Raw genomic sequence first — 56,689 nt, 5'->3', positions numbered from 1 at the left:
GAGGACAGGCCCCGGCGCCACAATGCGCCGGGGCCCACCTCATGTCTGCGGTCGTGCACGTGGTCATGCCTGTGGTCACGCCCATGGCACATCCTGCCGCCCCTCCCTGACCAAGCGTCAGCGCCACCGCCTCCGCGATCAAGAACCCTCAGGTCATATGCCTCTCGCGACAGCGTCGCACGCAAACGGCTCGACCGCTGCGATTCGGCGCACTGAATCTTGTTTCTATGGGAACTGTGGGACGGGGCAACTGGTGGCCGGGTTAAGGGAGTTGAACACGAGATCGCAAGCAAGCCCGCCGCTGACCATGCCATCCGCCACCGCGGCGTGCGGTCAAGCGCGAGCCGGCCGCACGCCATCGGACGGGCCGGCGCGACATTGCCCCCACCACGGCCGACGGCCGGGCAACAGACCGAGCCGAAAGCGGGTCGGCGTGAGGCCGCCGAACACCCCCCGCGGCCGGCGGGGCGGTGGTCGGGCGAAGGGGTGGTGCTACTTCTTTGCCACGAAGACGTGGGAGGCGATGCCCGAATCCAGTTCGGCGGCCTCGCCGCCGCTGCCCACGAGGACGCCGCCCGCCGATTCCGTCACGCTGACCACCGAGCCGGGCTGCACGCCGGCGCGGCGCAGCGTGTACATCAGCTGCGCGTCCTTCTGGATGGGTTCGCCGATGCGGCGTACCACGACCGTCTTGCCGTCGCCGCCCGGGTCCAGGTCGGCCAGCGAGACCATGCCCGCGTCCAGGAACGGGTCGGCCCCGTCCTTCTCGCCCAGCTCTTCCAGGCCCGGGATCGGATTCCCGTACGGCGACTCCGTCGGGTGGCGCAGCAGCTCCAGGACGCGGCGCTCGACCGCCTCACTCATCACGTGCTCCCAGCGGCACGCCTCGGCGTGCACCTGCTCCCACTCCAGACCGATCACGTCGACGAGGAGGCACTCCGCGAGGCGGTGCTTGCGCATCACGCGTGTGGCCAGCCGGCGGCCCTCCTCCGTGAGCTCCAGGTGCCGGTCACTGGCGACCGCCACGAGGCCGTCACGCTCCATGCGCGCGACGGTCTGGCTCACCGTCGGCCCACTCTGGTCGAGCCGCTCGGCGATCCGGGCGCGCATCGGGACCACACCTTCCTCCTCCAGCTCGAGGATGGTGCGGAGATACATCTCCGTGGTGTCGATCAGTCCGGACATACGTGCCCCTTGATTAGCTCTGCCGGAGGCGGAGTGGCTCACCGGCGTGTGCGCTGGCCCTCGCACCAATTCTGACGCATACCACTGACAACCGTGCCGCGCGGTTGCCACCACGCGGTGACGAGTGCCTCCGTGGTGGTACCGACGCCCGTGTTGACAGCACAGTGGTCCAGACCGCAACGTGATCCGCGACACGACGGGCGTACGTCGAAGGGGCTTCGCCGATGAGCGAGAGCAAGCTGGCCGGGCAGTTCTTCGATGCCGCGATCCGCCTCCTGGAGCGCGTACGGGACGAGGAGACCGAGGCCATCTCGGCCGCCGGCACGCTGATCGCCGACACGGTCGCCGCCGAGGGCCGGCTGTTCGCCTTCGGCGCAGGACACTCCTCGCTGGCCGCGCAGGAGATCGTCTACCGAGCGGGCGGCCTCGCGCTCATGAACCTGCTCGCCGTACCGGGCGCCGTCGGCGTGGACGTCATGCCCGCCACCCTCGGCTCCGCCCTGGAACGCGTCGATGGCCTCGCGAGCGCCGTCCTCGACTCCAGCCCCGCGCGCGCGGGAGACACCCTCGTGATCATCTCCCTCTCCGGACGCAACGCCCTCCCCGTCGAAATGGCCATGAACGCCCGCGCCCTCGGCCTCAAGGTCATCGGGGTCACCTCGGTCGCGTACGCCACGGAGACGAAGTCCCGGCACAGCTCGGGCACGTACCTGAAGGACCACTGCGACATCGTCCTCGACTCGAAGATCGCGGTCGGCGACGCGGAACTCACCCACGACACCGTCGCCGCCCCCTTCGCCCCCGCCTCCGGCGTCGTCACGTCGGCCCTCCTCCAGGCGGTCATGGCCACCGCGGCGGGAGCCCTCGCGGACCGCGGCATCCAGCCGCCGCTCCTGCGCTCGGGCAACGTGGACGGCGGACACGAATGGAACCGCCGCGTCTTCGAGGAGCACGCGGACCGGATCTTCTACCGCCGCTGACCCGAGACGCGAGACCCGAGACGCGAGACCCGAACCACGAACCACGAACCCCGGAGCCGTTCTGCCCCTCCGGCCGGCTCGGCCGGCTCAGCCCCGCTCCGACGCCCCGGCCAGATCCAGCGCCGCGGCGATCCGTACCGCGACGTCCTCCGCGTACATCGCGTCGGCCCGCTCGAACTGCGTACGGCTGGCGCCCCGCAGGAACGTCACGACGCCCAGGGTCCGGCCGCGGCTGCGCAGGACCGCGCACAGCGCGTGCACCGAGTCCGCGGGCCACTGCCGGGCCGCGGCCCATTCCCGGGTCCGCTCGGGGGAGGACGCGCCCGCGCTGGCCCGTACGGACCCGATCCGGTCGACGCACTGCAGCGCGGGATGCCCCTCGGCGTACCGCACGGGCAGTCCGGCACGTCCGGCCGGCAGGCTCGGGCCCGGCGCTCCGGAGGGTGTGGCGGCGGCCCGTACGAGCCGCACCGGGCCCTCTCCGTCGCGTACGGAACCACCGGCCACCCGGTCGATCAGCGCGTGATCGGCGAAGCCGGCCAGCGCGAAGTCCAGATGAACGACCGCCGCCTCCGCCGGATCCTCGCACTCGGCCGCCGCACGCGCGGCCCGGTGCAGCTGGTTGGTCCGGAACCGCAGCAGCGAGGCCTCCTGCTCGGTCTGCTTGCTCTCGGTCACGTCCTGGAAGAGCCACCCGACACCGAGCGGCACCGGCTCCTCCGCGAGCGGCGAGGCCAGCCGCAGAAACCCGCTCCACCAGCAACGCCGCTTCTCGCCCTCCGGCGTCCGCACCGTCACCCACATCTCGGCGGGCGCGGGCGGCGACCCCTCCGCGAGCACATGCGTGAGCGCGCTCTCCAGCTCCTCGACGCCCTGCGCGAGCAGCTCCCCCAGGGGCCGCCCCAGCACAGCCGTACGCCCTATCCCGAGCGCGCGAGCCGCGTGCGCGTTGACGACGGCGGGCCGCAGATCGGCGTCGACGAGCACGACCCCCCACGACGCGTCCTCGAACAACGCCTCACTCAGAGCTATCGACCGCTCCAGGTCTATCTGCGCATGCACCTCGCTGAAGGCGCAGTACACGCCGGCGGGCTTCCCGTCCGGCCCGCGCACGGCAGCGGACTGCGTGCGGACGAGCACCCGCCCGCCCTCCTTGGTGAGCAGCGCGAACTCGTACACCTGCCGCCCCGGAGCCTGCATCGCCGACAGCAGCCGCTCCTGGACCTCCTCGGCGTCCGCCGTCCGCACGGCCCACCCGGCGAACCCCTGCCGCCCGACCGCCTCGTCCGCGGTCCACCCCAGAATCCGCTCGGCCTCCCGATTCCAATGGGTGACGACCCCGTCGGCGTCGAAGGCACACAACGCCGCGTCCATCCCATCGAGCAGAGCGGCAAGCAGATCGGCCCCGTCCCGCTCGGGCTCCTGGGGCCCCAGCTCGTCCGTGGTCCCGCTACGCCGTGAAGCACTCACCTGGCACCCCCTGCAGGCCGTGTCGGCGTGTCCTGCGCGGTACGACCGCGCTTCCGTTCACTCACTACGCATCACTCACTACGAATCATTCAACTCGAACGTGACGCAGCCCACACCGGGTTCCCCCAAGATTGCGGGAAATCGTTGTACGCGGGAAACGTCCGCCCCTCCTGCCCCACCCGCCACCGTGCCAGACCGTGCCGGCCCACGAAGCTCAGAGCGGCGCCCGGACATGGCCCAGGCCTCCCGGACCCGGCGGCCCCACATGGATGTAGTCGATCCGGACGCTCGGTGGGAAAGCGGGCGCCACGTAGGGATTGGCCGCGTCCCAGGTGGCCGACGGAGCCGCCGGGTCCGCGTACTCCCAGGCGTCGAGCAGCACCTGCCCGGGGACGACGGGTGCCGTCTTGTAGCCGCCGATCAGGCGGACCTCGTCCGAGTCGGGCCATGCGTTGAAATCACCGGTGAGGACGGGCGGGAACGCGGTCCCGCCACAGTGTTCCGCGACGAACCGGCACCACCGCCCGGTCCACGACGGGCCACCGGCTGAGTACGGCACAACCGAAATCGACCGTCGCGTCCCCCGCCGTCGCTGCCACCGCTCCCACGGCCCGAACCGCCACCACACGTTCCACGTCACCACACGCATACACCGCCCCACCCTCCGCTACGCCGCCCCCACCCGCCGCGGGAATCCGCACCTACCCAGAAAAAGCGCTTGAACGACCTCGGGGCCCTTCCTAGGGTGTGCAGTACACGAGAAGGGAGGTGGTTCGGCAGATGTATGAATACCGGACGCGTGAGGTGACTGCGGGCTAGCGGCTCGCCACCACACCCAGTGCGGTGCCGGACCAGCGCGTGAGTCGAGCGCGCAGCCGGCCCAATCTCAAGCAGTCACCCGACCCGCGAGCTCGCCGGTACGTCCGGCCGGCTCCCTCCCTTGGAGGGGACCAGAGCTCGCGGGTCGTCTGCGTTGCGGGGCCCGAGGGCTCAGCGTGCGATGTCCTCGTAGCCCTCGATCTCGTGCGGGTCGCGGGTGCCCGGGCCCACGTAGCGGGCCGACGGGCGTACGAGGCGGCCCGTGCGCTTCTGTTCGAGGATGTGGGCCGACCAGCCGGCCGTGCGGGCGCAGGTGAACATGGACGTGAACATGTGGGCGGGGACCTCGGCGAAGTCGAGGATGATGGCGGCCCAGAACTCGACGTTGGTGGCGAGGACGCGGTCGGGACGCCGGGCGTGGAGTTCCGCGAGGGCGGCCTTTTCCAGGGCCTCGGCGATTTCGAAGCGGGGGGCGCCGAGCTCGCGGGCGGTGCGGCGCAGGACTCGGGCGCGGGGGTCCTCGGCTCGGTAGACGCGGTGGCCGAAGCCCATGAGGCGTTCGCCCCTGTCGAGGGCCTGGCGGACGTAGGCGTCCGCGTCACCCGTCCGTTCGATCTCCTCGATCATGCCGAGGACGCGGGAGGGTGCGCCTCCGTGGAGGGGGCCGGACATCGCTCCCACGGCTCCCGAGAGCGCCGCCGCCACGTCCGCGCCGGTCGAGGCGATCACGCGGGCCGTGAAGGTCGAGGCGTTCATGCCGTGCTCGGCCGCCGACGTCCAGTAGGCGTCCACGGCCGCCACGTGCTTGGGGTCCGGCTCTCCGCGCCAGCGGATCATGAAGCGTTCGACGACGGACTGTGCCTTGTCGATCTCGCGCTGGGGCACCATCGGCAGGCCTTGTCCGCGTGCGGACTGGGCGACGTACGAGAGGGCCATGACGGCGGCGCGGGCGAGGTCCTCACGGGCCTGCTGCTCGTCGATGTCGAGGAGCGGTTTGAGGCCCCAGACGGGGGCGAGCATCGCGAGGGCCGACTGGACGTCCACGCGGATGTCACCGGAGTGGACGGGGATGGGGAACGGTTCGGCGGGCGGCAGTCCGGGGTTGAAGGCGCCGTCGACGAGCAGCCCCCAGACGTTTCCGAACGAGACGTGGCCGACCAGGTCCTCGATGTCGACGCCCCGGTACCGCAGGGCGCCGCCCTCCTTGTCCGGTTCGGCGATCTCCGTCTCGAAAGCTACGACTCCCTCGAGTCCGGGTACGAAGTCGGACATCAGGCGGCTCCTCGTGATGCGTGCGACGGATGGGTTGGGGGGTGTGGCGGGTAGGGGATGGGGGGTACGGACGGTATGGGCTGGGGTTTTTCATGTGCCAGTCATGCGCGTTCGGCTACGTGCGGTTCCACGGTCGCTCTTGGACTCGCGGTCCGTACGTCACCCCGGTGATGCCCCGTGCGGCAGGCCGTCACCCACATCGTTTCGGCAGCAGGACGATAGTCCCTTGGTGCCACCCTTGGGGAGGGGTTGCGGCACTCAGTGCCATGCAGTGATGAAGCCCACGCCCCGCCGGCTCGCCGCCGGCATGCGGCAAGATGACCGAGTGACCGACCATGACCCCATCCTCGACCCCGCCACCATGCGCAAGCACTACCGGGCCGAGGGACTCGACGAGACCGAGCTGGCCGACCACCCCATGGAACAGTTCGCGCGCTGGTTCATACAGGCCGCGCAGGCCGCGGAGCAGGGCGCGGTGTACGAGCCGAACGCCATGGTCGTCTCCACGGCGGACGCCCAGGGCCGGCCGAGTTCCCGCACGGTGCTGCTGAAGCAGTACGACGAGCACGGTTTCGTCTTCTTCACCAACTACGAGTCCCGCAAGGCGTGTGACCTCGCGGCGAACCCGTATGTCTCGCTGCTCTTCCCGTGGCATGGGATGGCCCGCCAGATCGTGGTCAACGGCACCGCGCGGCGTACCGGGCGGGACGAGACGGCCGCGTATTTCCGGACCCGCCCGCACGGCTCCCAGCTCGGTGCCTGGGCCAGCGCCCAGTCCTCGGTGATCCGCTCACGAGCCGAACTCGACGCCGCGTACGCCGAGTTGGCCGCCCGCCACCCCGAGGGCGAGCAGGTCCCCGTCCCGCCGAACTGGGGCGGCTTCCGCGTCACCCCCCAGACGGTCGAGTTCTGGCAGGGCCGGGAGAACCGCCTGCACGACCGCCTGCGGTACGTCGCGGAGGAGGCCGGAGGGTGGCGGGTGGAGCGGCTCAGTCCGTGAGGCGGCCGAGTCCGTGAGGCGGCTCAGTCCGTGAGTACGCCCTCCAGGATCTCCCCCCACTGCGCGACCACGCGCTCCCGCCTCGTCCCGTCGTCGGTGAGCAGGTTCGCCAGGCCCAGTCCGCGGGCCATGTCCAGCAGCCCCTGAACGGTTTCGCGAACCCCCGGGCGGGATTCGTCGGCGCCGAGCAGTTCCACGGCCATGTGGTGGGTCTCGCGTCCCACGCGGGCCTCCAACTCGGTGACCCGGGGCCTGAGTTGGTCCTCGTTGGAGGCGGCGACCCAGAGGTGGAGGGCGGCGCGGAACAGCGGGCCCGTGTACAGGTCGACGAGGGCGCGAACGACGGCGCGGCGGTCCGCGGTGCCGTCGGGGAAGAGGTCGCGCAGGGCGGTGGAGCGTTGTTCGGCGACGTATTCGACCGCCGCCGTGAAGAGGTCTTCGCGGGTCGGGAAGTGGTGCTGGGCGGCGCCGCGTGAGACGCCCGCGTGTTCGGCGACGACGGAGACCGTGGAGCCCGCCCAGCCGTGCTCGGCGAGGCAGGCGACGGCGGCTTCGAGGAGGCGTTGCCGGGTGGCCCTGCTGCGGTCCTGCTTGGGGACCTTGAGGACCCTGGGGGCGCGTTCGGTCCCGTCTTCGGTGCTCACGGTGGTCACAACACCCATGGAGGATCCCGTCGTTCGAGGAAGGCCGTCATCCCTTCGCGGGCCTGTGCGGAGGAGAACAGCTGGGCCGAAAGCGCGGTCAGGGCGGCCGCGTCCCGGTCGAAGGTGTCCAGCACCTTAGTGGCGATCAGCCGTTTAGTCTCGGCCAGCCCTTGGGGGGAGGCCCGGCGCAGCCCGTCGAGGACGGGCGCGAGGACGGCATCGGCGTCCTGGCCCGTCGCCGTGACGAGACCGATCCGGGCGGCCTCGGCGGCGTCGAGGCGCTCTCCGGTGAGGTAGTAGCGGGCTACGGCGCGCGGGTCCAAACGAGGCAGGAGGGGCAGCGAGATCACGGCGGGCGCGACGCCGATGCGTACTTCCGTGAAGGCGAACGTCGCGTCGTGCGAGGCGGCCGCGATGTCGCAGGCGCCGAGCAGTCCGAGGCCGCCCGCGCGCACATGGCCGGTGACGCGGGCGACGACGGGTTTGGGCAGTTCGACGATCTGTCGCAGGAGGGCGACGAACGTCTCCGGGGGCGGCGGGTCGCGCAGGTCTGCGCCCGCGCAGAAGGTGGTGCCGGTGTGGGTCAGGACGACCGCGCGTACCTCGCTGTCCTTGCCGCACTCGGTGAGCGCGTCCGCGAGTTCGGCGGCGAGTTCGGCGGAGAGGGCGTTGCGCCGCTCGGGCGCGTCGAGCGCGAGGGTGGTGATGCCGCGCTCGTGCGACCGCCGCACCTGGGTCATGCCCGCTCCCTCAGTTCGCGTCGCAGGATCTTCCCGGAGGTCGCCCTGGGCACCCCTTCGATGAAGTCGACGTGCCGGATCTTCTTGTACGGGGCTACGCGCTCGGCGACGTAGGCGATGACGTCTCCTTCGGTGAGGTCGTTCGCGGACGGCTCAGCCGGCTGGCGCACCACGTAGGCGTGCGGGACTTCGTTGTTGTCGGAGTCGTAGACGCCGATGACGGCGGCGTCGGCGATACCGGGGTGGGTGAGCAGGAGGGCTTCGAGTTCGGCGGGGGCCACCTGGAAGCCCTTGTACTTGATGAGTTCCTTGACGCGGTCGACGACATACAGCCAGCCGTCGGCGTCGACATGGCCCACGTCTCCGGTGTGCAGCCAGCCGTCCTCGTCGATCATCGCGGTGGTGGCGTCGGGGCGTCCCAGGTAGCCCTTCATGACCTGCGGGCCGCGGATGGCGATCTCGCCCCTCTCGCCGACGCCGAGGTCCTTTCCGGGTTCGTCCAGGGACAGGATGCGCATCTCCGTGCCGGCGATGAGTTTCCCGACGCTTCCGGGGGGCGGGTTCTCGCAGGCCAGGGGGACGACGTGGGTGCCCGGCGAGAGTTCCGTCATGCCGTAGGCCTGGCCGACGGGAGGCAGCCCCAGCCTGCGGGAACAGGCGGCTGCCAGCTCGGCGTCCAGGGGTGCCGCCGCGCTGATGATGTACTTCAGGGACGACAGGTCGTAGCCCTCGACGGCCGGGTGTTTGGCGAGGGCGAGCACGATCGGCGGGGCCACGTACAGGCCCGTGATGCGCTGTTTCTCGATGGCCCCCAGGAAGCCGTGGAGGTCGAAGCGGGGCAGGACGACGACGGTGGCCCCCTGCCTGAGGGGCGCGTTCATGAGGGCCGTCAGCCCGTAGATGTGGAAGAAGGGCAGCACGGCGAGGATGCGGTCGCCGGGGCCCATCGGCATGGTGGGCGCGAGTTGCGCGAGGTTGGTGGCGATGGACCGGTGGGTGAGCATCACTCCCTTGGGGACACCGGTCGTTCCGGAGGAGTACGGGAGCGCCGCGACGTCTTCCACGGGATCGATGCCGACGTCGGGCTCGGGGGCCGTGGAACCCAGCATGTCGAGCAGCGAGCGGTGCCCTTCCGCCTGGTCGCAGACGAAGATCTCCCGTACGCCACCCACCAGTTCGGCCGCCGCGCGTGCCGTCTCCAGGAGGGGCGACACGGTGACGATCCAGCGGGCGGCACAGTCCCGCAGCTGTTTGGCGAACTCCTCGGCCGTGGCGAGCGGATGGACGGTGGTGACCGACGCCCCCGCGCGCGTGGCGGCGAAGAACGCGACCGGGAAGGCGATCGTGTTCGGGCTGTGCAGGGCCAGCACGTCCCCCTTGCGGACGCCCGCCTCGGCGAGCGCGGCGGCGATCCGCCGGTGGAACGTGTCCAGTTGGGCGTAGGTGAGCGTCGTGCCCTCCTCGCCGTCGACGAGGGCCGGTGTGTCGCCCCACTCGGCGGCGCGGCCCAGGACCGCCTCGTGGATGGGTTCTTCGACCTCCGGGACGTCTGCGTACTCGCTGCGGAACACCATGGCGGGCCCTTTCCAGGAGTCGGCCTCGGAAGCCTGTCGGCTTCGGAAGCCGTTCGGACTCGGGAGCCGGTCGGCCTCGGGAGCCGGGCCGAGAGGCGTGCGGTGCCTTGATGGTGCCTAGTAGGACTTCGGCAGGCCTAGCGTCTGGTGTGAGACAAAGTTGAGGATCATTTCCCGGCTGACGGGGGCGATGCGGGCCACCCGGGACACCGTGATGAGCGAGGCCAGGCCGAACTCGCTGGTCAGGCCGTTGCCGCCGAGGGTGTGCACGGCCTGGTCGACGGCTTTCACACAGGCCTCGCCGGCCGCGTACTTGGCCATGTTGGCGGCCTCCCCTGCGGCGGCGTCGTCCCCCGCGTCGTACAGGAAGGCGGCCTTCTGCATCATCAGGCGGGCGAGTTCGAGCTCGATGTGCGCCTGCGCGAGGGGGTGGGCGACGGCCTGGTGGGCGCCGATGGGTTCCTTCCACACGGTGCGCTCACGGGCGTAGTCGACCGCCCTGGAGAGCGCGTAGCGCCCTATGCCGATCGCGAACGCGGCCGTCATCACGCGCTCCGGGTTGAGCCCCGCGAAGAGCTGGATCAGGCCGGCGTCCTCGTCGCCGACGAGGGCGTCGGCGGGCAGCCGTATGTCGTCCAGGGTCAGCTCGAACTGCTTCTCCGCGCCCTGCAGTTCCATGTCGATCGGCCGCCACTCGAAGCCGTCGGCGTCACGCGGGACGATGAACAGGCAGGGCTTGAGCCGGCCGGTCCTCGCGTCCTGGGTGCGGCCCACGATGAGGGTGGCGTCGGCGATGTCGACTCCGGAGATGAACACCTTGCGGCCGCTGAGCACCCAGTCCGTGCCGTCCCTGCGGGCCGTGGTGGTGATGCGGTGGCTGTTGGATCCCGCGTCCGGTTCGGTGATGCCGAAGGCCATGGTGCGGGTGCCTTCGGCGATTCCGGGGAGCCAGTCGCGCTTCTGGGCCTCGGTGCCGAAGCGGGCGATGACGGTGCCGCAGATCGCCGGTGAAACCACCAGCATCAGAAGGGGGCATCCTGCGGCGCCGAGTTCTTCCAGGACGATGGAGAGTTCGGCTGTGCCGCCGCCTCCACCGCCGTATGCCTCCGGCAGGTTGACGCCGAGGTAGCCGAGCTTGGCTGCCTCCGCCCAGAGTTCGTCGGGGTGGCGGCCTTCTTTGATGACGGTGGTGAGGTAGTCGCGGCCGTAGCGTTTGCCGAGGGCGGCTACGGCGGAGCGGAGAGCTTTGTGCTCGTCGGTTTCGATGACGGTGGTCATGGGGGCTCCTCGGGGGGAGGGGGCTGCTGCCGTCTGGAGGGTGCGGGTTCGTTGTGGCTGGTCGCGCAGTTCCCCGCGCCCCTTACGGGGCGGAGTCCTCACGCTTGCTTTCTACGACGGCCAGCAGGGTGCCGACCTCTACCTGCTTGCCGGGGGCCGCGTGCAGGGCCGTCAGCGTGCCCGTCACCGGCGCGGAGATCTTGTGCTCCATCTTCATCGCCTCCAGCCACAGGAGGGGCTGTCCGGCCTCCACGTGGGCGCCCTCGGTGAGTCCCTCGGCGACGCGTACCACCGTGCCGGGCATGGGCGCGAGGAGTGAGCCGGGGGCCTGGTCGGCCGTCGGGTCGGGGAATCGGGGCAGGGCTGTGAGGGTGGTGGTGCCGACGTGGACCCGGTCGCCGTACCGGCTGACCTCGAACTTCCGCCGCACACCGTCGATTTCGAGCACGACCAGGTCGGGGGCAGCCCGCACGACGCGCACCCCTTCGGCGGTCAGGCCGTCACGGGTGTGGTGGTAGCGGACCTCGTGGTCGGTGCCGTCCGTCTCGTCGCGGTAGCGCTTCACCTGTGGCTGCGAGGGCAGGTTGCGCCAGCCTCCGAACCGCGAACGCCCGAGGGCGTCCGCGAGCGCGGCCGCCAGGGGGGCGTACGGGTCCGGAGCGGGTGTCGTGAGGTCGCCCAGGTGCCGGTCGTAGAACCCGGTGTCCATGCGGCCTGTCGCGAACTCCGGGTGCCTGAGCGAGCGTACGAGGAGGTTCCTGTTGGTGACCGGTCCATGCACCGCCGCCCGCTCCAGGGCGCCGGCCAGCTTGCGGATCGCCTCCGCGCGCGTGGGGGCGTGCGCGACGGCCTTGGCGAGCATCGGGTCGTAGTGGACGCCGATCGTGTCCCCGCCGGTGTATCCCGTGTCGAGGCGGACGCCGTCGGGGACCGTGAGGCGATGCAGGGTGCCGGTCTGCGGGGTCCAGTCGTTCGCCGGGTCCTCCGCGTACAGGCGGGCCTCGATGGCGTGGCCCCGCTCGCGTGGGGGGTCGTTTTCGAGGGTGGCCCCTTCGGCGACACGGATCTGCAGGGCGACGAGGTCGATGCCGAACACCGCCTCCGTGACGGGGTGTTCGACCTGGAGGCGGGTGTTCATCTCCAGGAAGTGGGCCTTCGCCCCGGCCACGGGGTCGTCCGCGACCAGGAACTCGACCGTGCCCGCGCCCACGTAGTCGACGGCACGGGCGGCGCGTACGGCCAGCTCGTGCAGTTCTTCGGTGAGTTGCCGGGGCAGTCCGGGTGCCGGCGCCTCCTCGATCACCTTCTGGTGACGGCGCTGCAGGGAGCAGTCGCGGGTGCCGAGCGGCCACACCGTGCCGTGCGCGTCGGCCAGGATCTGCACCTCGACATGCCGGCCGCCCTCCACATAGGGCTCGACGAAGACCTCGCCGTCCCCGAAGGCGCTCAGGGCCTCGGCCCGCGCCGCCGCCAACTCGGCGTCCAGGTCGGCGAGTCGGCGTACGACGCGCATGCCGCGCCCGCCCCCGCCCGCGGCGGCCTTCACCAGCACCGGAAGGTCGTCCTCCGTGACCTCGGTCAACGGGGCGAGTCCCATCAGCTCCTTCGCCCGCGTCTTGGACGCCATCGCCTCGATCGCCTCGGGCTGCGGGCCGATCCACACCAGGCCGGCTTCGGTGACGGCCCGCGCGAAGTCGGCGTTCTCGGAGAGGAAGCCGTACCCGGGATGCACGGCGTCCGCGCCCGCGCTCAGCGCCGCCTTCACGATCAGTTCGCCGCGCAGATACGTCTCCGAGGGCGCCGCGCCCGGGAGGCGTACGGCCGCGTCGGCCACGCGCGCGTGGAGGGCGTTCTCATCGGCGTCCGAGTACACGGCGACGGTTCGGATGCCCCGCTCCTGGCATGTGCGGAAGATCCGGCAGGCGATCTCGCCCCGGTTGGCGACGAGCACACTCGTGATCAACACGTTCCCTCACATCCGGAAGACGCCGAAGCCACCGCGCGCGCCCTCGTAGGGCGCCGTGTGGAGGGCGGACAGGCACAGGCCGAGGACGGTCCGGGTGTCGCGCGGGTCGATGACCCCGTCGTCGTACAGCCGCCCGGACAGGAACATCGGCAGGGACTCCGACTCGATCTGCTGCTCCACCATGGCGCGCAGCGCCACGTCGCCCTCCTCGTCGTACGGCTGCCCCTTGGCGGCGGCCGACTGCCGGGCGACGATCGACAGGACCCCGGCGAGCTGCTGCGGCCCCATGACCGCCGACTTGGCGCTGGGCCAGGCGAACAGGAAACGCGGGTCGTACGCGCGCCCGCACATGCCGTAGTGGCCGGCCCCGTACGAAGACCCCATGAGCACCGACAGGTGCGGGACCGTCGAATTGGACACCGCGTTGATCATCATCGCGCCGTGCTTGATGATGCCGCCCTGTTCGTACTCCTTGCCGACCATGTAGCCGGTGGTGTTGTGCAGGAACAGCAGCGGGATGTCGCGCTGGTTGGCCAACTGGATGAACTGGGCGGCCTTCTGGGACTCCTCGCTGAACAGCACCCCTTGGGCGTTGGCCAGCACACCGACCGGGTAGCCGTGGAGGGTGGCCCACCCGGTCGTGAGGCTGGTCCCGTAGAGGGGCTTGAACTCGTCGAAGTCCGAGGCGTCGACGATGCGGGCGATGACCTCGCGCGGATCGAAGGGCACCTTCAGATCGCCGGGCACGATGCCCAGGAGTTCGTCCTCGTCGTACTTCGGCGGAGCGGCCGGCCCCGGATCGGCGTACGCCTTGCGGTGGTTGAGGCGCGCGATCACACGGCGCGCCTGGCGGATCGCGTCCTGCTCGTCGACCGCGAAGTGGTCCGCGAGACCCGACACGCGCGCGTGCATCTCGGCGCCGCCCAGCGACTCGTCGTCGCTCTCCTCACCGGTGGCCATCTTCACCAGGGGCGGCCCGCCGAGGAACACCTTGGCGCGCTCCTTGACCATGATCACGTGGTCGGACATGCCGGGGATGTACGCGCCGCCGGCGGTGGAGTTGCCGAAGACGACGGCGACGGTGGGGATCCCGGCGGCGGACAGCCGGGTCAGGTCCCGGAAGATGGCTCCGCCCGGGATGAAGATCTCCTTCTGGGAGGGCAGATCGGCCCCGCCCGACTCGACCAGGCTGATGCACGGCAGGCGGTTGGCGAGGGCGATGTCGTTCGCCCGTAGCGCCTTTTTCAGGCTCCAGGGGTTGCTGGCACCGCCGCGCACGGTCGGGTCGTTCGCGGTGATCAGGCACTCGACGCCCTCGACGACCCCGATACCGGTGACGAGAGACGCGCCCACCGTGTAGTCGCTCCCCCAGGCGGCGAGCGGAGACAGCTCCAGGAAGGGCGTGTCGGGGTCGAGGAGCAACTCGATGCGCTCCCGGGCGAGCAACTTGCCGCGCGCGCGGTGTCGTTGGACGTACTTGTCGCCGCCGCCGGCGAGGGCCTTCGCGTGCTCGGTGTCGAGTTCGTCGAGCTTGGCGAGCATGGCCGCGCGGTGTGCGGCGTAGTCGGGGCTCCTGGTGTCCAGTGCGGTCGCCAGGACCGTCATAGCAGTACCTCCGGGATGTCCAGATGGCGGGCGCGCAGCCATTCGCCGAGGGCCTTGGCCTGCGGGTCGAAGCGAGCCTGGGAGGCGACGCCTTCTCCGAGGATGCCCGCCACGACGAAGTTCAGGGCGCGCAGATTCGGCAGTACATGACGTACGACGGTCAGGTCGGCGGTCTCCGGGAGGAGTTCGCGGAAACGGTCGACGGTGAGGGTGTGCGCGAGCCACCGCCAGGCGTCGTCCGTGCGCACCCAGACGCCGATGTTGGCGTTTCCTCCCTTGTCGCCGCTGCGGGCGCCGGCGACGCGGCCGAGCGGCACCCGCCGCACCGGCCCGTCGGGCAACGACTCGGGCAATGGCTCGGGCAACGACTCGGGCAGGGTCGGCTGTTCGGCGGCGTCGAGGGCGCGGGCGCGGCGGGCACGGCCACGGGGCGGCGGATCGACTGGTACGCGGGTGCCGTCGGGCAGGACGGCCGTGTGTTCGACGGCGTCTTGATCGACGTAGGCGACATCGAACACCCCGTAGGGGCTGCCCTTCCCGGGCGGAGCCGTGACGTGGAAGCCCGGGTAACTGCCCAGCGCCAGCTCGACGGCGGCCCCGCTGAGCGCGCGCCCCACGGTGTCCTGATCGGCGTCCCGCACCACGAGCCGGAGCAGCGCGCTCGCGGTCTCCTCGGTGTCCGCGTCGGGCCGGTCGGTGCGGGCGAGTTCCCAACGCACGTCGGCAGGACGGGACTTGGCGAGTGCGTCCTCCATCTGCTGCCGCACGAGTGCGGCCTTGTCCTCGATGTCGAGACCGGTGAGGACGAACACGACCTCGTTGCGGAAGCCGCCGAGCCTGTTGAGGCCGACCTTGAGGGTGACCGGCGGGGCCTCACCGCGTACGCCGTCGATGCGGACGCGGTCGGGACCCTCCTGGGTGAGCCTGATCGAGTCGAGCCGGGCGGTGACGTCGGGTCCCGCGTACCGGGCGCCGCCCGTCTCGTACAGGAGTTGGGCGGTGACCGTACCGATGTCCACGACTCCGCCGGTGCCGTCGTGTTTGGTGATGACACTCGACCCGTCCTCGTGGAGCTCGGCGAGCGGGAAGCCGGGGCGGAGCAGTTTCCGGGGCTCGTGGTCGGTGAAGAAGGCGTAGTTGCCGCCCGTGGCCTGCGTGCCGCACTCCAGCACATGCCCGGCGACGACCGCACCCGCCAGGCGGTCATGGGCGTCCGGCGGCCAGCCGAAGTGCGCGGCGGCGGGCCCGGTGACCAGCGCGGCGTCGGTGACGCGGCCGGTGACGACGACGTCCGCGCCCTCGCGCAGACAGGTGGCGATGCCCGCACCGCCGAGGTAGGCGTGCGCGGCAAGGCTGTTGGGGTATCGGTCGGTGAGATCGTCGCCCTCGACGTGGGCGACGCGCACGGGGATGCCGAGGCGGTCGGCCAATTCCCGTACGGCGTCGGCGAGTCCGGCGGGGTTGAGGCCACCGGCGTTGGCGACGATGCGTACGCCTCGCTCGTGCGCGAGCCCGAGGCACTCCTCCAGCTGCCCCAGGAAGGTCTTCGCGTAGCCCTTCTTCGGATCCCTCAGCCGGTCGCGGCCCAGGATGAGCATGGTCAACTCGGCGAGGTAGTCCCCGGTGAGGACGTCCAGGGGACCGCCGGTGAGCATCTCGCGCAGGGCGTCGAAACGGTCGCCGTAGAAGCCGGACGCGTTGCCTATGCGGAGGGTCACCCCGCGGCCCCCTTCGGTTCGCGCCCGGCGCCCGGCGGCCCCGCGAAGGCCTGCGCGATGTCCAGCCACCGGTCGGCGTCCGGTCCTTCGGCATGTACGGCGAGGTCGGCGCGGTGGGCCCGCCGGGTGACCAGGAGACAGAAGTCGAGCGCGGGCCCGGTCACGCGCTGGGCGGCGTTCTCGGGCCCGTACGCCCATACGTCGTCCCCCGAGGGCGCGGCGAGCTCCACCCGGAACTCCTCCTCCGGCGCGCCCAGCCCCCGTACCCCGAACGCGAAGTCCCGCGCCCGCACCCCGATCCACGCCACATGCCGCAGCCGGTCCGTGGGCGGCTTCGTCACCCGCAACGCGTCGGTCACGTCCCGGCCGTGCGCCCAGGTCTCCATGAGACGCGCGGTGGCCAGGGAGGTGGCCGGCATGGGCAGCCCGTACCAGGGGAATCGCGTCCGCGCGGGCGCTGTGCGCAGCGCCCGCCGGAGCTCCTCACGTCCTGCGCGCCACTGTGCGAGCAGCCGCGCGGGCGGCAGGGCGGCGCCCGCCTCCGCTCCCTCGTCGACGAAGGTGTCCGGCGCCGCGAGCGCCTTCTCCGCCTCCTTCACGAAGGCCTCCGGGTCGGTCACGGCGAGCAGCGCGGCCCGGTCCGTCCAGGCGAGGTGCGCGATCTGGTGGGCGATGCTCCAGCCGGGCGCGGGTGTCGCGTGCGCCCACTGCTCCTCGCTCAACTCGCTGACCACACGGTCGAGTTCGTCGCTCTCCTCACGCAGATCGTCGAGCACGGACGTCGCATCGGACACGGTGCGCTCCCCTCCGGGCAGGGCGGTTGTGCCCCGGAGCATGGCAGCGCCCACGAAAACAAGCAAGCGTGCTTGCATTGATTTCTGGCCTTGATCAAGGCGCTGGACACGGCAGGCCGCCACGTTGAGGGCAAGAAGGGCTGGGTGTTCTCGAAGTACCTCGCCGGCGGCGCGGCCTGGACCGTGTTCTGCAGGGTGAGTCGGACTGATCAGGCCGACTTGGCGCGCGTCAGATGGGCGTACGCGACCACGTTGCTCTGGTAGCCGGTCTCTTTGGAGAAACGACCCCCGCAGGTGATCAGCCGAAGCTCCGGCCGGCTGGTCTCCCCGTAGACCTTGTCGCTCGGGTAGCGGTCTTTGGGGTACTCCTCGACGGCGTCGATGGAGAAGACGGCGGTGGTGCGGTCCTTCCGCTCGATCTCGACCTCGGCTCCCGGGCGCAGGCTGCCCAGGCCGTAGAAGACGGAGAGTCCTCGTTTGTTGTCGACGTGTCCAGCCATCACAGCGGTGCCGTTCTGACCCGGCGCAACGCCCCCCTCGTACCAGCCGACCAGGTTGTTGTCGTCCGGCGGGGGCGGCTCGAGGTGGCCTTCCGCGTCCAGCGTGAGGGGGATGACGGGCGCATCGACCAGGATGGCGCGGATGCGGATCCGGATCGGGGGCGAAGCACCCATACCAGGGATCGAGGGCTTTGTGGCCCGTTGACGGCCGTCGTCCGCCGGCGCCGCCGCCGCCGGGAACGATTGCGCGGATGACGGCCGGGGTGGGAGTTCCGTCCTGACGCCGTCCTGGACGAGCCACACACCGATGGCCAGGACCAGGACGGCGGAGCCGATGACTGTTGACCCTGGTCTTCTGAATCCGTGCACTGTCGCCTCCTCTTCTGGCTCCGGCTGTGCTCACCGTGGCGCCCGAAGGGGAACCGCGGACAGAGAGAGGCCCACGGCGAACTCGGACTGTCGGTGCGGGGACCCGTTGTCAGAGATTCGTTCATCCTGCCATCGGACTTTCGGTCCTCCCGTCCATCACAACCGGACCGAACGAGTGATTGTGCGTATCGGCTGACCAATCCCGGGCGTCGATGTCGGCAGGTTCCTCTGACGGGGTGTCACCAATGCGGCCACTGGAGCCCGATGGCCAACTTGGAATCACCCGTATGCGCCAGCCTCAATGAAGGCGGGCAGCGAGATTTTTCATACCTTATGTCTACGAATTCCGCTTCTCTCATTCTCTTTGTGCAGCCCGCGAGATGAGAGCTCGAAGTGCATCGGTCGATTGCATCAAATTCCATCGGACCCCCTTCAAGGAGCTAGGCGCCTCGATGAACTCGCACCATTCTGCCGCGCCGCCGCACCGGCGCAGATTTACCTCTTGGGTCTCCAGGACCCTCATGTTGGCTGTCGCTGCGGGGATGGCGGTGCTGCCGACTCCCGCCCAGGCGATCGGCGTTGCCGTACCACTCGGCACGGCGGACAGCTTCGCCGTCCTGGCCGGCGAGACCGTCACGAATACCGGATCCAGCACCATCACCGGGAATGTCGGGGTGCATCCGGGGAAAGCGGTGACCGGCTTTCCTCCGGGCACGGTGAACGGCTCCATCCACCGGGGCGACGCCCTCGCGAAGCAGGCGAAGACCGACTTGACCACCGCGTACAACAACGCGGCCGGCCAGCCGTATGACGCCAGCGTCTCCGATGACCTCGGCGGGCGGACACTGAAGCCGGGCGTCTACAGAGCCTCCTCGTCGATCGGCCTTACCGGCACTCTCACGCTTGACGCCGAGGGCGACCCCAACGCCGTCTGGATTTTCCAGGTCGGGTCGACGCTGACGACGGCTTCCGCCAGCCGGGTGCGCCTGATCAACGGAGCCGCGCCGTGCAACGTCTTCTGGAAGATCGGTAGCTCCGCCACGCTCGGGACCGGCTCCACCTTCGTGGGCAACATCCTGGCGCTGACCTCGATCACGGTCACCACAGGAGTGACTATTGACGGCCGGGCGCTTGCGCGGAACGGGGCGGTCACGCTGGACGACGACACCATCACGCGGAAAACCTGCTCGACGGGGGGGACTTCGTCCGGAACCACGTCTGGGACCAGCGCTGGTTCAACGTCCGGATCCACCGCCGGTTCAACGTCTGGGACCACCGCAGGGACGACGGCCGGTTCAACGTCTGGGTCCACGTCCGGAACCACATCTGGGACGACGGCCGGTTCAACGTCCGGAACCACAGCCGGGACGACAGCTGGTGGAGACTCCGGCGGTAACCGCCCTCCGGTCGGCGGCGTGGGTACCGGCTCCGGTGGCGCCGCGCGGGGACTGAACGCCACCGAGATCACCGTCGGCGTCCTCCTCATCGGGCTGTCGTTGATCGGCGCCGGCGTCTTCGTCGTCCGTCGACGCGCACTGACCGCGTCCTGACCCACGACCCCACCGCACACCTGTGGTCATGTCCCCGCGTGGGTGAATTCACGCGGGGACATCGCGGTGTGCGAGCACGCTCCGAAGCGAAGGCAGGAAGATGCGCGAGGTGCCGGCTGGTGAAAAGGAAACGATGAGCAACGCCGACCACGAAGGCTCGGAGAATGAACGGCCGCCGGGAAGTCTCGTCACCGCGCCTCCGCCAGAGACGGAACCGGTGAGCGGCGCAGGAGCGGCACCTCCGTCCCTGTCGCCGTCGGCCGAGCTGACGGTCGCCTTCGCGACCGGCGTCTGCGTCCTGGCGGCCCTCGCCCATGTCTGCCTGGTGTTCCTGCACGTCGCACCGTCCACCGCGGTCTCCCAGCGGTACGAAAGGCAGATCGACGCTTGGATCTATCCCTACTTCGAGCAGAACTGGCAGCTCTTCGCCCCGAACCCGGAGTCGGTGCGCTTGAGGATCTCGGCCCGGACGGCGGCGATGGCTCCCGACGGCTCTCGGCAGGTAGGTGAGTGGCTCGACCTGACAGCGGTCGACGACGCCGCGGTTCGGCATTCGCCCTTACCCAGCCACACGGCACAGAACATGCTGCGCCGGGCGTGGGCCGCCTACGACCAGCAGCCCACCCCGGAACGGGGCCGGATGCTCCAGAAGTATCTGGCGAACATCGCCGCCGAGCGCCTCGCCGCCCGCACCCGACACAGCTTCGAAGCAGTCCAGTTGCGCGTGGTCAGCACGCCGATCGCACCCTCGGCGCCGTCAACGCCGGCCAACCTGTCCTCCGGCGGCGCGCGCTCCGACGCCAGATATCTCCCGTGGTGGCAGGTGGAATCCCATGACCGCTGACCAGGCGACCGACCCTGTCATTAGGGTGTTCACCTTCCTCACCGGGCGGGCCGTCTCGCTCCACGCGGCAGCCGTTCTGCGGATGGGCTACGGGTTGCTCTATCTCGGCTTCCTGCTGCGCGAGTTCCCACACCGTGAGGAGATCTGGGGCCCCGGCTCACCATGGACCCCCGACCTCGCCCGCGAACTCCTGGGCCAGACGGGAGGGTTCAGCCTTCTCACACTTTCGGACAACGGCATCTGGTTCGAAGCCTGCTACGCCATGGCTCTCGTGACGTCCGCACTGTTCGCGCTGGGGTGGCACACCAGGGCGGTGTCGGTTCTGTTCGCCGTCATGGTGACCTCGTTCCATGGCCGCGCCGTCTTCATGACGGACGGCGGGGACAACCTCGTTGTGCTGATGGCCCTCTATCTCACCCTCACGGCGTGCGGCCGCCGCTGGTCCCTCGACGCCCGTCGGGCACGGCTCCGATGCGCGGCGACGGGAGCTGGGAGGGTGCCCCGATGGCGGCAGCAGGCCGGACTGGTCCGCAGCCGACTGGCCACGCTCGTCCACAACTGCGGCATGTTCGTCATCGCGGCCCAAGTCTGCGTCCTCTACGGATCCGCCGGCCTCTACAAGGTGCAGGGCAACCTCTGGCGCGACGGCACCGCGCTGCACTACGTCCTGCACCTCGACCTGTTCCGGCCCTGGCCCGAACTCTCCCAACTGGCCGACGGTCACGCCCTTCTCCTCACGGTCGCCGGCTACCTGACCGTACTGGTTCAGGTGGCCTTCCCCTTCACCCTGTTCAGCAGGCTCAAGTACGTCACCTTGGCCCTCCTGCTCGGCATGCACCTCGGTATCGCCGTCCTCCTGGGGCTGCCCGTCTTCTCCGGCGCCATGATCATCGCCGACGCCGTCTTCTTGCCGGACGGCCTCCTCCTCCGCGCCGCCCGCGCCGCCCGGCCCCCTACCACCCCCGGGCCGCTCGTCCCCCTGCCTGCCCAGACCACTCCTGACTCGCTCGACACCGGAGCTGTCCGGTACGGAAGCTGACGAGCCGTCAGCCATGGAGGGCACGGCCTTGGTCGGCGGTACTTCAGTCCGTGAGCGAAGGCACCCCGAGCCGTACGAACGGCTCGGGGCGCCTTGTGTGTTCCTGGTCTCCGGTCAGACCGCGCGGTGCTCGGCGCTGACGCCGCCGGGGACGATGCCCGTGCTCCACGGCGGGCAGCCCGCGACCGCCTGCGCGCCCTGGCCGGGCTCCAGACGGACCCACTCGCTGGAGACGTCACGTGCCAGGCCGCAGCCAATGTTCACGCGGAACTCGACCGGGCCGGCGGTGTTGTTGGTGCAGTCGGCATAGCCCTCCAGGTAGTCGCTCTCGCTGACCCCGGTGCTGCACGGCACGTCCTGGGCGGCCAGCACATCCAGCCCCGCCCCAGCATCCTGCGCCTGCGCGACGGGGCCGGTGAGACCGAGCGTGAGCACGGCTCCGGCGCCGACGGCGAGAAGGGACAAGCTCTTTCGCATGATGAATCACCCCGTAGTGGTGGTGCTGTGTGTCTTCCTGTACTCCGCATGTGGCCACATGCACCCACCACACGACGCGGGTTGCTCCCCCGTATGACGCGCCCGCGTGTGGCACGCGTCACGCGTCACGTACTCACGGATCAGGCGACGTTCTTGGGCTTGCCCCGCCCCACCTGCGTGCGTACCGCGCCCATGCTCGCGGTGATGACCAGGGCGATCGCGAGGGACTCCGTCAAGGTCAGGGTCTGGCTGAGGACGAGGAAGCCGGCGAGCGCGGCGACGGCCGGTTCCAGGCTCATCAGGATCGCGAAGGTGGAGGCGGGAAGGCGGCGGAGGGCGAGGAGTTCGAGGGTGTACGGGAGGACGGAGGAGAGGACGGCCACGGCGGCGCCCAGGGCGATCGTGGTCGGGTTCAGGAGCTTCGCTCCGGATTCGACGATCCCCAGGGGCAGGAAGAGCACCGCCGCGACCACCATGGCCAGCGCCAGCCCGTCGGCCTGGGGAAAACGGCGGCCCGTTCGCGCGCTGAAGATGATGTACGCGACCCACATGGCGCCGGCGGACAGGGCGAACGCGACTCCGATCGGGTCGAGGCTGTCGAAGCCGCCCCCGCCGAGCAGGAAGACGCCGGCGAGGGCGAGACCGGCCCACACGAGGTTGATCGCTCGGCGGGAGGCCAGGACGGAGAGCGCGAGGGGGCCGAGGACTTCGAGGGTGACGGCGGGGCCGAGCGGTATACGGGCGGCGGCCTGGTAGAAGAGGCCGTTCATGGCGGCCATGGTGATACCGAAGACGACCACGGTCCCCCAGTCGGCCCGTGCATGCCCCCGCACACCGGGCCGGCAGATCACGACCAGTACGAGCGCGGCCACCACGAGCCGCAGCGTCACCACGCCGAGCGCTCCGGCCCGCGACATCAGGCTCACCGCGAGCGCCCCGCCGAACTGAACGGATATCCCTCCGGCGAGCACCAGGCCGACGGGCCCGAGCGAGGCCCATCCCCGTCCCCGGCCCGAGCCCGGGCCCTGGTCCTGGTCGTGGCCCTGGATACCGTCGCCCGCTGCCGCGGCCGGCTCCGGCTGGGCGGCCTCGACCGGACCTGCGGCCGCGGCCGCGCCGTCCGACGGGGACCGGTCTGCGCGGGGGAGGTTCACGGGGGCCGTCCAAGAAGATCGAATCTGTCCATCATGCTGCACTTCGAAGTGCAGAGTAGTGGACCAAGCCAGGAGTGTAAACGCATGTGGCAACTTACATTCCGTCAGATGTGCCAGATGTGCCGGATGTGCGGGCGGCGGCCGAACCGTCCGCGGTCACGGGTCAGCGACGCGTCATGTACAGGTCCAGCGCCTTGTGCAGCAGGCGGTTGAGCGGGAAGTCCCACTCGCCGAGGTACTCCACCGCCTCGCCGCCCGTGCCCACCTTGAAGCGGAGCAGGCCGAGCAGATGGTTGGACTCGTCCAGGGTGTCCGTGATGCCGCGCAAGTCGTAGACGGCGGCGCCGAGTTCGTGGGCGTCGGTCATCATGCGCCACTGGATGGCGTTGTTGGGCTGGGCCTCGCGCTTGCGGCTCGTGGAGGCGCCGTACGAGTACCAGATGTGTTCGCCGACCGTCAGCATCGTGGCCGCCGCGAGGACCTCGCCCTCGTGGTGGGCGAGGTAGAGGCGCATACGGTTCGGGTCCTCGGCGGTCAGGGCCGTCCACATGCGCTGGAAGTACGGGAGGGGGCGCGGGATGAAGCGGTCTCGTTCCGCGGTCTCGGTGTACAGCTCGTAGAAGGCCGGGAGGTCGTCGTAACCGCCCTGCACCACCTTCACTCCGGCCTTCTCGGCCTTCTTGATGTTGCGCCGCCACTGCTGGTTGAGGCCCTGGTGGATCTGCTCCAACGACCGCCCGGCGTACGGCACCTGGAAGACGTACCGCGGCTGCCCGGCCGCGAACCCGTCCTCGCCGCCCGGCTCGGTCTGCCGCCAGCCCATCCGCCGGAGCCGTTCCGCGATGCCGGCTGCCCCCGGCTCCTGCGAGGTCGCCTCCGCGTCCCGCAGCCGGCGCGCCCCCGGATCGGCGATCGCCGCCTTGACCGCCTCCGCGTTCCACCGGCGTACGACGACCGGCGGGCCCATCTTCACCGAGAACGCGCCCCGGCCCTTGAGGTGGGCCAGCATCGGCTCCAGCCACCGCACGGCGAGATCCGACGCGTGCCAGTCGATGACCGGCCCTTCGGGCAGATACGCCAGGTACCGCTTCAGCTTCGGCAACGGGCGGAGGAGGACCAGTCCCGCTCCGACCAGCCGCCCGTCCTCCTCGAACCAGCCCATGCTCTCCGCCCGCCAGTCCGGCTTCACGTCGCCCCAGGACGGGACCTGCATATGACTGATGGACGGCCGGGTCCGGATGAACGCCAGATGTTCTTCGCGAGTGATCGCCTGGAGGCGGAGGGGCATGGGGGGCTCCTTGAGGTCCGCGAATCAGCCTATGCACGAGGGGTTGCCGGATTCGGTCAGCGTGATCGCGCGGACCGCGTGGCGCAGTCGTATGGGTGACTCCTGTGGGTCTCGCCCCCGCCGCCCCTACCCGTCCCATCCTTCTGGGGCTCCGCCCCGGACCCCGCCAGGGCTCCGCCCCAGACCCCGCCAGGGCTCCGCCCCAGACCCCCGTTATCGGTGTCCGTCCAGCCCCTCCGCGAGCAGCTCCGCCAGATGCCGTCCCCGCACGTTCGCCAGTTGTGCCAGCTGCGTGCGGCAGGAGAAGCCGTCCGCCAGGACCACCGCCCCGTCCGGTGCCGTCCGGACCGACGGGAGGAGTTGGTCCTCCGCACAGGCCGTCGAGACCTCGTAGTGGCCCTTCTCGAAGCCGAAGTTGCCCGCCAGGCCGCAGCAGCCGCCGGAGAGTTCACCGGTGAGGCCCGCCGCCTCGCGCAGGCGGCGGTCGGGGCCGTCGCCGAGGATCGCGTGCTGGTGGCAGTGGGTCTGGCCGACGGCCGGGCGGTCGAGGCGGGGCGGGGTCCAGTCGGGGGCCTGGCGTTCGAGGGCCTCGGCGAACGTCACCACAGCGTCCGCCAGCCGCCGAGCGCGCGGGTCGTCGTGGAGGAGCTCGGGGAGGTCCGTACGGAGGGCGGCCGCGCAGCTCGGTTCGAGGACGACGACGGGCTCCCCCTCCGAAGCGTCCGAAACATCCGAAGCGTCCAGGAAGGGCTCCATGAGGTCGAGCGTGCGCCTCATCACCGCTCGGGCGCGGTCGAGCTGGCCGGTGGAGACGTACGTCAGCCCGCAGCAGACCCCCGGCGGCGGCAGCACGACCTGGCGTCCCGCGTCCTCCAGAACGCGGACGGCCGCCTTGCCGACCTCGGGCGAGAGATGGTCGGTGAAGGTGTCGGGGAAGAGGAGGGTGGTGGGCCGCCGCACGTCCGTCGCAGGCGCGCCCCGGCGGGCCCGCTCCGGCAGGCGCCGGGCGCGGCGCCCGAACCAGCGCCGGAACGTCTCCCGGGCCACCCGCGGGATCTCCCGCTCGGGCGCCACCCCGCCCAACCGCTTCGCCGCCCAGGCCAACACGCGAACCGAGGCGAGGGAGTTGACCAGCCCCGACATCCGCATACGGGTCAGTGCCCGCAGCCACACCGGCAGCCAGCCCATCGCGTAGTGCGCCGCCGGGCGCCGGCGACCGGCGTAGTGGTGGTGCAGGAACTCCGCCTTGTACGTGGCCATGTCGACCTCGACGGGGCAGTCGGACCGGCATCCCTTGCAGGAGAGGCAGAGGTCGAGGGCGTCGCGGACCTCGGTCGAGCGCCAGCCGTCCGTGACCACCTCGCCCGCCAGCATCTCGTGCAGCAGGCGGGCGCGGCCGCGCGTGGAGTGCTCCTCCTCGCCCGTAGCGCGGAAGGACGGGCACATGACGCCCGAGCCCGAGCCAGGACCGGCAGCCGCCGTACGGCACTTGGCGACACCGACGCACCGGCGCACCGCCGCCGAGAAGTCCCCGCCGTCGTGCGGATACCCGAAGGCCACGTCCACCGGCTCGCTCGGCAGCACCGCGAACCGCAGGTTCGCATCGAGCGGGGACGGCCGGACCAGCATTCCGGGGTTGAGCAGGTCGTCCGGGTCCCACACCGCCTTCGCGCGCTCGAAGAGGCCCACCATCTCCTCCCCGTACATCTTCGGCAGGAGCTCGGCCCGCGCCTGCCCGTCGCCGTGCTCGCCGGACAGCGAACCCCCGTGGGACACGACCAGTTCCGCCAGCTCCTCCGAGAAACGGCGGAAGCGGGCCACGCCGGCGGACGTCAGCAGGTCGAAGTCGATGCGTACGTGGATGCAGCCGTCCCCGAAATGCCCGTACGGCGTGCCGCGCAGGCCGTGAGCGGACAGCAGCCCCCTGAAGTCCCGCAGGTACTCGCCCAGCCGGGCGGGCGGCACGGCACAGTCCTCCCAGCCCGGCCAGGCCTCGCTGCCGTCCGGCATCCGCGTCGCCGTGCCGCTCGCGTCCTCGCGGACGCGCCACAGGGCGCGCTGCCCGGCCGGGTCGGTGACCACGGATGCGTCGACCACGTCCGCGGCGCGCACGATCGCCTCCGCACGCGCGCGTGCCTCCCCCGCCGTGTCCCCGCCCGTCTCCACGAACAGCCAGGCCCCGCCCTTCGGCAGGCCGGCATCCGTGCGTACGAGATCCGCCGCCATCCCCTCCACCGTCAGCGGCCCGTACGGCAGCAGCCCCGCCGCGGCCGAGGCGGCCGCGCTCTCGTCCGCGTACGCCAGCACGGCCAGCGCACGCGCGCGGGGTGCCTCGACGAGTCGTACGACCGCCTCCGTCAGCACGCCCAGCGTGCCCTCGGAACCGCAGAAGGACCGGGCGACGTCGGCCCCCTTCTCGGGGAGCAGGGCATCCAGCGCGTACCCCGAGATACGGCGGGGCAGGTCCGGGAAGCCCGTGCGCAGCAGCCTCAACTCCCGCTCCGCCAGGGCGCGCAGACCCTCCGGAGCGCCCTGGCCCGCTCGCCCCGGCCGCAGGAACTCGCCCCGGGCGGTGACCACCGACAGTTCCCGCACGCTGTCGGCCGTCGTCCCCCACGCCACCGAATGCGACCCGCAGGAGTTGTTCCCGATCATCCCGCCGAGCGTGCACCGGCCGTGGGTGGAGGGGTCGGGGCCGAAGCGCAGGCCGTGCGGCGCGGCGGCCTCCTGGAGGCGGTCCAGGACGACTCCCGGCTGGACGATCGCCGTGTGCGCTTCGGCGTCCAGGGACACGATCCGGTTCATGTGCCGCGTGAAGTCCAGGACCACGCCCGTACCGGTCGCCTGCCCGGCGATCGACGTGCCGCCCCCGCGCGCCACGACCGGCACCCCCTGCGCGCGGCACACGGACAGCGCCGCCGCCACGTCGTCGGCGTCCCGCGGGGACACGACGCCGAGCGGCACACGCCGGTAGTTGGACGCGTCCATGGTGGTCAGCGCCCGCGCCGTCGCGTCGAAGGCGACCTCGCCGCGCACGGCCTTCGTCAGCCCGGCCCGAAGCTCCCCGAGATCCGTCATGTCACCCAGGATGCATCCGATCACTGGCAGCGAGCCGTGCTGTCACCGACAGCCGCTGATCGCGTCCCGGTCGATGGGCCGGGCCCGCCCCTCCCGTTCGTGGGCGACCTGTGAAGGCAACCCCAGAACCTCCCCACGACGATCACGAACTCTCATATAGTGACCGCCCCCTCACACGCCACCCCCACCCGGAAGGCGACACGACTCCATGACCGGCAGCAGCGGCACCACCGGCACCGGCACCGGCACCGGCGCCATCGACGTCGCCGACGAGAAGCTCAGCCGGCTCATCGAGGATCTGATGGAACGCACGCCGGGCGCCCAGCACGCGCTCGTGCTCTCCCGGGACGGCCTGAGGCTGTGCCGTACGGCGGGGCTCTCCGTCGACCAGGCCGATCAGCTGGCCGCGATCGCCGCCGGCATCCAGGCGCTGTCCCACGGGGCGTCCATGGAGTTCGGGGACGGCAGCGGGGGCGTACGGTCCGCGATGTCCGAGTTCTACGGCGGGGTGCTGTTCATCGTGGAGGCGGGCGCCGGCATGCACCTCGCCGTGATCACCGCCGAGGACGCGGACCCCGGGATCGTCGGGCACAACATGAGCGAGTTCGTGAGCCGGCTCGGCGCACACCTGGGCCCGCAGCCGCGTACGTCCTGATCCGGGGGTGGGCTTGGGGTGGGCTTGGGGTGGGCCTGGGGAAGGAAACCGCGTCTCATCCGACGGACGACGTTTCGCCCAGGTTTCCCGGAGCGGCTAGGCTCCCGGCGTGGCTGATATCCAGATTCCCGCTGACATCAAGCCCGCCGACGGACGATTCGGCGCGGGCCCCTCCAAGGTGCGGACGGAGGCACTGGCCGCGCTGGCCGCCACCGGTACGTCCCTCATGGGCACCTCCCACCGCCAGGCCCCCGTCAAGAACCTCGTCGGCAAGGTCCGCGAGGGCGTGCGCGACCTCTTCTCCCTCCCCGAGGGCTACGAGGTCGTCCTCGGCAACGGCGGCTCCACCGCGTTCTGGGACATCGCGACCCACGGGCTCATCGAGAACAAGTCGCAGCACCTCTCGTTCGGCGAGTTCTCCTCCAAGTTCGCGAAGGCCGCCAAGCTCGCCCCGTGGCTGGCCGAGCCCTCCGTCATCGCCTCCGACCCGGGCACGCACCCGGACCCCGAGGCCGAGGCGGGCGTGGACGTCTACGCCCTCACCCACAACGAGACCTCCACGGGTGTCGCGGCCCCGATCAAGCGCGTCGCGGGTGCCGACGAGGGCGCCCTCGTGGTCGTGGACGCCACCTCCGGCGCCGGTGGCCTGCCGGTCGACATCACCGAGACGGACGTCTACTACTTCGCGCCGCAGAAGTCCTTCGCCTCGGACGGCGGCCTGTGGATCGGGATCTTCTCCCCGGCCGCGATCGAGCGCGCCGAGCGCGTGCACGCGTCCGGCCGCCACGTCCCGGAGTTCTTCAGCCTGCCGACGGCGATCGACAACTCCCGCAAGAACCAGACGTACAACACCCCGGCCCTGTCCACCCTCTTCCTCCTCAACGACCAGCTGGAGTGGCTCAACGGCCAGGGCGGCCTGGACTGGTCGGTCCGCCGCACCGCGACGTCCTCGCGCACGCTCTACGGCTGGGCCGAGGACATCAAGTACGCCACCCCGTTCGTCACCGACCCGGCCAAGCGCTCCCAGGTGATCGGCACGATCGACTTCTCCGAGGAGATCGACGCGGCCGCCGTCGCCAAGGTGCTGCGCGCCAACGGCATCGTCGACACCGAGCCCTACCGCAAGCTCGGCCGCAACCAGCTCCGCATCGCGATGTTCCCGGCGGTCGACCCGGCGGACGTCGAGGCGCTCACGAAGTGCGTCGACTTTGTGATCGAGCGGCTGTAGTCGCAAGCCGTACGGTCGCAGGGCAGCCGCAAGCCGTACGTACGGCGACGGGGGCGCCCGCACTTTCCCAGTGCCGGCGCCCCCGTCGCCGTATCACCGCCCGAGTCACCGCCCGAGCTTCTGGAACCGCCGCACCGCGAGCGGCAGGAAGATCGCGGTGAGGATCAGCGGCCACAGCCCGGACATCAGCAGGGCGTGCTGCTCGACCCATCCGTCGCCGCTCCCGACCGGTGTGCCGAACAGGTCACGCGTGGCCGCGGCCGTCGACGAGATCGGGTTCCAGGCCGCGACGAAGCCCAGCCAGTCCGGCATCAGCTGCGGGGCGACGAAGATGCTGGAGATCATCGTCAGCGGGAAGGCGACCGCGAAGAGGCCGCCCGCCGCCTCCGGGTTGGGCACCAGGAGCCCCAGCCACACACCGAGCCAGATCAGCGCGAAGCGCAGCCACAGCAGCAGTCCGAAGGCGAGCAGGAAGCCGAACCCTCCGTCCGGTCGCCAGCCCATGGCGACCGCGGTGAGCATCAGGATCGTCAACTCCGCGCAGGCGGCGATCAGATCGGTCACCCCTCGCCCCGCGACCACCGCCGACGACGCCATCGGCATGGAGCGGAACCGGTCGATGACGCCCTTGGTGGAGTCGTAGACCACGAGCGTCGCCGTGTTGATGAAGCCGAAGGCCATCGTCATCACGAACATGCCCGGCATCAGGAAGTCCTTGTAGTCCCCGCCGCCCGGCACCTTCATCGCGCTGCCGAACACGTACCCGTACAGCAGCACCGACAGGATCGGAAAGCCCAGCTGCCAGACGATGTTGATGGGCTGGCGCTGGTAGTGGGTGAGCCCGCGGCGCACGATGTTCCAGCAGTCGGCGAGTGCCCACACCGCCCGCCCGCGGTTCTTCGGCACGGTCAGGTCCACGGTGCTCGGATCCATGGTGCTGGGATCCACGGTGCTCATGCCGCCTCCTCCTGCTCGGTACGGTGTCCGGTCAGGCGCAGGAACACGTCGTCGAGGCTCGGCCTGCGCAGCCCGATGTCCTCCACCTGGACGCCCTCGTCCTGAAGGGTCCTGGCCACTTCGGTGAGCGCCGCGACCCGGTCGGTGACCGGTGCGTGCACCCTCAGCTCCGTCTCGTCCGTCTCCGGTTCGCCGTCCGTGACCCGGGCGACGACCTTCGCGGCGCGCGGGATGTCGGCGCGCTCGGCGACGACGACCTCGACGCGGTCACCGCCGACCGTGTTCTTCAGACCGTCCGGGGTGTCGTCGGCGATGGCTCGGCCCTGGTCGATCACCGTGATGTGCGAGGCGAGCTTGTCGGCCTCCTCCAGGTACTGGGTGGTCAGCAGGACGGTCGTGCCGCCCGCCACCAACTCCCGTACGGAGTCCCAGACCTCACCCCGGCTGCGGGGGTCGAGCCCGGTGGTCGGCTCGTCGAGGAAGAGCACGGTCGGGGCGAGGATCATCGAGGCGGCGAGGTCGAGGCGCCGCCGCATGCCGCCGCTGTACTTTCCGACTCCCCTGTCGGCCGCGTCCACCAGGTCGAACTGTTCCAGCAGCTCACCGGCCCGCAACCGGGCCCGCCCGCCGCCGAGATGGAACAGCCGGCCGAACATCTCCAAGTTCTGCCGCCCGGTCAGCACCTCGTCCACGGCGGCGTACTGGCCGGTGAGGCCGATCCGTGCCCGTACCTCCCGCGGCTGTCGTGCCACGTCCAGGCCCGCCACCCGCGCCTGCCCGCCGTCGAGCCTGATGAGCGTCGCCAGGATGCGGACGGCGGTGGTCTTGCCCGCGCCGTTCGGCCCGAGCAGGCCGTGCACCGTTCCCTCCCGTACCGCCAGGTCGAAGCCGTCGAGGGCACGCTTCTCCCCGTACCTCTTCTCCAGCCCCTCGGCCCGGACCGCGTAACCGTCCACTTTCGCCCCTCCCGTTGGAAACTGGGTACGCCGTACTCTTTTGAGAGTACACCGTACTCAGTTTCTGTTCCAAGGGATTATCCTGAAGCGCATGGCGAGCACGTCGGGTCCCGAAACCAGTGGCAGCGGAGACATCGTCCGCACCCTCGAACTGCTGTGGGACACGGGCAAACGGCCCAGTCGCGGCCCCAAACCGGGGCTGACGCTCGACCAGATCGTGGAAGCGGCCGTCCGGATCGCGGACGCGGAGGGCCTGGAAGCCGTCTCGATGCGCCGGCTCTCCACGGAGCTCGGCACCGGCACGATGTCCCTGTACCGCTACGTCCCCGGCAAGGGCGAGCTGCTCGACCTGATGCTGGACCGCGTACAGCGCACCTCCGAGGACGAGTCCGTCTTCGGCGAGGGCTGGCGCGACGCGCTGGAGGCCCTGGCCCGCGAGACACTCGCCCTCTACCGCCGCCATCCCTGGCTGCTCCAGGTGAACCAGACCCGCCCGGTGCTCGGCCCGGGCGCCGTCGAGGGCATGGAGAAGGTGCTCGTGCGCATCAAGCCCATGGGCCTGGCCGATCCCGAACTGATCTCGGCCGTCATCCTGATCGACTCGTACGTCGTCGGGGCCGCCCGTACGCAGCTGTACGCGGAGGAGGCGGAGCGGAAGTCGGGCCTGACGGACGCCGAGTTCTGGCAGGCCCAGACCCCGGTCCTGGAGAAGGCCATGGCCTCCGGCCGCTACCCCGTCCTCGCCTCGCTCAGCGACGACGCCTTCGGCACCGGCTTCGACCACTTCGAGTTCGGTCTGCAGCGGATCCTGGACGGGCTGGAATCACTCGTCGAGGGGCGCAGGCGCGGCTGAGGGTGACAAGCCGGGCGCCGAGTGCCTGTATGGAGACATGAGCACTCCGACTCCCAGCCCTGAGTTCACCCCCTTCGTGAAACAGTGGGCCGTCCTGCTCACCAGCCACAAGAAGGACGGCACAGGCGTCGGCACGCCCGTGAGCATCGCCGTCGAGGGCGACCACGCGTACTTCCGTACGCCGGGCAAGGCCTGGAAGGCCAAGCGCCTCCGCAACAACCCGGAGGTGGAGATCGCCCCGTGCACCCCGCTGGGCAAGCCGACGGGGCCCGAGATCCACGCACGGGCCCGGCTCCTCGAACCGGACAGCGCGGAGGACAGGCACGCGGCGAAGCTGCTGCGCCGCAAGTACCCGATCATGCATCGCGTCTTCGTACCGCTCGCTCACAAGATCATGGGCACGTCGACGCTGCACTACGAGGTGCGCCCGCGGGGGGAGTGAACGGGCAGCCGGAGGGTGCCCTCCGCCGCGAGGGCCGCGCGGCCGGTGACGGACGGGACGTCGTCCGTGAACGTGACCTGGATCCGCGAGGGCCGGTCGAGGGCATGCCCCTGCGCGAGGGTGACCCTGAAGTACCCCGGCACGGCCCATCAGCCGCTGCGCCGGCTCATATCCGAGACCCGTGACTAGCCGCGTCGGAAAAGGCGCTTGAATCCGTAGACGACGGCGAGCCCGACGGCGAGGGCGATGGCGCCCACCTTGAGGTTGCCGTTGGCGCCGTCCCCGCTGTCGCCGTCCCCGTCGGCCGCCGAACCACCGCCCGTCGAGGAGGACTTGTCCCCCTCCCCGCCACCGCCCGGCACACTGCCGGGCTCCACGGAGCTCTCCTCCCCCTCGCTCCCGTACAGCAGCGTGGACCCGTCGGGGGTGTAGGTCATCGACTCCCCCTGCCCCTGGAGCGGCACGCTCAGCCGCCCCTCCTTCTTCGGCTTCCCGCCGTTCCAGTCGTACGCGGTCCCGCCGAAGTAGCCGCGTACGGCGAGCTGCTTGCCGTCCGGCGAGAAGGCGCCGTCGGTGACCCAGAGGTCGATGTCGCCGATGCGCTTGAAGACGTTCGTGCCCTTGGCGCTGAGCGTCGCGGGCTGCTCGTACAGCCCGCCGCCGTCCTCGTTCTTGGAGACGATGTAGACCTTGCCGGTCTTCGGATGCACCATCATCGCCTCCGCGTCGCGGGCCCCGTCCGCGTACTTCACGACGTACTGCGTGGCGCGGACGGTCTGGTCCTTCAGCTCCTTCGGCTCGGGCAGCTCGTAGATCCACACGTAGGGCCATGTGCCGCCCAGGTTGTCCCCTATGTCGCCGACGTAGAGGTGACCGTTGGGTCCGACGGAGATGGCTTCCACGTCCCGGGGGGAGCCCACACCCGCCATCGTGATCGTCGCGACGGTGTCACCGGTCCGGCTGTCGACGGCGTAGAGGAAGGCACCGTCGTCGCTGTCGTTGTGGGTCCAGTAGATGCCCGGGTGGGCACGGGAGGCGGCCAGCCCGCTGGACTCGGTGATCCTCGAGTCCTTGATCGTGAACCCCTCCGAGCCCTCCGATCCGTCATCGGCAGCGGCGCGGGCGGACGCGGGCGCGCCCAGCGCGACGGCGGCGAGCAGAGCTCCGGCGAGTAACGTCAGCGAACGGCGCATGGCCCCAAGCCTGCCATCCCCGCCCGGCGTTCACGCCGCGTGGTCATCCTCACACGCCGACCGCCACGGTGAGCGACGACGATCGACGATGATGAGCGGATGCTCAGGTTCATGCCCGTCGGCGACTCCCAGACCATCGGAAGCGCGGGCGAACACACGTGGCGTTACCGGATGTGGCAGCACCTGCGCACGACGTACGGCGGCCCGTTCCGCATCGTCGGCCCGCGCGAGACGCTCTACGACAAGGCGACGGACACCCCCGACTCGTACGAGTACGCCGACCCGGACTTTCCCCGCGGCCACCTCGCCGGCTGGGGCGAGGGCTGGTTCCACCTCGCTCCGCAGATCGCCGAAGCGGTACGCACGCAGCGGGCGGACGTCCTCCTGGTCTCCCTGGGCCTGATCGACCTGGGCTTCTACACGGACGCGGACGGGACGGCGGCCAACGCCCGCGCCTTCATCTCCGAGGCCCGCTCGGCCAACCCTCGCGTGGCGATGGTCCTCCTCCCGGTGATCCCGAACGTACGGGCGCACACGGACGCCCCCTTCGCCGCCGAGGTCGCCCGCTTCAACGAGCTGCTGGCGAAGGCGGCGGCGGACCTGGACGAGCCCCGCTCCCCGCTTCTCCTCACCTCACCCCCACCGTCGTACGACGTCCACCTCGACACCTACGACGGCACCCACCCGAACGCCTCCGGCGAACACAAGCTCGCGGCAGCCTTCGCCGACGCGATGCACCAGGCCTGGGACTTGGGCGAGCCGTACGCCCACTGAGGGCCTCTTCCCCGGGCGCCACGCTCGGCCATCTGGTGCTCGAAGTCGCGGCCGAAGTAGTTCAGGCCGCGCGGCGGCCGGAGACTCATCGGTCATGTCCGTCCGCGTCTGCTCAGCAGGGCCAGCGCCACCAACAGGACGCACCCTGCGGCTTCGACGCCGAGGGTCGGCTTGACCAGGTTCGCGTCGATGGCCTCCTGGAACCCGAAGAGACCGGAGGTGAGGCTGACGATCAGGGCCACCAGTGTGCCGGCCGTGAACAGCGTTCCCAGCGTCGCGAGGACGGGCAGGAGGCGGGTGGGTGTGATCAGCAGCGACAACGCGAGCAGCCCGGCCCCGATCGCGTTGAGCAGGAACAGCGTGCCGATCGTGTCCAGATATCGGTAGCCGTCGTACCAGAGGTGGAGGTGGATCGCGCCCATGGCCGCGGCCGTTCCCGCCGCGGCCAGCCGGAGGACGATGAGCGTGAGCGCGACCGTGCGCTCAGTAGCCATTGCCGTCGGTCGTGTCGGTGCCGCCGTCCATCGAGGCGGTGCCGCCCACGGTGAGCTCGGTCTTCATGCCCATGCCCTTGTGGTCGTCGACAGGGCAGTACACCTCGTACTTGCCGTCCTTCAGCGAGACGGTGAGGTTCGCCGACTCTCCGGGTGCCAGCGTCCGCGTCTCCTGTTCCGTTCCGGAGCCCTCGATCTCCATGGCGTGGTCGTGATGGCCGTCGTTCTTGACGACGAAGGTGTAGTCACCCGCCTTCAACGTCCTCTCGGACAGCTCCATCTTGAAGTCGACCAGCTTCACGTCCACCTGGGTGGTTCCCGGCTCGCCAGTCTGTTCCGGGGCTGACGATGACGAATCACCACCGTCGCCGTTTCCGCCTCCGCACGCCACGAGGATGCCCGCCAGTGCTCCGGCGGCCAGCCCGGGCCCGACGTTCCTGCGCACGAACGTCATGAGCGTCGTCGCCATGTCTCGGCCCTCCGTGAGAAATCGTTCCTGACCAGAGGTACGGACGGACCGCGCCAGGGGATTTCCGGCAAGCGGGAGCAAGCGGGAGAATGGGACCGTGATCCCGCGTGGAACCGGGGGAATCCGTTCGGCGAGGTTCGCCGTATCCACTGGTGTGCGGAGATTGGGCCTACCACTCGGGCGGCTCTCGGACGAGGCGCTGCTGGCGGGAATGGCGACCGGCGACCCGGAGATCGCCCTCGCGTTCGTCCGCCGGTTCCAGCGCATGGTCTTCGGTATCGCCATCGCTGTCGTCGACGACCCCCAGCTCGCCGAGGACATCGCCCAGCAGACCTTCGAAAGGGCCTGGCGTCATGCGCAGGTCTACGACTCCCGGCGCGGATCGGTGAAGACCTGGCTGGGGACCATCACGCACAACCTGGCCATCGACGCCGTCCGCGCGCGCAAGGCGACCCCGGTCTCCCCCGAGGACCTCGACGCTCTGCTCGGCATCGTGACCCGCACGCCCGAACAGTGGGCACTGGCCGACGAGGCGGCGTCCCGGATACGGGCCGCGGTGGCGGGCCTGCCGCGCCAGCAGGCGCGTGCCGTGGTCATGGCCGGGATCTACGGGATGACCGCACAGCAGATCTCCGAGTTCGAAGGGATCCCCCTGGGCACGGCGAAGACACGGATCAGGACAGCGATGGGGAAACTGCGGACGGTTCTGGGACCCGAGCGAGCCGATCATGACTGACAGGGACTGCGAGTGGCTGAGGGCCGTCGCCGACGAGCTGGCGCTGGGTATCCTCCCCGGTCAGGAGCGCGCCGAGGCCATCGCCCACCTGGACCGCTGCCCCACCTGCCGGGAGCACGTCGAGCAGCTGACGCTCGTCGGCGACGGACTGCTCTCTCTCCTGCCGGGCAGCGAGCCGCCCGCCGGCTTCGAGACACGGGTGACGGACGGGCTGGGCCTGAACCGGCCGGCGCGACGGCGGCGACCACGGGCCGGCGTGGCGGTCGCGGCCGCCGCCGCGATCGCCCTCGGGTTCGGCTTCGGTGGCTGGGCCGTCGGTACGGCCATCGAGGGAGCGTCGGCTCCCTCCTCGCGGAGTTCGGAGCTTCCCGGCTCGGAGCACGGCCTGCTCGCAGCGTCTCTGCTGGCCCCCGACCACCGCCCGGTGGGACGGATCTTCGCCTATACCGGATCTCCGGGCTGGGTCTACATGTCGGTCCACCTCAGCCGGGACGGGTCCGGATCCGACTCCCAGGCCGGAGACGGGTCCGGATCCGACGTGCAGGCCGGAGACGAGTCCGAGGCTGCAGGGTCGCGCGACGGATACCCGGAGGCCGGAAAGGTCAGCTGCCGACTGGAGCGTACGGACGGCACGTCGGTCCACATCGGGGACTTCTCCCTCGACGAAGCCGGCCGGGGCTACTGGGGAGCCCCCACGCGGGTCGACCCGGACACGGTGTCCGGTGCCCGGCTGCTGGCCGCGGACGGCTCCGTCCTGGCCACGGCCCACTTCGACGCACGGCAGAACCAGTGACCGCACCGGTGTCCTCGATGTGACGTGGGGCCGCCCGTTTCTTGGGCAGCGTCGTGCTTCCACGGTCCGAGCGCATCCGCCAGGTGATCGCCAACCTCGGCGGCAACAGCGACCTGCCCGAGGTTCCGACGGTGCTGGGGCCCCCTCGGCCGCGATGGCCAGCCGCTCGACCTCCCGTTTTTACGTAGGACGAAGGGCCGGTCAGCCTCGCCACGGCTACTTTGAGGTCGCGGGCGAGTTCGAGGGCAAGGTGGTTTTGGCCCAGCCCGTCATCTTCGTGGCGCACATTTCCCACACGGGTGATTCGGGCGCCCTCATATGAGCGGCTGCTGGTGGTTTCATGACTGAATGCCCCTTCGGCCAGGTGGCCTCGGTCTGGTTGCCCGCCTCGTCGTAGACGTACTGCTCGTAGGCGCAGGTGCACTTGCTGGAGGCTGCGACCAGCGGAGTTTCTGAGCAGCTGTCGGACTGTGATGTGACTAAGGGTTGCTGCAACGCGACAGCACGATCGACCAGAGGGCGCCAGACCTCAGGTCGCCGTGAGGAGGATCGTTGACGACGTACACGGAGGAATGGGCCGTGGTCTCTCGGAAGTGACCGAACCCTGCCATGGAGGCGTCAGCAACTTCCTCAAGAGCACCACCCCGAGCCTGTAGCACCGTCCGGAACGGGTCGAATCCCACGCGCTCCTGGAACTTCCCATAGGCCCGCTCAAGCGGTGCCGGCACCATCCCTTCGAGTCCGCGCGCCAAGCGGTGGATCTGCAGTGACGCCGACACGGACTCCCAGTGACCGTCGCGTTTGGTGAAGGCGACTTCGACGAGCCCGTAGTCGCGTCGCATACGCGACTTCTGCACGTCGTCCAGGAAATCGCCGCCGAGCCCCTCCTCCCACCTTTCCGGTGGGGCACCGACGGGTACACCAAGCACCTCGTTGCGCATGGTCGCGTTCACGTAGAAGTCGATGTCTGACATCAATCGGCCTTCGGCTTGTTCAGCTTCTCGAGGTTCTTGATGAGGAAGTGGATTTCCGCGGCCCGGTTCTTGCTCATTCCGAAGGCACCCTTGTTCATGGCGTCTCGTGCGGACGTGGCCTTCTCGATGATGTCGTTTCTGAGTGCCGGGTTCGAGTGGATCTCGTCCAGCACCTTCTGTACTTCGCGCTCGCTGGCGGTACCGTGCTTGAGCCTGATCCCCTCGGCACTGATCCCGCCCCTGTTGTTGGGAAAGATGCGTACCTCCATGTTCTTGATGTGGATGTGCGCACCCTTGGTTCCCCAGTCCTGATAGGCGACCGAGGCATGAGTACTGACCTGAACTGGATCAAGAGCAGCTACAGCGGCGGCCAGGGTGGCGAATGCGTAGAGGTAGCCATAGCCCCCACCACCATCCACATCCGCGACTCGAAGAACCCCGCCGCCGCAGCCCTCATGGTCACCCCCACCACCTGGTCCGCCTTCCTTCAGGCCGCCCGGACCAGGTGGGGTGTTGCCTAGAGCGCACTCCACCCCGTTGGCTATGAGTCATGAAGTACACGCAGCTCGGACGCACAGGACTCAAGGTCAGCCGGATCGTGCTCGGGACCATGAACTTCGGTCCGCAGACCGACGAAGCGGACAGCCACGCGATCATGGACGCGGCGCTGGACGCGGGGATCAACTACTTCGACACCGCCAACGTGTACGGCTGGGGCGAGAACAAGGGCCGTACGGAGTCGATCATCGGAAGCTGGTTCGCCCAGGGCGGCGCGCGGCGGGACAAGACCGTGCTGGCCACCAAGGTGTACGGGAACATGGCCGAGGGCGACGCCTGGCCGAACCACGACAAGCTCTCCGCGGTCAACATCCGGCGGGCGGTCGACGCCAGCCTGAAGCGGCTGCAGACCGACTACATCGACATCTACCAGTTCCACCACATCGACCGCGCCACTCCTTTCGAGGAGATCTGGCAGGCCATCGATGTGCTGGTGCAGCAGGGGAAGATCCTCTACGCCGGGTCCAGCAACTTCCCCGGGTACAAGATCGCCCAGGCCAACGAGATCGCCGCCCGCCGGGGCGGCACCATCGGTCTCGTCAGCGAGCAGTGCCTCTACAACCTCGCCGAGCGCCGCGCCGAGATGGAGGTCATTCCGGCCGCGCAGGAGTACGGGCTGGGGGTCATCCCGTGGTCCCCGCTGCACGGCGGACTGCTGGGCGGCGTCATCAAGAAGGAGGTCCAGGGCGGGCGCCGGGCGAGCGGCCGGTCCGCCGACGCGCTCACCAACACGGCCGTGCGCGCCCAGGTCCAGGCGTACGAGGACCTGCTCGACAAGCACGGGATCGAGCCCGGCGAGACCGCCCTGGCCTGGCTGCTGACCCGGCCGGGGGTCACGGGACCGATCGTCGGGCCGCGCACCGCCGAGCAGCTCGACTCCGCCGTACGGGCGACCGAGCTGGAGTTGTCCGAGGAGCTCCTGGCGTCCCTGGACGAGATCTTCCCGGGGCCGGGGCCGTCTCCGGAAGCCTTCGCCTGGTAGGGAGCACGGCTGCCCCGGCGATGGCCGTCGGCTACTTGCCGAGTGCCGCCGCCAGTGCCACCACCACGAACATCAGCACGAGCACACCGGCCATGATCCGGTTACGGGTCTTCGGGTCCACGTGGTCGAGCGTAACCGCCTACTCCTGGGCTCCCGCGCCGGGGCCGAGGGGTAGGCGGACCTGCGTCTCATAGCGGGGCTGTTCGCCCTGGACCCCGGATCGGGGGAGGTTGCTGCGGACGAGGTGCAGTGCGTCGACGGACCAGGTTCGGCCGGCGAAGGCGTTCAGCAGGGAGACGTACGGCGCGAAGTCCGCCCGCTCGCGGGCGCGGGCCAGCGTGAGGTGCGGGTGGAAACCGTGGTGCCCGCGATCCCCGCGGTCACCCGGTACGCCCGCCTTCCGCCCCGCCGCCTCGGCGCGCTCCGCGAGCAGCCGCATCGTACGGAGCTCACCCGTCGCGCCCACCCACAGCGCCCGGCCCCCGAACCGGCCCCCGCCCCGCAACGCCAGCTCGAACGGATCGGTCCGTCGGGCCGCCCGCTCCAGCCGGGCCGACAGATCCGGTACGAGCTCGTCGGCGACCTCTCCGTAGAACGCGAGCGTGAAGTGCCACCCGGGTCGCCCCGTCCAGCGGAGCCCGCCGGCTCCCGGCAGCTTCCTCAACTCGTCGACCACCGATTCGAGTTCGGCGGTCGCATCCTCCGGTGGCAGCACGGCGGCGAAGAGTCTCATGGGGCCAGTCTCCCTGCCGTGCGCCTTCACGCCCGAGCGTGTCCTGGTCACCGTGCGTATCGTTGTACCGCGCGGCTGCGCTCGTCCGAGCGGCAGCCGGGGAGGAGCGCCACGATGACCGTCTCCCTTATGGAGAGACAGGATCGGGATGGCCGAGAGCAGCGACGGACTCACACTCGACGCGATGTTCGAGTGGCTGGAGAAGATGCCCGTCCCCGAGGGAATCAAGGCTGAGATCGTCGGGGGGGAACGTCTTCCTGTGGCCGCAGCGCCGCACGCACTGGCAGATCACCCTTGGCATCCTCGACCAGCTGCACGACCGGTATACGAGGCAGCGCCTGATGTCCGATGTCCGCATCGACTTCCCCGGGCATCTCAACGGGTTCGCGTCCGACGTGGCGGCCCTCGTGGAGGGTTTCGAGCCGGACGACAAGGACGGCTTGCGGTATCAGGACGTCGAGTTCGTCGCCGAGGTGATCTCCAAGGACACCGCCCGCAACGACTACGAGCCGAAGAAGGCCGCGTACGCCGCCGCCGAGGTGCCGGTGTACCTGATCGTGGATCCGTACACCGGCCAGTGGCACCTGCACACGCTGCCGAAGGACGGCGAGTACCGGGGAACGCTCAGCCTCGACTTCGGTGACGAGATCGACCTGACGGGGACCGTGGTCGGCCTCGTCCTCAAGACCGACGAGTTCCCCCGCGACTGAGTCCGCGCTCCGGCCCGGTCGCCGCTGCCCCCGGCCCCCGGCAGCGGGACGGCCGAGGCGACGCCCTACGCCACCGTCGCCAACTCAGGCTCCCGCTCCCGCTCCTCCTCCCGCGGGACGAACCGGACCCGCGGGTGGCCGTGGTTCCAGCCGACCGACAGGCGCAGGCCGCCGACGCGGGCCAGGATCAGCCCCACCGTCGCCGCGGCCAGCGCCGAGACGAGGCCGCCGAAAGCGAAGCCCATACGAGCGCCGAACGAGTCGGTGACCCAGCCGACGAGGGGTGCCCCCAGCGGCGTACCGCCGACGAAGACCATCATGAACAGGCTCATGACGCGGCCGCGCATGGCGGGGTCGGTGGCCAGCTGGACGCTGGCGTTGGCGGTCGTGTTGACCGTCAGGGCGGCCATGCCGATGGGGACCAGCAGGAAGGCGAAGAGCCAGTACGACGGGGACAGCGCCGCCGCGATCTCCAGTACGCCGAACACGGCCGCCGAACCCACCAGGAACCGCAGACGGACCGAGGCCCGGCGGGCCGAGAGCAGGGCTCCGGTGACCGAGCCCACCGCCATCAGCGTGTTGAGCAGGCCGTACGTCCCGGCGCCCGCGTGGTAGACGTCGTCGGCGAACGCGGTGAGCCAGATCGGGAAGTTGTAGCCGAACGTACCGACGAACCCGATGAGCACGATCGGCCAGATCAGCTCCGGCCGGGCGGCGACATAGCGCAGCCCCTCCCGCAACTGGCCCTTGCCGCGCGGCGCCCGCTCCACCTTGTACAGCTCGCTCGTGCGCATGAGGAGCAGACCGGTGATGGGCGCCAGGAAGGCGAGGCCGTTGATGAGGAACGCCCAGCCGCTGCCCACGGTCGAGATCAGAACGCCGGCGACGGCGGGGCCGATGAGGCGGGCGGAGTTGAAGTTGGCCGAGTTGAGGCTGACGGCGTTGCGCAGCTGGTCCGGGCCGACCATCTCGGAGACGAAGGTCTGCCGGGTCGGGTTGTCGACGACGGTGACCATGCCGAGCAGGAACGCGATCAGATAGACGTGCCAGACCTGCACCTGCCCGGAGAGGGTGAGGACCGCGAGCGCGAGACCGCACAGGCCCAGCGCGCCCTGGGTGAAGAACAGCATCCGCCGCTTGGGGTAGCGGTCGGCGATGACACCGCCGTACAGGCCGAAGAGCAGCATCGGCAGGAACTGCAGCGCGGTCGTGATGCCGACCGCGGTCGAGGAGCCGGTCAGGCTCAGCACCAGCCAGTCCTGCGTGATGCGGGACATCCAGGTGCCGGTGTTGGAGACGAGGCCGCCGGTGGCGAAGAGCCGGTAGTTCCGGATCCGCAGCGAGCTGAACGTCGACGACTTCTCAGGGGAGGCAGGCGACGCAAAGCGATCCGGGGCCGTGGAGGAAGCAGAAGAAGCAGAGGAAGCAGGGGACGTGGAGGAAGCAGGAGTCGTAAGGGCGTCGGGGGAATCGGGGTCGTTCGGTCCGGGGGCGGAAGCTGCTCCGGGTCCCGTACTCAATCGGGTCGCCTCCTTTGGCTATGACTACAGGTGCGCGGACTACAGGTGCGCGAGCTTCTCAAGGACGGGGGCGGCCTCGCGCAGCTTGGCCCACTCGTCCTCGTCGAGGCCGTCGACCAGGTCTGCCAGCCACGCGTTCCGCTTGCGGCGGCTCTCTTCGAGCATCGCCTCGGCGCGCTCGGTCTGCGCGACCACCTTCTGGCGCCGGTCCTCGGGATGCGGCTCCAGACTGACCAGGCCCTTGGCTTCGAGAAGCGCGACGATGCGGGTCATCGAGGGCGGCTGCACATGTTCCTTGCGGGCGAGCTCGCCCGGCGTGGCCGTGCCGCATCGGGCGAGGGTGCCGAGCACCGACATCTCGGTCGGGCTCAGCGACTCGTCGACCCGCTGGTGCTTGAGTCGGCGGGACAGCCGCATCACGGCGGATCGCAGTGCGTTCACGGCGGCAGCGTCGTCGCCATGGGTCAGGTCAACCATGTTCTTTAGCGTAACTCATTACCCTACCTAAAGACCACCTGAATGCTCATCCGTCTCCCGTGACCCCGGCCACTCCACACCCCGGTCACCCGTTTGAGTGAGCCCGCTCCGAAAAGTGACGCACGGTCCGGTCGGTGGCGGCGACCCTCGTAGGCATGGGGACCAGCGTGCTGAGCCTGCGGATGGACGGGGAGCTGCTCGACCGGCTCCGGGATCGTGCGGCGAAACGGGGAATGAGCGTCCAGGACTATGTGATCCGGACGCTCATGCGCGACGACTTCGACGAGCGGTTCCGTACGGCGGTCGAGGAGACGGAGAAGTTCTACGGGGTCGACGCGGACGCCTGACGCGGGGAACTCCCTCGTAAGCTGTGCACATGGCGAAGTGGACCCCCAGGCACGAGGCACCGGAACCCCTTGAGGGTCCCGTCGTCGCCACCATCACAGGCGGCACGATCCTCTGGTTCGTCCTCTTCGTGGCGCAGCTTCCCTTCTACGGCTGGTTCGACGACCACGGGCACCTGTGGTGGCTGTGGACCTGCCTGGCCGGCGCCGGCCTCGGCCTGATCGGTATCTGGTACGTACGGAAGCGGGACGCGGCGATCAAGAGGGACGCGGCGGCGAAGGCGACCGGTCCCGACGGCCCCCCGAACACCGCCCATGAGATGACGGATCCGGTCTCCGACTAGGGCCCATACGGAACGACCACTTCCGCGCAGCCTCGTACAACCACGGCATCACACCACGTCCTACCCTGGTCGGATCTTTGCCGCACTCGGCATGTGGAGCCCCATATCCCCCCGTACCGTCGTCTGCATGACGCACATCGACGCGGGCGCCGAACTCGATCCTGTGCATCCGGCCTCTGGCCCCGTCACGCGGGCCAGAGGCCTGACCGCGACCCAGGTCGCCGAGCGCGTGGCCCGGGGCGAGGTCAACGACGTACCGGTGCGCAGCAGCCGCTCCACGGTCGACATCATCCGCGCGAACGTCTTCACGCGGTTCAACGCGATCATCGGTGTGCTCTGGCTGATCACGCTGGCCGCCGCGCCGATCCAGGACAGCCTGTTCGGCTTCGTGATCCTCGCGAACACGGGCATCGGCATCATCCAGGAGCTGCGCGCCAAGAAGACCCTGGACTCGCTCGCGGTGATCGGCGAGGCGCGGCCCACCGTCCGCAGAGACGGCGTCGCGACCGAGGTCAGCACCTCCGCGATCGTGCTCGCGGACGTGATCGAGATCGGGCCGGGCGACAAGATCGTCGTGGACGGCGAGTGCGTCGAGACCGACGGACTGGAGATCGACGAGTCGCTGCTCACCGGTGAGGCGGACCCGGTCGTCAAGCAGCCCGGCGACCAGGTCATGTCGGGCAGCTTCGTGGTCGCCGGCGGCGGCGCGTTCACCGCCACGAAGGTGGGGCGCGAGGCGTACGCGGCGCAGCTCGCCGAGGAGGCCAGCCGCTTCACGCTGGTCCACTCCGAGCTGCGCAGCGGCATCTCCACGATCCTCAAGTACGTGACGTGGATGATGATCCCGACCGCCATCGGCCTGATCATCAGCCAGCTCGTCGTCAAGGAGAACGACCTCAAGGACTCCGTGGCGCGGACCGCGGGCGGCATCGTGCCGATGGTCCCCGAGGGCCTCGTCCTCCTGACGTCCGTCGCCTTCGCGATCGGGGTCATCCGGCTCGGCCGGAAGCAGTGCCTGGTGCAGGAGCTGCCGGCCATCGAGGGCCTGGCCCGCGTCGACACCGTCTGCCTCGACAAGACGGGCACGCTCACCGAGGGCGGCGTGGACGTCACCGAGGTGCGGTCCTTGGACGGCCATGACGGGACGTACGTCCGCAAGGTCCTCGGCGCGCTCGGCGCCTCGGACCCGCGGCCCAACGCCTCGCTGCAGGCGGTCATCGACGCCTACCCGGACAGCGGGGACTGGGGGTGCGAGCAGGCACTGCCGTTTTCCTCGGCACGCAAGTACAGCGGGGCTTCCTTCACCGAGGGAAACGGCGAGTCGAGTACGTGGCTGCTCGGCGCGCCCGACGTGCTGCTGCCCGCCGAGGACCCGGCGCTCGCCGAGACCGAGCGGCTCAACGAGGACGGGCAGCGGGTACTGCTGCTGGCCCGGGCCGTCAAGGATCTCGACGACCCGCGGGTCCAGGAGGGCGCCCGGCCCGCCGCACTCGTCGTCCTGGAACAGCGGCTGCGCCCGGACGCGGCGGACACGCTGCGGTACTTCGACGAGCAGAACGTACAGGCCAAGGTGCTCTCCGGCGACAACGCGGTGTCGGTGGGCGCGGTGGCGGGGAAGCTGGGGCTCACGGGGAACGTCATGGACGCCCGCCGGCTCCCCGACGAGCGGGACGAGATGGCGAAGGCGCTCGACGCGAGCACGGTGTTCGGCCGGGTCAGCCCGCAGCAGAAGCGGGACATGGTGGGCGCGCTCCAGTCGAACGGGCACACGGTGGCGATGACGGGCGACGGCGTGAACGACGTGCTGGCCCTGAAGGACGCGGACATCGGTGTCTCGATGGGCTCGGGCTCGGAGGCCACCCGGGCCGTGGCGCAGATCGTGCTGCTCAACAACAGCTTCGCGACACTGCCGTCGGTGGTCGCGGAGGGCCGCCGGGTGATCGGCAACATCACGCGCGTCGCGACCCTCTTCCTCGTCAAGACGGTCTACTCGGTGCTGCTGGCCCTCCTGGTCGTGGTCTCGCGGGTGGAATACCCCTTCCTGCCCCGGCACGTGACCCTGCTGGGCACCCTCACGATCGGCGTCCCGGCCTTCTTCCTGGCCCTGGCCCCCAACAAGGAACGGGCTCAGCCCCACTTCGTCCGCAGGGTCATGCGGTACGCGATCCCCGGGGGCGCCGTCGCGGGGCTGGCCACCTTCGCCACGTATCTGATCGCCCGTGAGCACTACACCGGGCGCGAGGCGTTGGACGCGGAGACGAGTGCCGCGACGCTGACGCTCTTCCTGATCTCGCTGTGGGTGCTGGCGATCATCGCCCGGCCCTACACCTGGTGGCGGATCGGCCTGGTCGCCGCGATGGGCGCGGGCTTCCTGATCGTCCTGGTCGTGCCGTGGCTCCAGGAGGTCTTCGCACTGAAGCTGGTGGGAACGACGATCCCGTGGAGCGCGGTGGGCATCGCGGTGGTGGCGGCGGCCACCCTGGAGCTTGTGTGGAAATGGGTGGGCCGCCGCGATGCGCTCCGCGGGAACGCGGTTACTGCACGTCGATGAAGTCGCCCGTGGCCTTGACGGCCGGGGTGGTCGAGGTGCCCGCGAAGACGTAGCGGAAGTAGCCGTCCTGGGCGGCCTTGACGGTGGTCTTCAGGGCGCCGCCGGAGCCCGACTCGACCGTCTTGACGTCCGTGTAGGTGGACGAGCCCTTCTTCTTGAACTGGAGCTTCACGGCCTGGTCGGTGTAGCCCGCGTACTTCTCGGTCTCCCAGTTGGCGCGGCTCAGCTTGCCGGTGATCGTGATGGTCTTGTTCTTCTTGACCGGCTCCGGGGCGGCGTTCACGGTCAGCTTCGACGCGCGCTGGATCTTGAAGCCCTTGACGTTGTCCTTCTGGACGTAGTCGCCGTCAGTGCCCTGGGCGAGCGCCCAGACCTTCCAGCCGCCGGCCAGCGCGTTGAGGAGGTCGGTGTTCGCCTTGACGGTGTAGGACGACTTGCAGGTCGACGTCGTGGCACTGACCGCGGTGCAGACGGCCCTGTCGTCGCTCGAGTCGGCCACGGCGCCGCCGTCGAGGTGGTCGAAGTCCGGGCCGTGCCACAGGATCGCCTGCCCCCAGTCGATGCCGGAGTCGTCGGTCGCGGTGAAGCTGACCGTGAAGGTCTTCCTGGTGGTGGTGCCGAGGACGACTGCCTTGCCGCCGTTCACGACGACATTCGAGATCTTGGTGTCGCCGATGACCGTGTCGAGAGGGCCGTTCGCCGCGAAGGACTCCGCGGTCCTGGCGACCGAGGCGGTGCTGGGCTCGTCATCGGCGTGGGCGGCCGGGACGACGACAGCGGAAAGGGCCAGGGCCCCGGTTACGGCGGCCAGGGTGGCACGCATACGCATGTGTTCCCCACGTGGAAAGGGGGTCCCGCGGCACAACGCTGTCACGCGGGACCCAGTTGGTCTGAGAGAAGCCGGTCGGCTGGTCTGAAGCCGGTCGGCTCGTGATCAGATCCACGAAGTGGGCGAAAGGTTGTACGAGTTGTAAAGGTCTTGGGCAGATGTTGTTCAGCTCACATCTACCTGCCTCTCCGGCCTCGCTCGCCCGGGCGATCGGTTACTGCACGTCGATGAAGTCGCCCGTGGCCTTGACGGCCGGGGTGGTCGAGGTGCCCGCGAAGTTGTAGCGGTAGTAGCCGTCGTAGGACGCCGTGACCGTGGTCTTCAGGCTGCCCGCCGTGGACGAGGTGACCGTCTTGACGTCCTGGTAGGTGGTCGTGCCCTTCTTCTTGTACTGGAGCTTCACGGGCTGGTTGGTGTAGCCCGCGTACTTGTGCGTGTTCCAGTTGGCGCGGGTCAGGGCGCCGGTGACCGTGATGGTCCTGCCCTTCTTCACGGGCTCCGGGGCGGCGTTGACCGTCAGCTTGGAGTAACGCTGCAACTTGGTGGAGGCGAGGGCGTCCTGCTCGGCGTAACCGACCTTGGTGACGTCGAAGGTCTCGCCGGCCGGGTCCTGGCCGTTGAAGGCGATGGCGTAGCCGAGGGCCTTCCAGGAGGTGGCGTCGGTGTTGTCCAGCTCGATGCCCGGGTAGACGTCGATGGTGCCCTTGCAGGTGGCGACGGTGGTGGAGACCGGCGTGCAGGTCGGGAGGTTGTCGCCGTAGAGGGTGTTGTCGGGCTCTCCGTAGGAGCCGCGGTAGATCTCGACGTCCAGGATGAAGTCGTCGGCGAGGATGTCGACGTCGGCGCCGTGCGTCACGGTGAAGGTCGTCGGGACGGTGACCTGCTTGCTGGTGCCCGCCACTATCGGCTTTCCACCGTTGACCTTCACGTTCGAGAAGGTGAGGTCGAGGGCGTACGGGGCGTCGTCCTCGGCGACCACGCGCGCGGAGGTCTGGTCGTAGGTGGCCCGGACGGACCGGGCGGCTTCCCTGACCTTGGCCGCGTCCGCGCGGGAGGCGGTGGAGTCGTCGGCCTGTGCGGCCGGAACGGCGAAGGCGGAGAGAGCCAGGGCGCCGGTGACGGCGGCCACGGTGGCACGTATGCGCATGCGTTCCCCTGATGGAGAAAGGGGCGCCCACGGTAAGCGGCTTCACGTGGGGCCCGAGTGATCGTGGGGTCTATTGACCCGCTGATCAGATCTCTTTCAGGGGGGATTGGTTGCGCGGGTGGTGAAGTTTGCGTGTACTTGTGATCAAGGTCACAAGGCTCCGACAACACCACCCCGCGCACCGCCCACCGCGCACAACGACCTCAGTCGAACCAGCGGTCGCGCGCCAACTCCTCCGTCCTGGAAGCGTCTTCGAGCAGCGCGGCGACCTCGAAACGGCGCGGCCACTGTCGGGCCGCCCAGGCGAGGCCGGCCGCGACGCCCTCCAGGGTGGCGGCGTGCAGCACGCCGTCACGCGTGCGGCGCCAGTCGATCTCGACGCCGTCGACGAAGAGTTCCTCGTGTTCTACGTACGTCTCGGGCGTCGTCGGTCCCAGCAGGACGCGGACGGAATCGGGGACCTCGTGCTCGACGCCCTCGCTGGTGACCTCGCCGGTCACCGACTCGCTGAGCCGCCGCACTTGGAACAGTTCGGCGAGGTCGGCGGCGCGTGACGGCCGTACGGGGAGCAGCGGGACGCCGGCCGTGAACGGCAGCAGGTCCGGCGAGTCCACGACCACGGCGTCGGCCGCGTCCACCACCGTCACCTGCCCGTCGACGACCGCGCGCACCTCGTCCGGCAGGGTCACCTGCTCCGGGTCCAGGTCGGCCAAGGCGCCGTAGAGGGCGTGCAGTTGGGTCGCGGAGACGGGACGGTCGGGGTCGGCCAGGCGGTCGAGGAGCTCGGCCGCACCACCGGGTTCGTCGAGAAGCGCCGCGACCGAGGTGCGCACCCCGAGGGCCCGCAGCACCTGCTCGTCCTCGAACCCGGTCGCGTCGGCGGCGTCGTACAGGCCGTGCAGCAGCGGATCGCCGCCCGCGGCGCGCAGCCCCGCCGGACGGCGGCCGTCGAGCACCGGGTTCCCGCGCAACCACCAAGCGGTGTAGGACCGGACGATCTCGTGCGTCCCGTCCGGCAGCAGGACGCGGACCGGCTGGGTGAGGGCGTCGCGCAGGGGTGGACGCGAGAGCAGCGTCAGGGCCTGCGGCCAGCGGTCGTCGTCGACCAGATCGAGATCCCGTACGGAGACGATCTCGGTGGCGACCGGCGGAACCGGCGTCTCGGGCAGCCGGTCGAGGACGTCCTCGCACCACACGTCGACGGCGTCGAGCAGCCCCACGTCGTCGGGCTCGGCGAAGTCGCCGTCGCGCGGCTCCAGTTCGTCCGGGTCGAGGACGACATCGGTGGCGCGTACGAGGGCGAAGTTCGCCAGCACGCCACAGGCGGCCAGCGGCTGCTCGCCCCACCGCTCGGCCAGTTCCCCGTCCACGGCGGCGAGTTCGTCCTCCCGCATCACCTGGGCGAAGGGGCTGCCGGGCAGGACCAGTTCGCCGGCCGGAGCGAGTTCGCCCTCCTCGTCGGGGAGGGCGAGGGCGCCGAGCCAGGGTTCGTCACCGGGTTCGAGGCCGGCGTCGCGGACGAGGGCGAGGACGGTGTCGGCCAGCTCTTCGGCGTCCGGGGCGTCCTCGTCCCAGCCGCCGTCGTCGAGGGAGGCGGCGACAGCGGCGCGTACCTGGGGGGTGGTGAGGACGGCGCGTGGCGTGGCGGCCAGGGCGCCGAGCTTCTCCAGGAGGGGGTGGGCGGCGTCGGGGTGGGCGACTTTGAGGCCGAGGCGGGCGAGGGCGTGGGGAGCCGCTCCGGTGGCCTCGGTGGTGGTCCGGGTGTCGTCGGCGGTGGGCTGGATGCCGTCCGCGGTGGGCAGCAGGATCTGGCGGGGGCCGATCGTCGTACGCCCGTCCGCCAGCGGCACCGGAAGCCCCGACAGCCGGTCCGGGTCGACGCCGGCCAGGCTGTCGTACAGCCGCCGCCACCAGCCTGGCTCCTTCTCCAGGCCGGCGAGCCGGTCGATCGCCTCGGTCAGCGGCACCCGCTCGACACCCAGGGTCCGCAGTTCCACCCGGCGTTCGAGCCCGGCGGGCAGCAGGCAGGGCAGCACCTCGGCGAGCACGCGTACGGTCTCGGCCCCGGCGCCCTCGACGACCTCGGCGTCGCGGGGGCGGAGGGCTTCGGGCAGGTCGGTGTCCTCGCCCGGCGGGGCGGCCGGTGGCAGGAAGGCGGTTCGCGGCAGCCGGTCCAGGATCGCCTTCCGCAGCGCACCGTCCAGCTCGCCCTTGCCGAGCGGGCCGGGCACGAGGTCGATGATCCCGGCCCCCACCGGGCGCCATGCGGCGAGCAGTTCGGTGTACGCGTCGGCCGCGCGCTCGACGATGAGGTCGGTCAGCGGCCCGGGGGCGGCATGGCGGCGGGTGGAGTCGAGGGGCAGGGAGGCGATGAGGAGAGCCGGTACGCCGAGGGGGTCGTCGCTGGGCGTGGGCGCGTGGACGACGGGGCTGGTGCGGGGGCGGGCGGGGGCGCCGTCGGCGTCGACGGGGACGGCCCAGGTGAGGGACCAGTGCGGGCGCAGACGCTCCTCGACGGGGCGGTCGGCGAGGAGGGCGGGGTCGAGGGAGCCGTGCGCGGAAACGGTACGCCAGCGGGTCGTACCGTCACGGGAGTCCTCGACCGTGACGATGTTCTCCCCCGCGTTCTCCCCTGCGCCACCCCCTTCGTGCCGGAGCCGGAGCGTGCGAACCGTGTCGCCGCTCTCCACGACGACCTCCTCCAGGCCGGGCAGGGCGAGGAGCAGCGCGTCGTCGATCGAGTCGAGGAGACGCTCGGCGAGATCCTGGGCGGCCGGGTCGCGCAGGGGCAGGATCACGGCGGTGTCGTACGGGTCCGGGGCGCTGGCCTCGGCGGCGAGCGGCAACCGGAGCAGGGGCACATGGCCGTCCCGGCGCCGGAGCTCGTCGCCCAGGCCGGGGCTGTGGCGGGCGGTGTCCGTGGCGAGGTCGCGGGCCTCGGCGAGGGACCAGCGGACGCCGCCGTGGCGGCCGACGAGGGCGGGTTCGTCGGTCACGGAGAGCACGGCGGCGAATCCGACGCCGAACCGGCCGACCGTACCTTCGCTGTCCTCTCGTTTCGCGGAGGCGCGGAGGGTGGACAGCGACTCGACGCCGGCGGCGTCGAGGGGGGCGCCGGTGTTGGCGGCGACGAGGGCGCCGCCGCGGAGGGTGAGCCGCAGACGGCCCGGTACGCCGGCCCGGGCGGCGGCGTCGGCGGCGTTCTGCGCGAGTTCGACGACGAGGCGGTCGCGGTAGCCGCCGAGGACGAGCTCCTCCTCGGCGTTCGCGTCCTCACGGAACCGCGCCGGGCTGGCCGCCCAGGCGTCCAGCACCCCTCGCCGCAGGCGCGCCGTCCCGAACGGATCCGCACCCTCGGCTGCCGGCCGCACGAACTTGCTCACGGTTCAGTCTCCTTCTCCAGGTGTACGGCCGCACGCGGTACCGGTCGCGGCACGAAGGTACCTCGTACCTCCGGCGGTTGGACGGGGTGCCTCCGGCGGTTGGGCGGGGGCCTGCTGGTGGGTGGGTCGGGGGCGTGTGCCGGTGGGCGACTGCGGGCGCGCCCCTTCAGGGGCGCGGGGAACTGCGCGACCGGCCACAGCCGGCCCGCGGCCGAAGTACACACCCCACGCACCCCCGCCCCCTCCCGCCCAGGGCGACTGGCGGTATGGGGGGCCTGGGGGCGCAGCCCCCTGTTTCGGGAAGGGGTGGGGTTGGGGAAAGGAAAAGCCTCCCAACCACCCGGAGGCTAGGAGTGGCCGAGCTCCGCCGACGACTCGTCCGTCGTGGTCGGCACCGAGCCGGAGTCCGGGGCCGGCCGCAGGGGGAAGGGATCCACCCGCGTCTCGTCGATCACCGGCGCAGCCGGCCGCGGCGGCGTAGGCATGACCGCCGCCTCCGAGTGCCCCCCACACCCGTACCCGAGCGACACCACACGCCCATCCGCCGGCGAGAACTCATTGGCACAGATGCCGAACGCCTGCCCCAGCGACCCACCGACGGGATTCAGGAAACCGCACGAGACGCATGTGGCAGGCGCCGCCTGGGCCATCGCGGACTTCGGCCCGTACGACTCCTCCCAGCGGTCGGCCGCCGCGTGCAGGCCGTACCGGGACAGCACGCGCGCCCGGCGCATCCCCAGCTCCTCGGCGAGCGCCGAGATCGAGCCACGGGAAGGGGGGACCGGAAGGTTCGCCGGCGCTCCGGCCGTGACCTCGACGTCCTCCGCCTCGACGAGCTCGGCCATCTCCCCGGAGACGAGCGAGTTCGGCGCGGGCTCGTCCTCGCCGGTGAAGCCGGGTTCCAGCCGGAGATCCTCCGCGTCCGTGGGGAGGAGGTCCCCAGGACCCATGTCCCCGGGCCGGAGCCGCTCGCTCCACGGCACCCACTCGGGAGCGAGCAGTGCGTCGGGCCCGGGCAGGAGCACCGTTTCGTCAAGGGTCACGATCTTCGCGCGCGAGGCCCGCGCGACGGTCACCGCCCAGCGCCACCCTCGATACCCGGGCTCCTTGCACTCGAAGAAGTGCGTGACAACGCGGTCCCCTTCGGAGACGAGCCCGGCGTGCTCCCCGACGACGCCGGGCGCGGCGGCCTCCTCGGCCGCGGTCCGGGCGAGGTCGACGGCCTCGGCGCACAGACGGTCGGGTGTGCGGCTTCGCGTTGTCGCGCTCACTGGTATCGCTTCTCTCCTACGCCGTCTCACGGGTGCGCCATCCCGGCGGGGGTGCGGACGGAGCGGCTGGGGCCTCCCAGGCCTTGAGACACTGGAGGAGGGCCGCGTCGACGTCCGCGCCCGATCGCACTCGGGCGCACCTACGTCATCCATTCTGCGGTATGACCGAGAGGCGCGCGGCCGAGAACCACCGCCGCGGGCGCGCTACGCACGCTACCCTCTCGCCGCCGCTGGGCACACACCGGCGGGAATCTTCGGCGCTCCGCGGGTCCGGGGCGAGCGGGCTCACAGCACCCCACTCGGCCGCTATACGCGCGGTAACCGGGCTACACCGGCCCTTCAGGGGGCACTATGACGGAGTGGCAGACGCAGAGTCGGCCCACGGCGGCACCGGAATCGGCCGAGGTGGCGCCGGGGAATGCCGTCGGACGAGCGGAGCGGGCCCGGTGCGCGGGGCCGTCCGCTCTGTCGGACGTGCTCTGCATCTGCCGTTCTCGGGGACGGCGAGGGGAATCCGGAAGGCGACGCACGCGCACGGGGCGGGCGAATCGGGCCTCGGCAAGCTGATCGAGCTGCACGGAGTGAACGGCGCGGGGGACATGATGATCACCGTGGCGCTCGCGTCCACGGTGTTCTTCTCGGTACCGACGGACGAGGCCCGTGGCCGCGTGGCCCTGTATCTGGCGATCACGATGGCCCCGTTCACGCTGCTGGCCCCGGTCATCGGTCCGCTCCTGGACCGCCTCCCGCACGGCCGCCGGGCCGCGATGGCCGGCGCGATGCTGGCGAGGGCGATCCTCGCCCTGCTGCTCTCGAGCGCGGTGGTCACGGGCAGCATCCAGCTGTACCCGGCGGCGCTCGGCGTGCTGGTGGCGTCGAAGGCGTACGGCGTGGTGAGAAGCGCGGTGGTGCCACGGCTCCTGCCGCCCACCTTCTCGCTGGTGAAGGCGAACTCACGGGTCACCCTGGGCGGGCTCCTCGCGACGGGTGCGGCGGCGCCCGTCGGGGCGGGGCTTCAGGCGCTGGGTCCGCGCTATCCGTTGTACGGCGCGTTCGTGATCTTCGTGGTGGGCACGATCCTGTCGTTCTCGCTCCCTCCCAAGGTCGACTCGCCGAAGGGCGAGGACAAGGCACTGCTGGCGGCCGACGAGCAGCACCTGCACGGGCCGCACCTGAAGCCGCCACAGCGCCCGGGGCTGCGTACGGTCGGAGCGGCGGTCACCCACGGACTGGCGGCGAACGCGGCGCTGCGCGCCCTGTCCGGGTTCCTGATCTTCTTCCTCGCGTTCCTGCTGCGCGAGGACCCGCTCGGCGGCCAGAGCGCGGCCGTCTCGCTCGGCATCGTGGGCGTCTCGGCGGGGGTGGGCAACGCGCTCGGTACGGCGGTCGGGGCGGCGCTGAGATCGCGGGCGCCCGAGATCATCATCGTGGCGGTCATCGCCTTCGTGCTGGTCGTGGCGATCGCCGCGGCGGTGTTCTTCGGAGCGGTCCTGGTGGCGGCGCTCGGCGCGGTCGCCGGGTTCGCGCAGGCGCTGTCCAAGCTGGCGCTGGACGCGATAATCCAACGGGACGTGCCGGAGCTGGTCCGTACGTCGGCGTTCGCGCGCTCGGAGACGTTGCTGCAGATGGCCTGGGTGGTCGGCGGGGCGGTCGGGATCGCGCTGCCGCTCAACGGCTCGCTCGGTCTGACGGTGGCCGTCGGGATCGTCGCGGCCGGCTGGCTGTTCACGGTGCGCGGCCTGGTGAGCTCTGCCCGGCACCGGGGAGACCGGCCGCACGCCCGGGTGGCCTGACGGCCGCACGTCTCGGCAGGGGGCTGGGCGGCACGCCATGGACCCCACGTGGCCGAGCCGTCGGGGGCGCCCGATAGCCTTCGGCCATGACCTCCCTGCCCCGCGGCAGTGCCGCTACTGGACACGGCCTTGCGCGCCGTCGTCGCGCCGTCGCCGCCGTCGGCGCCGTTTCCGCCGGACTTCTCGTCCTGTCCGCCTGTGACGAGCCGACGCCGATGGCGACCGTCACGGTCGGCAAGTCCTCGAAGAGCGCCGAGGCCGTGTGCTACGAGAACGGCGAGAACCTCGGCCGTGAAGAGGCGACCAAGTGCGCCCTGAAGAAGGCCTCGGACTCGATCAAGGTCCCGCAGGGCGAGACGCTGCGCATCGGTGTCGACCCGGAGGTCGCGGACAAGGGCTGGGCCCTGTGGATCAACGGGCAGCAGGTCACTCCGGCGTACAAGAAGACGTACTACGCCTTCCAGGGCGTGGACCTCTTCGCCGACCAGCAGGGACAGGCCGCCCCGAAGACGCTGTACATCAGCATCGTCCAGCAGTCGGGTTCGCAGTTCCAGGGCGTGTGGAACTTCAAGCTCGAGAACGCGGACGCCTGATCCCGGCACCATGCGCATCCTCGTAGCCACCGCGGTACCGGCCGAACGGGACGCGGTGGCGCGCGCGTTCACGGCCGCCCCGGGCCCCGACACGTACGACGTGCTGGCCGCGGGCGTGGGCTGCGCCGCCGCCGCGGCCGCCACCGCGACGGCTCTCACCACCGCCGCCCTGACCGGCGCCGCGTACGGGCTCGTCGTCTCGGCCGGGATCGGTGGCGGCTTCCTGCCCGAGGCGCCCGTGGGCTCCCTCGTCATCGCCGACGAGATCACCGTCGTGGACCTGGGCGCGGAAACCGCGGAAGGTTTTGTTCCGGTCACCGAGCTCGGCTTCGGCAGCGTCAGCCACCGTCCACCGGAAACACTCGTACGAGACATCGCGGGCGTCACGGGAGCACGCACCGGCACGGTCCTCACCGTCAGCACCGTGACCGGCAGCGCCGGGCGGGCCGCCGAGCTGCGGCAGCGCCATCCGCGGGCGCTGGCCGAGGCGATGGAGGGGTTCGGGGTCGCGGAGGCGGCCGCCGCGCACGGTGTGCCGGTGCTGGAGCTGCGTGGCGTGTCCAACCCGGTCGGCCCGCGCGACCGTGCCGCCTGGCGGATCGGTGACGCCCTCGCCGCGCTCACCGAGGCCTTCGGGAAGCTCGCGCCCGTATTGGAGAGTTGGAACCCACATGAGCCCAATGAGCCCCACGAGCCCTGACAGCTCCCGGCAGCCTCCCGCGAGCCCTGACAGCTCCGAGCAGCCGCCCGCGAGTCCGTCACAGCCGCTGCGGATCGCGTACTCCCCCTGCCCGAACGACACCTTCGTCTTCGACGCCTGGGCCCACGGACGGATCCCGGGCGGGCCCGCGCTCGACGTGACCTTCGCGGACATCGACATCACCAACGGTATGGCCGAGCGCGGTGAGTTCGACGTGCTGAAGGTGTCGTACGCCGTCCTGCCGTACGTCCTCGACACCTACGCGCTGCTGCCGTGCGGCGGTGCGCTGGGGCGGGGCTGCGGGCCGCTGGTGCTGACGCGGGAGCCGGGCGTGGACCTCACGGGCCGTACGGTCGCGGTGCCCAGCGAGAAGTCGACCGCGTATCTGCTCTTCCGCCTGTGGGCCGCGGACGCGCTGCGCGGCCCGATCGGCGAGATCGTCGTGCTGCCCTTCCACGAGATCATGCCGGCGGTGCGGGACGGCAAGATCGACGCGGGGCTCGTGATCCACGAGGCCCGTTTCACGTACCAGAACTACGGCCTGCACAAGCTGGCCGACATGGGTGAGCACTGGGAGCGGACGACCGGCCTTCCCATTCCCCTGGGCGCGATCATCGCGAAGCGCTCGCTGGGGCGTGAGCGGCTGCGTGTGCTCGCCGAGTCCGCGCGGGCGTCCGTGCGGGCCGCCTGGGACGATCCGGAGGCGTCGCGTCCCTACGTCCTGGAACACGCCCAGGAGATGGATCCGAGGGTCGCGAACCAGCACATCGGGCTGTACGTCAACGAGTTCACGGCGGACCTCGGTGAAGAGGGGTACGCGGCTGTTCGCGGCCTGCTCACTCGCGCGGCGGCCGAGGGGCTGGTTCCGCCGCTCGCGCCGGACGCG

The 56,689-nt window shown here is 70.6% G+C and carries 51 protein-coding genes and 2 pseudogenes; 22 read left to right on the top strand and 31 right to left on the bottom strand.

Annotated elements, in window-relative coordinates:
- Positions 1–492 precede the first annotated feature (492 nt).
- Positions 493–1,185, bottom strand: coding sequence for an iron-dependent transcriptional repressor DtxR (locus FE633_RS34225; RefSeq protein WP_138049056.1), 693 nt, complete (start codon positions 1,183–1,185; stop codon positions 493–495).
- A gap of 224 nt (positions 1,186–1,409) precedes the next feature.
- Between FE633_RS34225 and FE633_RS34220 the strand changes: the two genes are divergently transcribed.
- Positions 1,410–2,165: an SIS domain-containing protein gene (locus FE633_RS34220; protein ID WP_138049055.1), complete on the top strand. Its 756-nt coding sequence runs from the start codon at positions 1,410–1,412 to the stop codon at positions 2,163–2,165.
- An 87-nt stretch (positions 2,166–2,252) separates the two neighbouring features.
- Here FE633_RS34220 and FE633_RS34215 read toward each other — a convergent pair whose 3' ends face one another.
- From FE633_RS34215 to FE633_RS34205, 3 genes and pseudogenes are all read right to left on the bottom strand, one after another.
- Positions 2,253–3,635 carry a PAS domain-containing protein gene (locus tag FE633_RS34215; RefSeq protein WP_138049054.1) on the bottom strand — a complete coding sequence of 461 codons (1,383 nt, stop codon included), beginning with the start codon at positions 3,633–3,635 and terminating at the stop codon, positions 2,253–2,255.
- Between the two features lie 226 nt (positions 3,636–3,861).
- Positions 3,862–4,284: pseudogene (locus tag FE633_RS34210) on the bottom strand (endonuclease/exonuclease/phosphatase family protein); the annotation flags it as partial.
- Between the two features lie 341 nt (positions 4,285–4,625).
- A complete protein-coding gene (locus tag FE633_RS34205) occupies positions 4,626–5,726 on the bottom strand; it encodes a citrate synthase 2 (protein ID WP_119103085.1) in 1,101 nt (366 codons plus the stop codon).
- A gap of 307 nt (positions 5,727–6,033) precedes the next feature.
- On the opposite strand from FE633_RS34205, the gene pdxH reads away from it, so the two are divergent.
- Positions 6,034–6,726 carry a pyridoxamine 5'-phosphate oxidase gene (gene pdxH, locus FE633_RS34200; RefSeq protein WP_138049072.1) on the top strand — a complete coding sequence of 231 codons (693 nt, stop codon included), beginning with the start codon at positions 6,034–6,036 and terminating at the stop codon, positions 6,724–6,726.
- A gap of 23 nt (positions 6,727–6,749) precedes the next feature.
- Here pdxH and FE633_RS34195 read toward each other — a convergent pair whose 3' ends face one another.
- The 9 genes from FE633_RS34195 to FE633_RS34155 form a co-directional block, all read right to left on the bottom strand.
- A complete protein-coding gene (locus FE633_RS34195; RefSeq protein WP_138049053.1) occupies positions 6,750–7,388 on the bottom strand; it encodes a TetR/AcrR family transcriptional regulator in 639 nt (212 codons plus the stop codon).
- Positions 7,376–8,110 (bottom strand): enoyl-CoA hydratase family protein, encoded by a 735-nt coding sequence (locus FE633_RS34190; RefSeq protein ID WP_138049052.1) that lies wholly within the window; start codon positions 8,108–8,110, stop codon positions 7,376–7,378. Before FE633_RS34190 ends, FE633_RS34195 begins: the two co-directional genes overlap by 13 nt.
- Positions 8,107–9,681: a 4-coumarate--CoA ligase family protein gene (locus tag FE633_RS34185; protein ID WP_138049071.1), complete on the bottom strand. Its 1,575-nt coding sequence runs from the start codon at positions 9,679–9,681 to the stop codon at positions 8,107–8,109. Before FE633_RS34185 ends, FE633_RS34190 begins: the two co-directional genes overlap by 4 nt.
- 120 nt (positions 9,682–9,801) lie before the next feature.
- Positions 9,802–10,962 (bottom strand): acyl-CoA dehydrogenase family protein, encoded by a 1,161-nt coding sequence (locus FE633_RS34180; protein WP_138049051.1) that lies wholly within the window; start codon positions 10,960–10,962, stop codon positions 9,802–9,804.
- Between the two features lie 82 nt (positions 10,963–11,044).
- Positions 11,045–12,925, bottom strand: a complete 1,881-nt coding sequence (locus FE633_RS34175; RefSeq protein ID WP_138049070.1) for an acetyl/propionyl/methylcrotonyl-CoA carboxylase subunit alpha — start codon at positions 12,923–12,925, stop codon at positions 11,045–11,047.
- Between the two features lie 9 nt (positions 12,926–12,934).
- Positions 12,935–14,533: an acyl-CoA carboxylase subunit beta gene (locus tag FE633_RS34170; RefSeq protein WP_138049050.1), complete on the bottom strand. Its 1,599-nt coding sequence runs from the start codon at positions 14,531–14,533 to the stop codon at positions 12,935–12,937.
- A complete protein-coding gene (locus tag FE633_RS34165; RefSeq protein WP_171060233.1) occupies positions 14,530–16,251 on the bottom strand; it encodes an acyclic terpene utilization AtuA family protein in 1,722 nt (573 codons plus the stop codon). The genes FE633_RS34170 and FE633_RS34165 overlap by 4 nt, the downstream gene beginning before the upstream one ends.
- The gene (locus FE633_RS34160; RefSeq protein WP_138049048.1) at positions 16,248–17,045 is read right to left on the bottom strand and encodes a TIGR03084 family metal-binding protein; all 798 of its coding nucleotides are present in this window, start codon (positions 17,043–17,045) and stop codon (positions 16,248–16,250) included. The genes FE633_RS34165 and FE633_RS34160 overlap by 4 nt, the downstream gene beginning before the upstream one ends.
- Positions 17,046–17,254: 209 nt before the next feature.
- Positions 17,255–17,914, bottom strand: a complete 660-nt coding sequence (locus FE633_RS34155) for a class F sortase (protein WP_246113965.1) — start codon at positions 17,912–17,914, stop codon at positions 17,255–17,257.
- Between the two features lie 521 nt (positions 17,915–18,435).
- On the opposite strand from FE633_RS34155, the gene FE633_RS34150 reads away from it, so the two are divergent.
- The 3 genes from FE633_RS34150 to FE633_RS34140 all read left to right on the top strand — a co-directional run bounded on the left by FE633_RS34150 (position 18,436) and on the right by FE633_RS34140 (position 21,347).
- Entirely contained in the window at positions 18,436–19,464 is a 1,029-nt protein-coding gene (locus FE633_RS34150; protein ID WP_171060232.1) for an ice-binding family protein, read from the top strand.
- Positions 19,465–19,681: 217 nt separating this feature from the next.
- A complete protein-coding gene (locus FE633_RS34145; RefSeq protein ID WP_246113964.1) occupies positions 19,682–20,308 on the top strand; it encodes a DUF5819 family protein in 627 nt (208 codons plus the stop codon).
- The gene (locus FE633_RS34140) at positions 20,298–21,347 is read left to right on the top strand and encodes an HTTM domain-containing protein (RefSeq protein WP_138049046.1); all 1,050 of its coding nucleotides are present in this window, start codon (positions 20,298–20,300) and stop codon (positions 21,345–21,347) included. The genes FE633_RS34145 and FE633_RS34140 overlap by 11 nt, the downstream gene beginning before the upstream one ends.
- Positions 21,348–21,461: 114 nt before the next feature.
- Here the strand turns inward: FE633_RS34140 and FE633_RS34135 are convergent, their stop codons facing one another.
- The 4 genes from FE633_RS34135 to FE633_RS34120 all read right to left on the bottom strand — a co-directional run bounded on the left by FE633_RS34135 (position 21,462) and on the right by FE633_RS34120 (position 27,344).
- Positions 21,462–21,824: a hypothetical protein gene (locus tag FE633_RS34135; RefSeq protein ID WP_138049045.1), complete on the bottom strand. Its 363-nt coding sequence runs from the start codon at positions 21,822–21,824 to the stop codon at positions 21,462–21,464.
- A 140-nt stretch (positions 21,825–21,964) separates the two neighbouring features.
- On the bottom strand, positions 21,965–22,873 hold the full coding sequence (locus tag FE633_RS34130; protein ID WP_138049067.1) for an EamA family transporter: 909 nt from the start codon (positions 22,871–22,873) through the stop codon (positions 21,965–21,967).
- A 268-nt stretch (positions 22,874–23,141) separates the two neighbouring features.
- Positions 23,142–24,266 carry a lipid II:glycine glycyltransferase FemX gene (locus FE633_RS34125; protein ID WP_138049044.1) on the bottom strand — a complete coding sequence of 375 codons (1,125 nt, stop codon included), beginning with the start codon at positions 24,264–24,266 and terminating at the stop codon, positions 23,142–23,144.
- A gap of 213 nt (positions 24,267–24,479) precedes the next feature.
- Positions 24,480–27,344, bottom strand: coding sequence for an FAD-binding and (Fe-S)-binding domain-containing protein (locus tag FE633_RS34120; protein ID WP_138049043.1), 2,865 nt, complete (start codon positions 27,342–27,344; stop codon positions 24,480–24,482).
- Positions 27,345–27,552: 208 nt separating this feature from the next.
- Between FE633_RS34120 and FE633_RS34115 the strand changes: the two genes are divergently transcribed.
- Positions 27,553–27,999 carry a roadblock/LC7 domain-containing protein gene (locus FE633_RS34115; RefSeq protein WP_138049042.1) on the top strand — a complete coding sequence of 149 codons (447 nt, stop codon included), beginning with the start codon at positions 27,553–27,555 and terminating at the stop codon, positions 27,997–27,999.
- A 109-nt stretch (positions 28,000–28,108) separates the two neighbouring features.
- Positions 28,109–29,227: a phosphoserine transaminase gene (gene serC, locus FE633_RS34110; RefSeq protein ID WP_138049041.1), complete on the top strand. Its 1,119-nt coding sequence runs from the start codon at positions 28,109–28,111 to the stop codon at positions 29,225–29,227.
- A 105-nt stretch (positions 29,228–29,332) separates the two neighbouring features.
- Here serC and FE633_RS34105 read toward each other — a convergent pair whose 3' ends face one another.
- Positions 29,333–30,184, bottom strand: coding sequence for an ABC transporter permease (locus FE633_RS34105; RefSeq protein ID WP_425473264.1), 852 nt, complete (start codon positions 30,182–30,184; stop codon positions 29,333–29,335).
- Complete coding sequence (locus tag FE633_RS34100; protein WP_138049040.1) at positions 30,181–31,140, bottom strand: ATP-binding cassette domain-containing protein; 960 nt, start codon at positions 31,138–31,140, stop codon at positions 30,181–30,183. Before FE633_RS34100 ends, FE633_RS34105 begins: the two co-directional genes overlap by 4 nt.
- 91 nt (positions 31,141–31,231) lie before the next feature.
- Between FE633_RS34100 and FE633_RS34095 the strand changes: the two genes are divergently transcribed.
- Together FE633_RS34095 and FE633_RS34090 are read left to right on the top strand one after the other, a co-directional pair.
- Positions 31,232–31,993: a TetR/AcrR family transcriptional regulator gene (locus FE633_RS34095; RefSeq protein ID WP_138049039.1), complete on the top strand. Its 762-nt coding sequence runs from the start codon at positions 31,232–31,234 to the stop codon at positions 31,991–31,993.
- 37 nt (positions 31,994–32,030) lie between these two features.
- Positions 32,031–32,435 carry a PPOX class F420-dependent oxidoreductase gene (locus FE633_RS34090; RefSeq protein ID WP_138049038.1) on the top strand — a complete coding sequence of 135 codons (405 nt, stop codon included), beginning with the start codon at positions 32,031–32,033 and terminating at the stop codon, positions 32,433–32,435.
- A 185-nt stretch (positions 32,436–32,620) separates the two neighbouring features.
- Here the strand turns inward: FE633_RS34090 and FE633_RS34085 are convergent, their stop codons facing one another.
- On the bottom strand, positions 32,621–33,628 hold the full coding sequence (locus FE633_RS34085) for a WD40 repeat domain-containing protein (protein ID WP_138049037.1): 1,008 nt from the start codon (positions 33,626–33,628) through the stop codon (positions 32,621–32,623).
- Between the two features lie 99 nt (positions 33,629–33,727).
- Here FE633_RS34085 and FE633_RS34080 point away from each other — a divergent pair, with 99 nt between their 5' ends.
- Positions 33,728–34,402 (top strand): SGNH/GDSL hydrolase family protein, encoded by a 675-nt coding sequence (locus FE633_RS34080; RefSeq protein ID WP_138049036.1) that lies wholly within the window; start codon positions 33,728–33,730, stop codon positions 34,400–34,402.
- Positions 34,403–34,494: 92 nt separating this feature from the next.
- Here the strand turns inward: FE633_RS34080 and FE633_RS34075 are convergent, their stop codons facing one another.
- Together FE633_RS34075 and FE633_RS34070 are read right to left on the bottom strand one after the other, a co-directional pair.
- Complete coding sequence (locus tag FE633_RS34075) at positions 34,495–34,896, bottom strand: hypothetical protein (protein WP_138049035.1); 402 nt, start codon at positions 34,894–34,896, stop codon at positions 34,495–34,497.
- Positions 34,886–35,365, bottom strand: a complete 480-nt coding sequence (locus FE633_RS34070; protein WP_138049034.1) for a cupredoxin domain-containing protein — start codon at positions 35,363–35,365, stop codon at positions 34,886–34,888. The genes FE633_RS34075 and FE633_RS34070 overlap by 11 nt, the downstream gene beginning before the upstream one ends.
- 154 nt (positions 35,366–35,519) lie before the next feature.
- Here FE633_RS34070 and FE633_RS34065 point away from each other — a divergent pair, with 154 nt between their 5' ends.
- Both FE633_RS34065 and FE633_RS34060 read left to right on the top strand, forming a co-directional pair.
- Positions 35,520–36,101, top strand: a complete 582-nt coding sequence (locus tag FE633_RS34065; protein WP_246113963.1) for an RNA polymerase sigma factor — start codon at positions 35,520–35,522, stop codon at positions 36,099–36,101.
- Positions 36,094–36,894, top strand: coding sequence for a hypothetical protein (locus tag FE633_RS34060; RefSeq protein ID WP_138049033.1), 801 nt, complete (start codon positions 36,094–36,096; stop codon positions 36,892–36,894). Before FE633_RS34065 ends, FE633_RS34060 begins: the two co-directional genes overlap by 8 nt.
- Before the next feature lie 479 nt (positions 36,895–37,373).
- On the opposite strand, the gene FE633_RS34055 is transcribed toward FE633_RS34060, so the two are convergent.
- Positions 37,374–37,847, bottom strand: coding sequence for a hypothetical protein (locus FE633_RS34055; RefSeq protein ID WP_138049032.1), 474 nt, complete (start codon positions 37,845–37,847; stop codon positions 37,374–37,376).
- A gap of 20 nt (positions 37,848–37,867) precedes the next feature.
- Complete coding sequence (locus tag FE633_RS34050) at positions 37,868–38,137, bottom strand: hypothetical protein (protein ID WP_138049031.1); 270 nt, start codon at positions 38,135–38,137, stop codon at positions 37,868–37,870.
- A gap of 57 nt (positions 38,138–38,194) precedes the next feature.
- Between FE633_RS34050 and FE633_RS34045 the strand changes: the two genes are divergently transcribed.
- Complete coding sequence (locus tag FE633_RS34045) at positions 38,195–38,389, top strand: DUF397 domain-containing protein (RefSeq protein WP_138049030.1); 195 nt, start codon at positions 38,195–38,197, stop codon at positions 38,387–38,389.
- Positions 38,390–38,418: 29 nt separating this feature from the next.
- A complete protein-coding gene (locus FE633_RS34040) occupies positions 38,419–39,408 on the top strand; it encodes an aldo/keto reductase (protein ID WP_138049029.1) in 990 nt (329 codons plus the stop codon).
- A 139-nt stretch (positions 39,409–39,547) separates the two neighbouring features.
- On the opposite strand, the gene thpR is transcribed toward FE633_RS34040, so the two are convergent.
- Positions 39,548–40,141, bottom strand: a complete 594-nt coding sequence (thpR, locus tag FE633_RS34035; protein ID WP_138049028.1) for an RNA 2',3'-cyclic phosphodiesterase — start codon at positions 40,139–40,141, stop codon at positions 39,548–39,550.
- Positions 40,142–40,289: 148 nt separating this feature from the next.
- On the opposite strand from thpR, the pseudogene FE633_RS34030 reads away from it, so the two are divergent.
- A pseudogene (locus FE633_RS34030) lies at positions 40,290–40,851 on the top strand (Uma2 family endonuclease).
- Between the two features lie 65 nt (positions 40,852–40,916).
- Here the strand turns inward: FE633_RS34030 and FE633_RS34025 are convergent.
- Entirely contained in the window at positions 40,917–42,371 is a 1,455-nt protein-coding gene (locus FE633_RS34025; RefSeq protein ID WP_138049027.1) for an MFS transporter, read from the bottom strand.
- A 39-nt stretch (positions 42,372–42,410) separates the two neighbouring features.
- Positions 42,411–42,848, bottom strand: a complete 438-nt coding sequence (locus tag FE633_RS34020) for a MarR family winged helix-turn-helix transcriptional regulator (RefSeq protein ID WP_119103058.1) — start codon at positions 42,846–42,848, stop codon at positions 42,411–42,413.
- A gap of 155 nt (positions 42,849–43,003) precedes the next feature.
- On the opposite strand from FE633_RS34020, the gene FE633_RS34015 reads away from it, so the two are divergent.
- The 3 genes from FE633_RS34015 to FE633_RS34005 all read left to right on the top strand — a co-directional run bounded on the left by FE633_RS34015 (position 43,004) and on the right by FE633_RS34005 (position 46,087).
- Positions 43,004–43,195, top strand: coding sequence for a ribbon-helix-helix protein, CopG family (locus FE633_RS34015; protein WP_138049026.1), 192 nt, complete (start codon positions 43,004–43,006; stop codon positions 43,193–43,195).
- A 29-nt stretch (positions 43,196–43,224) separates the two neighbouring features.
- Positions 43,225–43,536 carry a DUF2530 domain-containing protein gene (locus FE633_RS34010; protein ID WP_138049025.1) on the top strand — a complete coding sequence of 104 codons (312 nt, stop codon included), beginning with the start codon at positions 43,225–43,227 and terminating at the stop codon, positions 43,534–43,536.
- A gap of 127 nt (positions 43,537–43,663) precedes the next feature.
- A complete protein-coding gene (locus FE633_RS34005) occupies positions 43,664–46,087 on the top strand; it encodes an HAD-IC family P-type ATPase (protein ID WP_138049024.1) in 2,424 nt (807 codons plus the stop codon).
- On the opposite strand, the gene FE633_RS34000 is transcribed toward FE633_RS34005, so the two are convergent.
- The 4 genes from FE633_RS34000 to FE633_RS33985 all read right to left on the bottom strand — a co-directional run bounded on the left by FE633_RS34000 (position 46,071) and on the right by FE633_RS33985 (position 52,717).
- Positions 46,071–46,916 (bottom strand): DUF5707 domain-containing protein, encoded by an 846-nt coding sequence (locus tag FE633_RS34000; RefSeq protein WP_138049023.1) that lies wholly within the window; start codon positions 46,914–46,916, stop codon positions 46,071–46,073. The genes FE633_RS34005 and FE633_RS34000 overlap by 17 nt on opposite strands.
- A 214-nt stretch (positions 46,917–47,130) precedes the next feature.
- Positions 47,131–48,063, bottom strand: a complete 933-nt coding sequence (locus FE633_RS33995; RefSeq protein WP_138049022.1) for a hypothetical protein — start codon at positions 48,061–48,063, stop codon at positions 47,131–47,133.
- Between the two features lie 203 nt (positions 48,064–48,266).
- On the bottom strand, positions 48,267–51,446 hold the full coding sequence (locus FE633_RS33990; protein ID WP_138049021.1) for a sacsin N-terminal ATP-binding-like domain-containing protein: 3,180 nt from the start codon (positions 51,444–51,446) through the stop codon (positions 48,267–48,269).
- A gap of 347 nt (positions 51,447–51,793) precedes the next feature.
- Entirely contained in the window at positions 51,794–52,717 is a 924-nt protein-coding gene (locus FE633_RS33985) for a DUF3027 domain-containing protein (RefSeq protein ID WP_342791232.1), read from the bottom strand.
- 359 nt (positions 52,718–53,076) lie between these two features.
- Here FE633_RS33985 and FE633_RS33980 point away from each other — a divergent pair, with 359 nt between their 5' ends.
- From FE633_RS33980 to FE633_RS33965, 4 genes are all read left to right on the top strand, one after another.
- Entirely contained in the window at positions 53,077–54,510 is a 1,434-nt protein-coding gene (locus FE633_RS33980; RefSeq protein WP_171060231.1) for an MFS transporter, read from the top strand.
- Between the two features lie 86 nt (positions 54,511–54,596).
- Positions 54,597–55,103, top strand: coding sequence for a hypothetical protein (locus tag FE633_RS33975; RefSeq protein ID WP_138049019.1), 507 nt, complete (start codon positions 54,597–54,599; stop codon positions 55,101–55,103).
- A gap of 10 nt (positions 55,104–55,113) precedes the next feature.
- The gene (locus FE633_RS33970; protein ID WP_138049018.1) at positions 55,114–55,803 is read left to right on the top strand and encodes a futalosine hydrolase; all 690 of its coding nucleotides are present in this window, start codon (positions 55,114–55,116) and stop codon (positions 55,801–55,803) included.
- A gap of 73 nt (positions 55,804–55,876) precedes the next feature.
- Positions 55,877–56,689: 1,4-dihydroxy-6-naphtoate synthase (locus tag FE633_RS33965; RefSeq protein ID WP_138049063.1), on the top strand; the 813-nt coding region annotated here is incomplete at its 3' end.

Origin of the sequence: Streptomyces montanus, from assembly GCF_005786655.1 — a bacterium.
Lineage (GTDB): Bacteria > Actinomycetota > Actinomycetes > Streptomycetales > Streptomycetaceae > Streptomyces > Streptomyces sporangiiformans.
The sequence above is the reverse complement of the archived record's forward strand: the minus strand, read 5'-3'. Positions and strand labels throughout refer to the sequence as shown.

Excerpts from the sequence above, each read along its gene's own strand:
- FE633_RS34135 (WP_138049045.1), bottom strand. The coding sequence starts at position 21,824 with ATGCGAAAGAGCTTGTCCCTTCTCGCCGTCGGCGCCGGAGCCGTGCTC.
- FE633_RS34090 (WP_138049038.1), top strand. The coding sequence starts at position 32,031 with ATGAGCACTCCGACTCCCAGCCCTGAGTTCACCCCCTTCGTGAAACAG.
- FE633_RS34220 (WP_138049055.1), top strand. The coding sequence starts at position 1,410 with ATGAGCGAGAGCAAGCTGGCCGGGCAGTTCTTCGATGCCGCGATCCGC.
- FE633_RS34045 (WP_138049030.1), top strand. The coding sequence starts at position 38,195 with ATGAGTACTGACCTGAACTGGATCAAGAGCAGCTACAGCGGCGGCCAG.
- FE633_RS34120 (WP_138049043.1), bottom strand. The coding sequence starts at position 27,344 with ATGACGGATCTCGGGGAGCTTCGGGCCGGGCTGACGAAGGCCGTGCGC.
- FE633_RS34125 (WP_138049044.1), bottom strand. The coding sequence starts at position 24,266 with ATGCCCCTCCGCCTCCAGGCGATCACTCGCGAAGAACATCTGGCGTTC.
- FE633_RS34095 (WP_138049039.1), top strand. The coding sequence starts at position 31,232 with ATGGCGAGCACGTCGGGTCCCGAAACCAGTGGCAGCGGAGACATCGTC.
- FE633_RS34205 (WP_119103085.1), bottom strand. The coding sequence starts at position 5,726 with ATGTCCGACTTCGTACCCGGACTCGAGGGAGTCGTAGCTTTCGAGACG.
- FE633_RS33970 (WP_138049018.1), top strand. The coding sequence starts at position 55,114 with ATGCGCATCCTCGTAGCCACCGCGGTACCGGCCGAACGGGACGCGGTG.
- FE633_RS33975 (WP_138049019.1), top strand. The coding sequence starts at position 54,597 with ATGACCTCCCTGCCCCGCGGCAGTGCCGCTACTGGACACGGCCTTGCG.
- FE633_RS34040 (WP_138049029.1), top strand. The coding sequence starts at position 38,419 with ATGAAGTACACGCAGCTCGGACGCACAGGACTCAAGGTCAGCCGGATC.
- FE633_RS34050 (WP_138049031.1), bottom strand. The coding sequence starts at position 38,137 with ATGGAGGTACGCATCTTTCCCAACAACAGGGGCGGGATCAGTGCCGAG.
- FE633_RS34150 (WP_171060232.1), top strand. The coding sequence starts at position 18,436 with ATGTTGGCTGTCGCTGCGGGGATGGCGGTGCTGCCGACTCCCGCCCAG.
- FE633_RS34015 (WP_138049026.1), top strand. The coding sequence starts at position 43,004 with ATGGGGACCAGCGTGCTGAGCCTGCGGATGGACGGGGAGCTGCTCGAC.
- FE633_RS34115 (WP_138049042.1), top strand. The coding sequence starts at position 27,553 with ATGACCGGCAGCAGCGGCACCACCGGCACCGGCACCGGCACCGGCGCC.
- FE633_RS34105 (WP_425473264.1), bottom strand. The coding sequence starts at position 30,184 with ATGAGCACCGTGGATCCCAGCACCATGGATCCGAGCACCGTGGACCTG.
- FE633_RS34225 (WP_138049056.1), bottom strand. The coding sequence starts at position 1,185 with ATGTCCGGACTGATCGACACCACGGAGATGTATCTCCGCACCATCCTC.
- pdxH (WP_138049072.1), top strand. The coding sequence starts at position 6,034 with ATGCGGCAAGATGACCGAGTGACCGACCATGACCCCATCCTCGACCCC.
- FE633_RS34010 (WP_138049025.1), top strand. The coding sequence starts at position 43,225 with ATGGCGAAGTGGACCCCCAGGCACGAGGCACCGGAACCCCTTGAGGGT.
- FE633_RS34140 (WP_138049046.1), top strand. The coding sequence starts at position 20,298 with ATGACCGCTGACCAGGCGACCGACCCTGTCATTAGGGTGTTCACCTTC.
- FE633_RS34180 (WP_138049051.1), bottom strand. The coding sequence starts at position 10,962 with ATGACCACCGTCATCGAAACCGACGAGCACAAAGCTCTCCGCTCCGCC.
- FE633_RS34005 (WP_138049024.1), top strand. The coding sequence starts at position 43,664 with ATGACGCACATCGACGCGGGCGCCGAACTCGATCCTGTGCATCCGGCC.
- FE633_RS34020 (WP_119103058.1), bottom strand. The coding sequence starts at position 42,848 with ATGGTTGACCTGACCCATGGCGACGACGCTGCCGCCGTGAACGCACTG.
- FE633_RS34075 (WP_138049035.1), bottom strand. The coding sequence starts at position 34,896 with ATGGCTACTGAGCGCACGGTCGCGCTCACGCTCATCGTCCTCCGGCTG.
- FE633_RS34190 (WP_138049052.1), bottom strand. The coding sequence starts at position 8,110 with ATGACCCAGGTGCGGCGGTCGCACGAGCGCGGCATCACCACCCTCGCG.
- FE633_RS34170 (WP_138049050.1), bottom strand. The coding sequence starts at position 14,533 with ATGACGGTCCTGGCGACCGCACTGGACACCAGGAGCCCCGACTACGCC.
- FE633_RS34070 (WP_138049034.1), bottom strand. The coding sequence starts at position 35,365 with ATGGCGACGACGCTCATGACGTTCGTGCGCAGGAACGTCGGGCCCGGG.
- thpR (WP_138049028.1), bottom strand. The coding sequence starts at position 40,141 with ATGAGACTCTTCGCCGCCGTGCTGCCACCGGAGGATGCGACCGCCGAA.
- FE633_RS34060 (WP_138049033.1), top strand. The coding sequence starts at position 36,094 with ATGACTGACAGGGACTGCGAGTGGCTGAGGGCCGTCGCCGACGAGCTG.
- FE633_RS34000 (WP_138049023.1), bottom strand. The coding sequence starts at position 46,916 with ATGCGTATGCGTGCCACCCTGGCCGCCGTAACCGGGGCCCTGGCCCTT.
- FE633_RS34080 (WP_138049036.1), top strand. The coding sequence starts at position 33,728 with ATGCTCAGGTTCATGCCCGTCGGCGACTCCCAGACCATCGGAAGCGCG.
- FE633_RS33995 (WP_138049022.1), bottom strand. The coding sequence starts at position 48,063 with ATGCGCATACGTGCCACCGTGGCCGCCGTCACCGGCGCCCTGGCTCTC.
- FE633_RS34195 (WP_138049053.1), bottom strand. The coding sequence starts at position 7,388 with ATGGGTGTTGTGACCACCGTGAGCACCGAAGACGGGACCGAACGCGCC.
- FE633_RS34085 (WP_138049037.1), bottom strand. The coding sequence starts at position 33,628 with ATGCGCCGTTCGCTGACGTTACTCGCCGGAGCTCTGCTCGCCGCCGTC.